This window comes from Pseudomonas gingeri, assembly GCF_013386115.1.
In the GTDB taxonomy this organism is placed as follows: domain Bacteria; phylum Pseudomonadota; class Gammaproteobacteria; order Pseudomonadales; family Pseudomonadaceae; genus Aquipseudomonas; species Aquipseudomonas gingeri.
The window spans coordinates 311,035-368,705 of sequence record NZ_JACAOR010000001.1 but is presented as its reverse complement, the minus strand read 5'-3'; the positions used below and the strand labels follow the sequence as shown (position 1 = coordinate 368,705).

Sequence of the window (57,671 nt, the reverse complement as noted above, 5' to 3'; positions counted from 1 at the left end):
GGCAGCCGACGATCCGGGTCGATATCCGGGATCGAACTGATCAGGGCCGCCGTATAGGGATGGCGCGGGGCGCTGAAGACCGCCTCGACGCTGCCTTCTTCGACGATCTGTCCCAGGTACATCACCGCCACCCGGTCGCACAGGCGCCGGACGATGGCCAGGTCATGGGCGATGAACAGGATCGACAGGTTCAGGCGCTGGCGCAGTTCCAGCAGCAGGTTGATGATCTGGCCCTGGATCGACACATCGAGCGCCGCCACGCATTCGTCGGCAACGATCAGCCGCGGTTCCACCGCCAGCGCCCGGGCGATGCCCACCCGCTGGCACTGGCCGCCACTGAGGCTGCCCGGCTTGCGTCCGGCCAGTTCCGGGCGCAGCCCGACCAGGGTCAGCAATTCCTCGACCCGTGCCGGAATCTTCCCGGCACTCACCTTGCGTTGCACCCGTAGCACTTCGGCAAGGGTTTCGCCGATGCTCAGGCGTGGATTGAGCGCGGCATAGGGATCCTGGAAGATCATCGCGGTCTCGCGGCGCAGGCGTTCCAGCTCGATCCCGTGCCCCTGGGCGACATCCACGCCATCGAACAGGACCTGGCCGGCGGCGATATCGTTGAGCCGCAGGATGGCCCGGCCAAAGCTGCTCTTGCCGCTGCCGGATTCGCCGACCAGGCCCAGGGTCTCCCCGGCGCCCAGGCTCAGGGAAACGCCGTTGACCGCCCTCACCCATTGCCGGTTCATCCCCAGGAAACCGCTGCCTTGTGCGGCGAAGCGCACCTGCAGGTCCTTGACTTCAAGCAGGTTCATGGCTGGCCTCCCAGCGCCAAGGGGTAATGACAGGCCACCCGCTGTCCCTGTCCCTGCTCGATGGCCCGCAGTTCAGGCAACACGTCGCCGCACTGCGGGCCCAGGTGCTGGCAACGCGGGTTGAAACGACAGCCGGTCGGCAAGGCGTTGAGCAGGGGCGGCTGGCCGCCGATGGTCCGCAGCGGCTCCTGGCCGGCGCCGCCAGCCGGCTGGCACGCCACCAGGCCGGCGGTATAGGGATGGCGCGGCCGCGCCAGCAGATCGCGCTTGCTGCCGTGCTCGCACAGGCGACCGGCATACATCACGGCAATCGAATCGCAGGTCTGCGCCACGACGCCCAGGTCATGGGTGATCATGATCAATGACAGCCCGCGCTGGTCCCGCAGGTCGAGCAACAGCCGCAGGATCTGCGCCTGTACCGTCACGTCGAGGGCGGTGGTCGGCTCGTCGGCGATCAGCACCCTGGGCTCGCAGCCCAGGGCCACGGCGATCATCGCCCGCTGACGCATGCCACCGGAGAATTCGTGGGGATAGTTGTCGACGCGACGCTGCGGGTCGGGAATACCGACCTGGCGCAGGACCTCGATCGCCTGCGCGCGCGCCTCGCGGCGCGAACACTGCTGATGCTGGCGGATACCCTCGCCGATCTGCTCGCCGATGCGCATCAGTGGGTCAAGGTGACTGCTCGGGTTCTGGAACACCATGCCGATCTGGCGTCCGCGCATCGCCCGCATGCCGGTCTCGTCCAGCGCCAGCAGGTTCTGCTCGGCCAGGTGCACGGCGCCGCCCTCGACACTGAGCCCGGTGGACGGCAGCAGGCGCATCAGGCCCCGGCAGGCCAGGGTCTTGCCCGAACCGCTTTCCCCGACCAGGCCGAGGATTTCCCCTTCCATCAGGTCGAAGGACAGGCGATCGACCAGGGTCAGCGGGGTCGGGCCATTATGGGCCAGCACACTCAGGTCGCGGACCTGCAACACCGGCGAGCTCATGTGCGCTCTCCCATGGCTTCGGCGACACCGTCGGCCAGCAGGCTGAAACCCATGGCCAGGGTGACGATGGCGATGCCCGGGAAGGTGCAGATCCACCAGGCGCTGGTAATCAGGCTCTGCCCTTCGGCGACCATGGTGCCCCATTCCGCCGTCGGCGGTTGCACGCCCAACCCCAGGTAGCTCACGGCGGCGCCATTGAGCAACACCAGTACCGCATCGGACATGGCGAAAACCACCGAGCTGAACAACGCGTTGGGCAGCAGGTGCCGGAACAGGATGCGTCCATGGCCGAAGCCGAGGCTTTTCGCCGCCAGGGCGAAGTCGCTTTCCTTGAGGATCAGGATCTGCGAGCGGATCAACCGCGCGTAGGACACCCAGCCGACCAGGGCCATGGCGATATAGAAGCTGGTCAGCCCCGGGCCGAGAATCGCCATGATCGCCAGCATCAGCACCAGGAACGGAAAGGCCAGGACGATATCGATCAGGCGCATGCAGAGGGTATCGAAACGTCCGCCGATATAACCGGACAAGGCACCGACCACGGTGCCGATGAGGAACGGGAAAATCACCCCCAGTACCGACAACTGCAAGTCGACCCGGGCCCCCCAGATCACCCGCGACAGCACGTCCCGGCCAAAGTGATCGGTGCCGAAGGGATGGGCCGCGCTCGGCGCCAGCAAGCGCACATCGGTGTTTTGCAGGATCGGGTCGTAGGGCGCGATCCACGGGGCGAAGAGCGCCAGCACCAGCCAGCCGCCGAGAATCGCCAGGCCGAGATACATCGCCAGCCGGCCGTTGCCCAGTCGCAGGCTGATGGCATTGCGCCGCACCACCAGGGTCCCTGCGCTGCTCATCGGACTTTCACCCGCGGATCGATCGCCACGGTGGCCACATCGGCGAGGAAGTTAACCGCCACCGTCGCCAGGGCCAGGACCATCGCCACGCCCTGCACCACCATGTAGTCACGACCGAAGATCCCGCGCACCAGCAACTGGCCGATGCCCGGAATGGCGAACAGGCTTTCGATCACCACCGTGCTGCTGATCAGCCAGCCGATATTCACGGCCAGCAGGTTGACCGTGGGCACCAGGGAATTGGGCAGCACATGCCGGCGCAGGATCGCTCCGTCGGACAGGCCCCGCGCCCGGGCGGCGGTGACATGATCGGCCTGCAACTCCACCAGCATGCTCGCCCGCAGGTTGCGGATCAGCACCGAGGACAGCGCCAGGGCTATGGTCAGGCACGGCAGCGCCAGGTGGTGCAGTTTGTCCAGCCAGTCACGGCCGTAGCCGGTCACCGGAAACCAGCCCAGTTGCACGCTGAATACCAGGATCAGCATGATGCCCAGCCAGAATGCCGGGACGCCGAGGCCACTGGTGGTGAACACCCGTACCAGGTTGTCGATCCAGCCGCCCTTGTGCCGGGCGGCCAGGGTAGCCAGCGGGATCGCGATCAGCAGTGCCAGCACGACACTGCCCAGGACCAGGGTCAGCGTCGGCTCGATACGGGTGACGATCAGCTTCAGGGTATCGACCCGGTACTGGATCGACTGGCCCAGGTCGCCTTGCAGCAGGTTCTTGAGGAAATAGAAGTACTGCATCGGCAGCGGCTGGTCGAGACCGAACTGGGCGCGGATATTGGCCAGCGCCTCCGGCGTGGTGCGCGAGCCCAGCAGTGCCCGCGCCGGATCGCCGGGAATCGAGCGGATCAGGACGAAGGTCACCAGGCTGATGCCGAACAGCACCGGCAGCAATTGCAGCGGCCGGGTCAGGATAAAGCGGTAGCGCTGCAGGTTCATGCAGCGCCCCGATGACGCTGGAGGAAGTCGAGCAGCACCGGGAAGTAGGCCTCGGGTTCCTCGTAGAACGGCATATGGCTGCTGTTGGGGAACACATGCAGCTCGACATCCTGGAGCGCGCGTTTCATCCGATAGGCACAGGCCGGGGTCAGTTCGTCGTGCTGGCCGGTGGTGATCAGCACCGGCATCGTGAAGTCGGCCATCTGCTCGATGCGGTTCCAGTCCTTGAGATTGCCGACATAGAGGAACTCGTTGGGGCCCTGCATGGCCTCGTACGGCCCCATGTTCCAGTCGTCCAGCGAACGCCTGACCGGTGCCGGCCATTCGTCGAGGCGGCACACATGCCGATAGTTGAGCAAGGTGATCGCCGCCTGGTACTGCGGGTGATCCAGGGTGCCCATGGCCTCATGGCGCTGCATCATCGCCACGGTCTCGCTGCCCAGGGCCCCACGCAGACGCTCGAGTTCCCCGGTCAGGTGCGGGATATCGCCGACAGTGTTTTCCAGAACCAGGGTCTTGAGGTGCTGCGGATGATGGATCGCGTACTCGATGGCCAGCCAGCCACCCCAGGAATGGCCGAGCATATGCACCCGCCCCAGTTCCAGGGCCTGGCGTACATGCTCGACTTCGGCGACGTAACGGGTGATATCCCACAATGCCGGGTCGCTGGGGCGGTCGGACGCGCCGGTACCCAACTGGTCGAACGCCACCACCCGCAAGCCCTTTTCCTTCAGCCAGCCATGGGCATCGCGCAGGTAGTCGCATGGCAGGCCAGGGCCGCCGTTGAGGCACAAGAGCACCTCATCGCCACTGCCGTAGCTGTAGACCACTATGCTGTGGCCATCGACTTCAAGGGTGTAACGCTGATCCGGTTCCAGTTCGTACCACATTGCCACTCTCCCTGTTGCAGACTCTTGTAGCCTGTCGGCTTCACCCTAGCGGGGAATTTCCGAGCCCATAAGCTAGCAATTCTTATAGGTTTGGTCTGGCTGTCCCTCGCCGCGGCGTGGCATTCTACTTGCTTGATTTCAGGATTGAAATTTATTCAGGAGAGGAAAGGATGCAGGTCAAATTCTCTGAGGTCGATACCCGCCGCTTGTCCGGGAACAACATGGACGAGCTGATGGACAACGCGCTGATACTCGCGGGTCACCTGGGATTCGATGCCCTGGTGTACGACTACACACCGGTGCCGCTGGACCATGACGGCAGCATGATCACCCCATCCGTGCTCAAGGTCCGCAACACCCCGGCGGACTGGCACTCGCTCTGGTGCGAACACGGCTTCTACCAGATAGACCCCGTGCAATACCTGGCGCTGGGCACCGTCGCGCCCTTTGTCTGGTCCTATCAGCCCAAGGCCGAAACCGCCCTGCAAAAGGTCATCGACCAGCGCCATTCCCCCGTGACCAGCTACCTGCACGACCGGCAGATGACCTGCGGCGTCAGCGTGCCGATCCACCTGCCGAAGGGTGGCTTCGCCTCGTTGACCGGGCTGCGTACGGGCAACGGTAAATATGTCCTAAAGGATGCGCGACAAACCCTTACGGATTTCAGCGTCATTTCCCACGCACTACAGGAAGCCGCCTACCCTTTATTCAGCCCTGAAATGCGCGTATATCCGCATATTCGCCTGACCCGGCGTGAGCGCGAATGCCTGCAATGGGCAGCCGAGGGCCTCACCGCCAAGGAAATCGCCGAGCACCTGCACCGTTCCCTGGCTACGGTGACCCTGCACCTGGCCTCCGCCATGCACAAGTTGGGGGCAAAAAACCGCGTGCAGGCGGTATTGCGGGCGGTGCACTACCGGTTGCTCGACAGCTGACCCGGCAAAAACCTATCAATTCACCTAGTTATGCCGGCGGAAAAGTTTCGCTATCGTGCCCTGAATCGTGCATTCAGGGAGTCTGAAGAAATGGAATTCAACGAAATACGCGAAGGCTTTGCGCACTTCGGCCCGTACCAGACCTGGTACCGTGTCACCGGCGACCTGGCCAACGGTCGTACGCCCCTGGTGATCCTCCACGGCGGCCCGGGCTGTACCCATGACTATGTCGACGCCTTCAAGGACATCGCCGCCAGCGGCCACGCAGTGGTCCACTACGACCAGCTGGGCAACGGCAAGTCGACCCACCTGCCCCACCAGGATCCGTCCTTCTGGACCGTCCAGCTGTTCCTCGATGAACTGGACAACCTGCTCGACCACCTGGGCATCCGCCAGCACTACGTACTGCTCGGCCAGTCCTGGGGCGGCATGCTCGCCAGCGAACACGCGGTGCGTCAACCGGCGGGACTCAAGGCGATGATCCTCGCCAACTCGCCCTCGTGCATGCGCACCTGGGTCAGCGAAGCCAATCGCCTGCGCGAGCAGTTGCCCGCGGCCGTCCAGCAGGCCCTGCTCAAGCACGAGCAGGCCGGCACCTACAACGACCCGGAATACGTCGAAGCGTCACGGGCGTTCTATGATCGCCATGTCTGCCGCATCACTCCCTGGCCGGATGAAGTGGCCCGCACCTTCGCCCAGGTCGATGCCGACCCCACCGTCTATCACACCATGAGCGGCCCGACCGAGTTCCACGTCATCGGCTCGCTGAAGGACTGGACCATCATCGACCGCCTGCACCTGGTGAAAGTCCCGACCCTGGTGATCTCCGGGCGCCATGACGAAGCCACCGAAGCGGTGGTCCGGCCCTATGTCGAGAAGATCGCCGGCGCGCGCTGGGCGCTGTTCGAAGACTCCAGCCACATGCCCCACGTCGAAGAACGCCAGGCCTGCATGGGCACGGTTGTGCAATTCCTCGACGAAAGCCTCTAGAGCGTACCTTCCCGCCCTGCCGCCGACAGAACTGCCCGGTCTGATCCAGACCGGGCTTTTTCGGCTACCCTGGATTTCTGCTCGCGCATCAGGAACGCTGATTATCCTGCAACACGCAGACCTATAAGGCCGGGTCTTGCTTGTGACCCTGCCGGGCGAGCATTAGATTAGCCAATAATCTCTGGCCTCCAGAATAAGCAGAAGGGATAAGCATGGCGCTTACTGACCAGTCCACCCGTATCCGGGCAGGCGAAGAACTCGATGCCGGCCTGATCGATCCGTACCTCAAGGCGCATATTCCAGGCCTCAGCGGCCTGCCGAGCATCAGCCAGTTCCCCGGCGGTGCCTCGAACCTGACCTACCTGATCCAGTACCCCGAGCAGGAGTTCGTCCTGCGGCGTCCGCCGTTCGGCCACAAGGCCAAGTCGGCCCACGACATGGGGCGCGAATTCCGCATTCTCAACCAGCTCAAGGACGGCTTTCCGTACTGTCCGAAAGCCTATGCCCATTGCACCGACGAGAGCGTGATCGGCGCCGAGTTCTATGTGATGGAGCGGGTCAAGGGCATCATCCTGCGTTCCGACCTGCCGCCGGAACTGGGCCTCGATGCCGCCCAGACCGAGACCCTGTGCAAGAGCTTTATCGATCGCCTGGTGGAACTGCACCGCGTCGACTACAACGCCTGCGGCCTGGCCGACCTGGGCAAGCCCGAGGGTTATGTCGCCCGGCAGATCCGCGGCTGGAGCGAACGTTATGAAAAGGCCCTGACCCCGGACGCCCCGAACTGGGAAACGGTCAAGGCCTGGCTGAACGACAAGATGCCCGCCGACCATCCGACCTCGAGCATCGTTCACAACGACTATCGTTTCGACAACGTGATCCTCGACCCGCAGAACCCGATGCAGATCATCGGCGTGCTCGACTGGGAACTGACCACCCTCGGCAACCCGCTGATGGACCTGGGCAATACCCTCGCCTACTGGATCGAGGCCGGCGACCCGGCGCCGGTGCAACTGATGCGCCGTCAGCCCAGCCATGCGCCGGGCATGCTCAGCCGCCGCCAGTTCGTCGACTACTACGCCGAGCGCTCGGGCCTGTCGATCGACAACTTCGACTTCTACTACACCTACGGCCTGTTCCGCCTGGCCGGTATCGTGCAGCAGATCTACTACCGTTTCTTCCACGGCCAGACCCAGGACAAACGCTTTGCGCAGTTCATTCACATGAACAAGCTGCTGGAGCAGATGAGCCTGCAAGTCATCCATAAATCCAGCCTCTGACCGCGACCACAACAAGGGAAAAACCATGTCCAAGACTCAGTTGTTCGACCTCGACGGCAAGATTGCCTTTGTCTCCGGCGCCAGCCGTGGCATCGGTGAAGCCATCGCCCGGCTGCTGGCCCAGCAAGGCGCCCATGTGATTGTCTCGAGCCGCAAGCTCGACGGCTGCCAGCACGTCGCCGACGCGATCGTCGCCGAAGGGGGCAAGGCCACCGCCATTGCCTGTCATATCGGCGAAATGGAGCAGATCACCCAGGTCTTCGCCGCCATCCGCGAGCAGTTCGGACGCCTGGACATCCTGGTCAACAACGCCGCTACCAACCCGCAGTTCTGCAACGTGCTGGACACCGACCTGAGCGCCTTCCAGAAGACCGTCGACGTGAATATCCGCGGTTATTTCTTCATGTCGGTGGAGGCCGGCAAGCTGATGCGCGACAACGGCGGCGGCAGCATCATCAACGTGGCCTCGATCAACGGCATTTCCCCTGGGGTGTTCCAGGGCATCTATTCGGTGACCAAGGCCGCCGTGATCAACATGACCAAGGTCTTCGCCAAGGAATGCGCGCAGTTCGGCATTCGTTGCAACGCCCTGCTGCCGGGCCTGACCGACACCAAGTTCGCCTCGGCCCTGGTCAAGAACGACGCGATCCTCAAGACCGCGTTGCAACAGATCCCGCTCAAGCGCGTGGCCGAGCCGAGCGAGATGGCCGGTGCGGTGCTGTACCTGGCCAGCGACGCATCGAGCTACACCACTGGCGTTTCGCTGAATGTGGACGGTGGTTTCCTGTCCTGAACCTTCCTGTCCTGAATCAGGCACATGCACATCGAGGCAGCCCACGGGCTGCCTTTTTTATTGGTGGGCCGATCCATGCGAATTGAGGTTTTTCTGAGGTAGAAATGAGGTTTTATCGTTTGAGTCGCGTGAATTTTTATTCCATAAATAGCCCTCCAGACAATAACCATCAAAGGGCTTGGCAATGCGCGAACTCGGCGTAGGACTGATCGGTACCGGATTCATGGGACGCGCCCACGCGCTGGCCTTTCGGAATGTCAGCGCGGCCTTCGAACTGCCGGTGCGCCTGCGCCTGAGCACCCTCGCCGACGCCGATGCCCAGCGGGCCGTGTCCTGTGCCAGGGCCTGGGGTTTCGAACGCGGTCACGGCGACTGGCAGCGCCTGATCGACGATCCCGAGGTGCAACTGGTGGCGATCACCACCCCCAACCACTTGCACTTCCCGATGGCCATGGCCGCGCTGGCCGCGGGCAAACCGGTGTACTGCGAAAAGCCCCTGGCGGTCAGCCTCGACCAGGCCAGCCAGATGCGCCAGGCCGCCCGCGATGCCGGTGTGGTGACGCGGGTCGGCTACAACTACCAGCACAACCCCATGATTGTCCTCGCACGAGAGATGATCCGCAGCGGTGAGCTGGGCGAGATCATCAGCCTCCAGGGCGAGTTCAGCGAAGACTTCATGGCCGATCCGGCCGCGCCCTGGTCCTGGCGCTGCGACCCGCAACACGCCGGTGGCGCACTGGCCGACCTCGGCAGCCACCTGTTGGCGCTGTCGCGTTATCTGTTGGGAGATATCACTGCCGTCTGTGCCGACAGCCAGACCGTCCACGCCCGGCGTCCGGCCAGTGCCGGCAGCGGCGAACAGCGCCTGATCGCCGTCGATGACCAGACCCACGCCCTGCTGCGTTTCGCCAATGGCGCCCGCGGCACCTTCAGCAGCAGCTGGCTCAAGCACGGCTACAAGAATCACCTGAGTGTCGAGATCAGCGGCACTCGCGGCACCCTGGCATTCGATCAGGAGCGCCTGAACGAACTGCGCCTGTGTCGCGCCGGCCAGGACGGTTTCCAGCGCCTGCTGGCCGGACCGAACCTGCCGGGCTATGCCGCGTTCAGCCCGGCGGCCGGGCATCAGTTGGGCTACAACGAGCTGAAGACCCTGGAAGTCCATGCCCTGGTCCAGGCGCTGGCGGGACAAGGTCAGGAAGGCCCCGACTTCGAAGAGGCCTGGCAGGTGGAAAGGCTGGCTGCGGCAATTCGTCTCGCCGCCCATGAAAGGCGCTGGGTGAATATCGACGAATTGTAGCCGGCCCGCCTGTGTCAGGCGGGTTTCAGCGGCTGCCGAAAGGGGAACAGGGGAACGGGCAAGTGCAGGCGTGGCTTTGTCACCGTTCGTCGGGCCTGATAGAGTCCGCCGCCATGAAACTCGCCCGTACCGATCGCTCACTCATTGCCTGGATGCTTTATTGCTGCGTCCTGTTCAATGTGTTCGCCTGCAGCATCGGTCACGGACAGATGGTCGGCCAGCAGCTCAATGGCATCGGCGGCCAGTTCTGCTCCATCGACCCGCGCACCCAGGCGCCGCTCTCCGGCAGTTCCACCGGTGAGCAGTTGCCGACCCTGGCCAAGGCCTTCGGCTGCCCGCTGTGCTCCAGCGGCGGCATGGGACCGGCGCTCAACTCCAGCCTCACCCTGGCGATTCTCCCGGAACAGCACAGCCCGCCCCTGACCCGGGTCGCCAACGAGCAGATTCCCACCCGTTTCACCTGGCCCTCGGCCAATCCGCGCGCGCCACCGCTCGCCTGAGTCATTCCGCCTGTCCCGATCAGCCCACCCGCCCGACGCCCAACCGTGTCGTATCGGCGTGCGCTGGATATTCGCCATGACTTCAGGATTGCACCATGAACCATCTCTCCCTGCTCGCGGGCCTGCTCGGCTGCCTGTCCGCCACGGCCTCGGCGCAAGATGCGCTTGAGCTCGCTCCCGTCACCATCGAAGGCGAACACCTCGCCGCCCCCGGCCTGGACCTCGATGCTCCACTCGGCACCGGCTCGCGCCTGGGCCTGAGCCTGCGGGAAACCCCGGCCTCGGTCAGCGTCGCCAACCGCGACAGCATCGAACGCCACGGCGCCCGCAACTTCCAGGACGCGGCCAACAGCCTGCCGGGGGTCAACGCCAGTGCCCCGCTCGGCTTCGGCGGCTTTGTTTCCTACCGGGGTTTTACCAGCGGCCAGGTCAGCCAGATGTTCAACGGCATCGTGGTCCCGACCGGCCTGGCGCGGCCGGTGGATGCCTGGATCTATGACCGGGTGGAACTGGTCGGCGGCCCCTCTTCGTTGCTCAATGGCGCCGGCTCCGTCGGCGGCTCGCTGAACTACATCACCAAGCTGGCCGACCGCCAGGAGCAGGCCGCCGAGGGGCGGATCAGCTATGGCAGCAACGATACGAGTGAAACGTCCTTCGGCTTCAACCATGCCCTGAACGCTCCGGGCGCGGACGTGCAGCACTATGCCCGGCTGGATGTCAGCCACAACGCCAGCAACGGCTATATCGACCGCAACCAGCGCGATGCCTGGAGCGCGGCGTTTTCCCTGCTCAGCGACCTCACGCCGGACCTGTCCCATACCCTCGCCCTGGAGTACCAGGACGAAGTGGTCGACAGCCCGTACTGGGGCACGCCCGTGCTCAATCCCAAGGTCGGCGAGCTGAAGATCGACAACCACAACCGCTTCAACAATTACAACGTCGCCGACGGCCAGTACGTGCAACGCACACGCTGGCTGCGCTCGATCATCGACTACCGCATCAATGACAGCACCAGCCTGCACAACACCCTCTATCACCTGGATACCGAGCGCGATTACCGCGATCTGGAAACCTACCAGTACAACGCCGGCAATACCGCGGTGAACCGCTCCACCGCCTACCTGGTGCGCCATTCCGGCACGCAGGATGGTAACCAGTTCGAGGTGCGTCACCAGTCCACCCTGCTGGGCCTGGACAGCCGCTGGGCCGGCGGCTTCGAGTACCGGGTCAACAGCACCACCAACCACCCGCTCAACGTCAAGGGAGCGAGCACGGTGGACCCGGACAACTTCGATCCCGGGCATTTCTATGACATCCCCGGTACCCGCCCGGGCTTTGTCAGCGACAAGACCAACGAAGTCACCACCCGCGCCCTGTTCGTCGAAAACCAGCTGATGCTGACCGACAAGCTGGCCCTGCTGACGGGGCTGCGCTACGACGCGATCGACCTGGACGTGACCAATCATCGCCAGGTGACCGCGAGCAACCCGCGCCACCTCAAGCGCAGCTGGGAACCGATCACCGGGCGGGCCGGCCTGACCTGGCAGTTCATCCCCTCGGCCAATGTCTACGTGCAGTACAGCACCGCCGCCGAGCAGCCCAGCGGCACGCAGAACTTCGAGGTGTCCACTGGCAAGCAATGGGAGGTGGGCAGCAAGTTCAATTATCTGCAGGGGCGCGGCTCGGCCACCGTCGCCGCCTACCGGATCGAGCGCAAGGACTTCGCCATCACCGACCCGCTGGACCCGACCAACACCCTGCCAGTGGGACAGCAATCCTCGAAGGGCATCGAGTTGGCCAGTTCGCTGAAGATCACGTCGAAGCTGCTGGCCGAAGGCAACTTCGCCTGGGTCGATGCGCAATACGATGAGTTCAACGAGAAGAACGCCGCCGGGGTCGTGGTCTCACGCAAGGGCAATACGCCCACCAACGTGCCGGCGCGGGTCGCCAACCTGTGGCTGACCTATGATTTCGATCCGCGCTGGCAAGGTGGCGTCGATGCCCGTTACGTCGCCTCGGTGTATGCCGACAGCGCCAACACCCAGTGGGTCCCGGCGTACACCCTGTATGGCACGTTCCTGAGCTACAAGGTCGATAGCCACACCTCGGTGACCGGCCGGGTACGCAACCTGACCAACCAGACCTACGCCGAGTTCGCCCACGTCTCCCCGGCGTATTACCTGGGGGCACCAAGGACCTTCGAGCTGGCGGTGCAGACGCGGTTCTGAATCACGTACGCTGATCGTTCCCCAGCTCTGCGTCACAAGAGTGGACGCGGAGCATAGGAACGCTCGCTTACTGCAAACTGCTACTGACCTTGTCGGCCACATCCTTGGGTACCCAGGCCTGCCAGACCTGCGGATGCTCCTTGAGAAAGGTCCGGGCCACCTGGGCGGGCGGTTGACGCTCGTCACTCATCTTCGCCAGCGCCTGGTTGAGGAGATCGATCGGCAGGTCGACCTTGGCAAAGAATGCCACCACTTGCGGATGCTGCGCCTTGAACGGCGTCGATACGCCAATACTCAGCTTCGAAGCCAGGGAGCGGGTCGGCTGGGGATTGGGGTTGTCGGCATCGGTCAGGGTCTTCCAGGCCCCGGCGTCAAACGCCGGCTCCTGCAACTGCACCAGCTTGAACTTGCCCAGCAACGGCGTCGGCGACCAGTAATAGAACAGGATCGGCTTGCCACGACGAATCGACGAGGTGATCTCGGCATCCAGCGCCGCGCCGGAACCGCTGCGAAAGTTCACATAGCTGTCGCTCAGGCCATAGGCCTTGAGCTTCTGCTTGTTGACGATCTCGGAGGTCCAGCCGATCGGGCTGTTGAGGAAACGCCCCTTGTCAGGCGACTCGGGATCCTGGAACACGTCCTTGTAGCGCTTGAGGTCTGCGACACTGCGCAGGTCCGGCGCCAGGGGCTTGATCCCCCGCGCGGGATCGCCCTTGATCACATACTCCGGCACCCACCAGCCCTCGGTGGCGCCCTTGACGGTATCGCCCACCGCCATCACTTCGCCTGCCGCCTCGGCCTTGACCCAGACAGGGCTACGCCCGGCCCACTCCTCGCCGATCACCTGGATGTCGTTTTTCGCCAGGGCGGTCTCCAGGGTCACGGTGGTGCCCGGCAGCATATCCGTCGGCAACCCATAGCCGTTCTCGACGATATAGCGCAGCAGTTCGGTAATCAGGCTGCCGCTTTCCCAGTTCAAGTCGGCAAAATGGATCGGCGGCGGCGCGGCCTGGGCCGGCAGCGGCGCGATAGTGACGCAGAATACAGCCAGGGCGCCGGCCAGCCGCGCGCGAAATCCTTTCATGGGTCTACCTCAGTCGCTGGATACCTTTCGACGGAGAGCCGAAAGTCTCTGAATAATCAGTCAACAGACTTTAGTAGAGGTTCCAGGCTCGGCGAGTGATGATTTATTCCACGCACCGCGTATGAAGTTACTGCAACTCCTGCAGGACTCTGCCGACACTCATGACTTACTCGCTGGCCTTGAAGGTCAACTCGCCCTTGCGCCACTTCGCGGCCTTCTTGGTCACATCCTTGAGGGTCTTGGTCAGGCCTTCCTGCAACTGTTCGTGGGCGGCGAAGACCATGACGACGGTATGGCCTTCCTTGAACAGGATCGCGTGCCCCAGTTCCGTGGTGACATAGGCATAGTCGCCCAGGCCATAGACCGTCAGCTTGATTTCACGAAACTTGATATCGAACTTCCCGCCTTCGCGGCTGGGCAATACCGCCGCCCGGAAGTGGTCGCCGACTTTCAGTTCAAGACGCTGCTTGTCATCGACGACCAATGCGGCTTCGGTGTCGATTTCGGCGATATAGATGCCTTCGGCGGTTTGTTCGGTGATGTAGACAAAACGTGATTGGAACTGCTTGACCAGTTTGGCCCGCAGATCGCCCAGTACAAACAACGCATGCATATCGAGATTGCTGACTGCCAACGAAAAACCCTCAAACCCAAAAATGAAGCCGCCCCGCCAGGGACCGGGCAGCACAAGACATTCGGCGACTGCCGACGATGACTCACTGAAAACCCTGATGACTGCAAGCCGGCCTCGCGCAGACGCCTCGGGGGAACACAGGAAGACTAAAGGATCCAAAACCCCATGACTTCTGCGAACAATCACCAGAGCGTGAAGGAAAACACCGTGTATCACTGACTCCAGGAAGTGAGACAGGGAAGTTACGGGGAACCCCTTCCTGAAAAAGCGTAGTTTCCGACGTGCAAGTTGAAAAAACACCCCGAATGAAACAAATGCCGGGGCACTGGCCGATTCTAGAACACGTCGGCCCGTCACGGCTAATCAAACCACCGCCATCGGGTATCAGACAAGACAAAAAGTACTGATCGCTGTCGGGTTTGACCTTTACCCGCCCAAGCCACGGGGAAGAAACCCGGCCTTGCCAGCCCTTCACGGCGTGAGCTGTCGATGACAGCCCGTCCGGCGGCAACAACTGCCATACTGCGCGCACAACACGAACGACTTCCGTTCACGCGCGCGCACCGCACGTTTTTAGCAGCAGAACCACCTCCAAGGGAAGGCCATACGTGACGGAATTTGATATCGGCGAGTTTTTCATCCGGGGCGAAGCCAGAGAGATCGAAGGCGAGTTCCAGGCAGTCATTGTCATGCGGGCCAAGCCGCCACTGACCACCCTCACCCACCATCAGGTCGAAAAGGATCGCTGGTTCAAGACATCCGAACTGGCCGCCAGCGCTGCCAGGGAAGCCGCCAGGGCATTGAAGGCCGCTGTCGATGGCGGCGCGCTGAACAACTGAGCATCGCGCCAGGGACACGGCTCAAGGATAAGGTAACGGCGCCGATACACTGGCAAGAATTCATTCAAGGCCATCGACCATGATCAACCTGAATTCACTCTCGGTGCCAATGCCCGCGCTGACCAGCCGAAGTGATGAGACCGATGCTTCGGATAGCGCCCTTTCCATCCGCACCCTGCTGGGTGAGGATCCGGACAGCGACTCCAGCCCATCGCTGGTCGGCCAGAGCATGGCCGGCAACGAACTGGCGGCGAAGAACCGTATCAAGCAGCTCAAGAGACAACTCGAGCAATTGCAGCAGAAACTGCGCTTGGCCAATGCCCGCCTGGCCGCGATCAAGAATGGTCGTTATCGCAGCGAGGCGGCACGCAATGCGGCAGCCTTGCCGGCCCGTGCCGAGGTCATGGCCCTCAACAGCGCATTGAGCAGCACCAGCACCGCCCTGTTCATGGCGGAAAAAATCCTTTCCGGGATCGTCAACATTACCGCCTGAAGCCCACCCGAGGCACTGCGCCTGGCCCGTAACGCCGGCGCCCGGTCCAATGCCTGATCCAATGCCTGGACGCCGCCCATCAGCGCCGGCGTGTGCCCTGGGGTGCGCTTTCCGGCTTGTAGCCCAGGCGCAGGCCACCCCAGTGCCGGCCCTTGACCATGATCGGCACCGACAGGTCATGCATCAGTTCGCCGGTATCGCGGGTATAGGTCTGCAACAGCACCGGTTGCTGGTGGCTGCCGCAGCGAATGCCGGTGCGGTCATCGAACTTGCGCTTGGTGCGGTTCTGCAGGGTGTCCTTCGCCACATCACCGGTCAACGGCTGGGAAAACGCCTGGTTGTGGGTGGGCACGTACCCCTGGGGCGTGCAGGCAATGGCAAACACCAGGCCCTCGTGACGGCTCAGCAGCGGCTCCTGGATCGCCGGCAGCACCTGGTCGGTGTAGCGGTCGAAGCGGGTCTGGAATTTCGGCGGCGAGGTGTTGGCAATCGCCTGATAGTTGCGGTCGAACAGATCGTCGAGACTGACCCGGTTCTGTTCGATATCCGCCTCGAAGCGCGCGGCGATCTGCCCGGCGCCTTCGCGAGCCAGGTCATAGACACGCTGGTGATAGTCGTCCAGGCCGACTTCGGCCAGGCGCTCGCTGATGGTTTCCGCCTGCCCTTCCATCTGCACGGCCGCTTCGGCGAGGCTGCGGGTCTGCTGGTCGCTGACCGCCAGGTCGCTGCGCATCTGCTCCACCGCGGTAAACAGGCTGCCCAGTTGCTCGCGATTGTTCTGCGCGCCACGGGCGATTTCGCTGACCTGGCTTTCGACACCGGCCGCCAGGCGGGCAATATTTTCCAGGTGCTGGCCGGTATGTTCGACCTGCTCGACACCGCCGTCGAGGTCCATGGACAGTTGCCGGATCTGCTCCACCACCTGGGCGGTGCGTTGCTGGATATCGGCGACCATCACCCCGACCTCGTCGGTGGCGGTCGCGGTACGGCCGGCCAGGCCACGGACCTCATCGGCGACCACGGCAAAGCCACGGCCATGTTCCCCGGCGCGCGCGGCCTCGATGGCGGCATTGAGTGCCAGCAGGTTGGTCTGGCTGGCGATCGCCTGGATCACCAGGGTAACTCGCTGGATTTCCTCGCTGCGCAGGCTCAGGGCTTCGATCAGCTCCCGGCTGGCGCTGGCGCGCTGGCTGAGCTGGTGCATGCGGCTGATCGACTCCGACAGCACCGCGTGTCCTTCGGCACTGCTCTGGCGCGCTTCGCTGGCGGAGCCGAGCGCTTGCTGGCTGAGCAGCGAAGTGGCTTGTTCGGTGTCGATCATCACTTCGGCGCTGCTGACGATCTGCGCCGCGGCGCCGAGTTGCGACTGCAGCTTGCCGGCCAGTTGCTTGACTGCAAAGGCCACCCCGGCGGCGGACAAGGCGTTATGACTGGTCGCGTAGGACAGATCCCGGGTCAGCTCGCTCAACGCGCTGTTGTCGGGACCGGCGACAACCGGCGCCTGGCGCACCCTGAACCGTGGCAGCCAGACCAGCAGCAGCGCCAGCGGCAGGCAGGCGACCAGGGGCCAGCCGGCATGGCTCATGGCCGCCAGCAGCAACGCCAGCCCGACACTTTGTATCAGCGGTATCAACCAACGCGAGGGGGTCTGCGACTGCGCTTCCGATTGCGCCGAGACCCCGGACAGAATTCCTTCTCCAGACATGTGCGTTACCCACTTTCAGCTTCTAGTTGTTTTCCTGCATTAAACGCCACTACAAGGCCATTAGCCATGGTCCGTTAGTTGTAATCGGCAGGAGATCGAGAAGGCCGGGGGCACACGGGGGGATATCAGGAGAGGTTCAACGATCGGCCCCACGCGAGGCGTGGGACCGATCCATCGACAAGGGCAGGATCAGGCCTGGCGCTGGTGCTTGTCGATCTGCTCGTGGCGCTCTTGGGCTTCGATGCAGTACTTGGTGGTCGGGCTGATCAACAGGCGCTTGAGGCCGATCGGATCGCCACTGTCGTCACACCAGCCGAAGGAGTCTTCGCGAATGCGGTCCAGGGCCTGTTCCAGTTGCGGCAGCATGCGCTGGTCGCGGTCAATCGCATTCACCAGCCAGGTGCGCTCTTCTTCAACGGACGCGGCGTCGGCCGGGTCTGCCGGAGTATCGAGGCTTTCGATGGCAATACGGTTCTGCTCGATACGCTCGTGGGTTTCGACTTTCATTGCCTGCAGCAGCTCGGTGAAGAAAGCCAGTTGCTCGGCGTTCATGTAGTCGTCCGCCGGCATGGCCAGCAACTTTTCCTTTGTCATTGATTTCTCTATAGAAAATACGTGCATTAAGGCGAATTAGGGAGCGTCCTGCACACCTGAGGGGATGCACAGAAAGGCGCCGTCCATTCCAAGCGCCACCCGGCACTCAATTTACGAGGGGCGGCAGTCTAAGGCCGAGTTATCGAGTCAGCAACTGAAATGACAGCAAAATCGTCCGATAGCCCCGGGCAAGCGCCCTGGCGCCCTTCCCATGGGCGCGTATCGGAGTGTGTTTATAACAAGAAATTCCGTTCTGTGCCCGCATTCAGGGGACAAACGGCAAAACCGGAGGGAATGGGACCGTCCGCAACGTCATATTGAGCCTTGTGGGAGGGGGCTTGCCCCCGAAGCTTTCGGAGGCCTCTCGGGCCCCTTCGTGGGCAAGCCCACTCCCACAAGGTCGCCTCTCCTGCCCTCTCTCCCCCAAGCTCTCCTTGAGGACTCAGCGCTTGAGCTTGCGCTTGTTGCGGTATTGGTCGATGACCACGGCGATGACGATGATCAGGCCCTTGATGATGTCCTGGATATAGGCATCGACCCCGACAAAGGTAAAACCGCTGGCCATGACCCCGAGGATCAGTGCACCGATCACCGTGCCGGTAATGCGCCCGACCCCGCCGGCCAGGCTGGTGCCGCCGATGACCGCCGCCGCGATCGCGTCCAGCTCATAGGACATGCCCATCCCCGCCTGCCCGGTCGCCGCCCGCGCCGAAGCCACCACGCCGGCCAGCCCGGCGAGCAGCCCGGCAATGCTGTAGACGATCACCAGGTGACGCTTGACGTTGATCCCCGAGGTGCGGGCCGCCTGCATGTTGCCACCGATGGCGTAGGTGTACTTGCCGTACTTGGTGTAGCGCAGGGCGATATGGAAGATCACCGCCACCACCAGGAAGATGATCACCGGCATCGCCCCGTGACCGATCGCCGTGTAGGAGTCCGAGAGCATGCTCACCGGCTGCCCTTCGGTGTAGTAGCGAGCCAGGCCACGGGCCGAGACCATCATGCCGAGGGTCGCGATAAAGGGCGGGATCCCGGTCACTGCGATGATGCTGCCGTTGATCGCCCCCGCCAGCAGCCCGACCCCCAGCCCGGCCACCACCGGTATCCACACCGGCAGGTCGGTCAGCGAAGGAAACACCGCCCGGGAAAAGTCCGAGGTCTGCGCCAGGCTGGCGGCGATCATCGCCGACAACGCCAGCACCGAGCCGGATGACAGGTCGATCCCGGTGGTAATGATGACCTGGGTCACGCCGATGGCCAGCAGGCCGATCACCGACACTTGCAGGATCATCAGCACCAGGCGCTGGGAATTCATCAGGAAGCTCTGGTCGCGAACGATCCAGCCGAACAGCTCGAAGACCAGGCCGATACCGATCAGCACCAGGAAGATGCTCAATTCGGTCGGCAACCGTCGACAATGCTTGATCGGTGCCAGGGCGGGCTTGTTGTCCGCCGGTTTGTTTTCCAGGACTGCACTCATGACCGCTTATCCTCTCTTGCCACCGACAGGCGCCGGCACGCGGCGCCCGCCTTGATATAGTCAGTGAACCGCCGGGATCCCCGACGCCAGTTGCATCACGCGCTCCGACGTGGCCTCGCCGCGGTCCAGGGTGCCCATCAGGTCGCCTTCGTGCATGACCATCACCCGGTCGCTCATGCCCAGCACTTCCGGCAGTTCCGAAGAAATCATGATCACCGCCATGCCTTCGCTGGCGAGGTAGGCGATCAGGCGATAGATCTCGGCCTTGGCCCCGACATCGATGCCACGGGTCGGCTCATCGAGGATCAGCAGCCGCGGGTTGGTCATCAGCCAGCGGGCGAGCAAGGCCTTCTGCTGGTTGCCGCCGGATAGGGTATCGATGCACTGCTCCAGGGACGGGGTCTTGACCCGCAGCTTCTTGCACATGTCCTCGCACAGGGCGCGCAGGGCCTTCTGCTGGATGAAACCGTTGCCGACGTAGTGCGGCAGCACGGCCATTTCCATGTTCTCCAGTACCGACAGGCAGGGAAACAGGCCGCTGAGCTTGCGGTCCTCGGTCAACAGCGCAAAGCCCTTCTCGATCGCCAGGTGCGGATCGCTGACCCGCAGCGGCTTGCCGTCCAGGCGGATCTCGCCGCCGCTGGCCGGAGTGATGCCGAACAGGGTTTCCGCGACATTGGTCCGTCCCGAGCCCATGAGCCCGGCGATCCCGAGGATTTCCCCGGCATGCAGGTCGAACGACACGCCCTGGAAGACCCCGTCCAGGCGCAGGTCCCGCACCGACAGCAGCAAGTCGCCGATGGGCTTCTCGCGCACCGGGAACAGCTGGTTCAACTCACGCCCGACCATCATCGAGATCAGGCTGTCGCCGTCCATGCTGTCGGCCCGTTGCAGGCCGATGTACTGGCCGTCGCGAAACACCGCGACTTCATCGGCGATGCTGAAGACTTCGTTCATCTTGTGAGTGATATAGACGATGCCCTTACCCTGGGCCTTGAGGTCGGCGATGATCGAGAACAGGTGCGCGACCTCCTTCTCGGTGATGGCCGAAGTAGGCTCGTCCATGATCAGCACATCCGAATCGTAGGACACCGCCTTGGCGATCTCGACCATCTGCCGTTCGGCGATACTCAGGTTGCCTACCAGTTCCTCGGGGTGGAGGTTGATACGCAGGCGTTCGAGCAGCCGCGCGGTGCAACGGTGCATCTCGCGGTGATCGATCATATGGAAACCGTTGAGCTGCTCGCGACCGATCCAGATGTTCTCGGCGATGCTCATGTGCGGCATCAGGTTCAGTTCCTGGTGGATCATCGCAATTCCCGACTGCAACGCCGCCAGGGGGCTGTCGAAGGTCACCGGCTTGCCCCGCAGGCGCAGCTCGCCGGCGTCCGGCTGATAGATGCCGGCGATGATCTTCATCAGGGTCGACTTGCCGGCACCGTTCTCGCCCATCAGCGCCAGGACCGATCCCGGACGGACCCGCAGTTGTACATTGGACAGGGCAATCACACCGGGAAAGCCCTTGCTGACGTTGACCACTTCCAGCAGGTAGGGCGAGTCGGCAAGGCGCGTGTCGACGGAGGACGCAAGGGACGCCTGTGGCGTGGACGCAGCAGTCGCGCTGGCGAGCATGGTCGGGTACTCCTCGGCTCGGGGTGGGCAAGGCGCCATCGGCACCCTGCCGGCTTGTTGTTATTGGAGCGCAGCCTATTTGAAATCCTTGACGTTCTGCGGGGTGATCAACTTGTACGGTACCCAGACCGCGGCTTCGACCGGCTCCTTCTTGATCATCTTCACCGCGGTGTCGATGGAACCATCGGCCTGGCCCTTGGCATCCTGGAATACCGAGACGGTCATATCGCCTTTCTCCACAGCCCGCAAGCCATCCGGCGTGCCATCGACCCCGGCGATCAGCACAGTGCCCTTCTTCACCCCGGCCTGGTTCAACGCCATGGACGCGCCGATGGCCATTTCATCGTTGTTGGCGACCACCGCATCGAACTTGCGGCCCTGGGTCAGCCAGTCATTGGTCAGGGTCATGCCCTTGTCGCGCAACCAGGTGCCGGTCTGCTCCTGGTCGATCTTTATGTTCGGGTACTTGGCCAGGACCTCCTTGACGCCCTTGGTGCGGTTGGTGGTGGAATTGTTGGCCAGGTCGCCCAGCAGGATCACGATATCGCCCTTGCCGCCTAGCTTGTCGGCCAGGTACTGCATCTGCATCTGGCCGGCCTCGAGGTCGTTGGAAGCGACGGTGACCACGCCCTTGGGCAGGCTCAGGTCATCGGGACGGCGGTTGACGTAGACCAGCGGGATACCGGCCTTGACCGCGGCCTCGGTGATTTTCTTCGTGGCGGCGGTATCCACCGGGTTGACGACAATGGCGTCGACCTTCTGGCTGATGAAGCTTTCCACCTGGCTCAACTGCTTGACCACGTCGCTGCGGGCATCTTCGAACTGCAGCTTGACGCCATCGGGCATCGACTTGGCCTTCTTGTCCATGTTCTCGCGCAGGTAGGTCAGCCAGGTGTCGTCGAACTGCGACATGCTGACACCGATCTTCAGGTCGGCCATGGCCGCGCCACTGGCGAACATCAGGGGCAGTGACAGCGAGAGCGCCAGCGAAGCGAAACGGATCTTGGTGTTCATGAATATTCTGTCTCCACAATTCTTGTTGGTTTTATGGGCGAAGCCTTTCAGAGCACTCTATTGCAGGGCATCAGGCCGCCGGCAGGCGCACGATCGGCGCACCGCCGATGCAGCACACGACGACGCCCTTGCGTTCAACGCACAGCAGCTTGAAGATCGAGAGAAGGAAAACGGGAATGCGGGCGCGAGGCAGGTCGCGTTGCGGGTGAAGCGATGCACGTGAAACACGGAGCGCAGGAGTGAAGGTTTTCATCGACGGCACCTGTTGTTTTTGTTGGTCCGTGCGCGCTGTATTCAAGGAACAGAATCGTCGCGACACGGTAAGTCGGCAACCTGGAAACGACTTTATTGGAAAATAATTTCCATATCAACAGATTTTAGAATTATTTATTCTGCAAGAACCGGGAGGGATAAACGAAAAAACAAAGGCGCCGGTCCAGGGCGCCTTGATCAAGAACGAGGGACTGTGCGAAAACCTGCCTACTCCCGCAAGGCCCGGCGCAATACCTTGCCCACGGTGGTCTTGGGCAGTTCCTCGACGCGGAACTCGACAATCCTCGGCACCTTGTACCCGGTCAGGTACTCCCGGCAATGCGCCAGCAGCTGCATCTCCGTCAGCCCCGGATCCTTGCGCACGACAAAGATCTTCACCCGCTCCCCGGTCACCTGGTCCGGCACGCCGATCGCCGCCACTTCCGCCACGCCGGGATGCAGCGCCACCACATCCTCGATCTCGTTCGGGTAAACGTTGAAACCGGACACCAGGATCATGTCCTTCTTGCGATCCACCAGGCGGATAAACCCCTGCTCGTTCATCACCCCGATATCCCCGGTCGACAACCAGCCCGCGGCGTCCAGCACCTTCGCGGTCTCTTCCGGGCGCTTCCAGTAGCCTTTCATGACCTGCGGCCCGCGCACCTGCAACTCGCCCTCCTCGCCGATTGCCGCCAGCGAACCGTCCTCACGGGCGAACCGCACCCAGGTCGAAGGCAGCGGTACGCCGATGGTCCCGCTGAAATCGCCCTCGCGCATGCGCTTGATATCGATGGGGCTGATGCTCACCACCGGTGAGCACTCCGTCAGCCCGTAGCCCTCGATGATCGGCACCCCGGTCACTTCCTTCCAGCGCCGTGCCACCGCTGTATGGGTGGCCATCCCGCCGGCAATCGCCAGCTTCAGGTCGGAAAAATCCCGTCCACGAAATGCCTCGTTTTCCAGCAGCCCGTTGAACAAGGTGTTGACCCCGACGATCCCGCTGAACTTCTCCTTGCGCAGGATCATCTGCACGCGCTTCACGTCCCGCGGGTTGGCGATCAGGATATTGCGCCCGCCCAGGCACATGAACATCAGGCAGTTCACCGTCAGCGACAGCACGTGGTACAGCGGCAACAGGGTCACGTTGGTTTCCTGCTGATTCTCGTCCAGCTGGTCGCCCACCCAGGCCTTGGCCTGCATCAGGTTGGCGAGGATGTTGCGGTGGGTCAGCATCGCCCCCTTGGCATCGCCCGTGGTGCCGCCGGTGTATTGCAGGAAGGCGATATCGTCGTGGGCCAGCGCGACATCCCTGGCCTTCAGGTTCCTCGCCTGTTTCATCATCGCCGGGAAACGGATCGAGCCCGGCAGGTGGAAGCGCGGCACCTGCTTCTGCACATGGCGCAGGACGAAATTCAGCGCCGCGCCCTTGAGTGTCCCCACCAGGTCGCCGATCGCCGCCACCACGATGTTCTTCAGCGCGCTGCCCGCCATGGCCTGTTCCAGGGTATGGGCAAAGTTCTCGAAGATGACCACGGTCTCGGCACCGCTGTCCTTGAGCAGGTGCTTGAGTTCATGGGCGGTGTACAGCGGGTTGACGTTGACCACCACCGCGCCGACCAGCAGAGTGCCGAACAGGCAGATCGGGTATTGCAGGCAGTTGGGCATCATCAGCGCCACGCGGTCGCCCTTCTGCACACCCCGCGATTGCAGCCAGCCGGCAAAGGCAAAGACCTGTCGCTCCCACTCGTCATAGCCCATTTCGGTGCCGATACTGACGTAGGCCACCCGTTGGCGGTACTTCTCCACGTGTTCGAGAAACACCTCGCGCAGCGACGGGTAGCGGTCGATCTCGGCCTCGACATCCGCCGGCACGCCGGGATGGTAGGCGCTCAACCAGACACGTTCGATGGCAGGCAGGCTCGCGACACTCATGGCAGTCTCTCCTTGTTGTTGTTTTATTTTTCGACAATGGCGGTCACGCCCAACCCGCCGGCGGCACACACGGAAATCAGCCCGCGGCCCCCGCCCTTTTCGGCGATGGCCTTGGCCAGGCTGGCCAACAGCCGTGCGCCAGTGGCGGCGAATGGATGCCCGCAACCCAGCGAGCCGCCATTGACATTGAGCCTGTTGCGCTCGATGGCCCCCAGCGGCGCGTCCAGCCCGAGCCGCTCGCGGCAATAGTCCGGGTCTTCCCAGGCCTTGAGCGTGCACAGCACCTGCGCGGCAAAGGCCTCGTGGATTTCATAGAAATCGAAGTCCTGCAGGCCCAGCCCTTCGCGGGCCAGCATCCTGGGCACGGCGTAGGCCGGCGCCATCAGCAGCCCTTCGCTGCCATCGACAAAATTCACCGCCGCCGTTTCACCGGTGCGCAGATAGGCCAGCACCGGCAGATTGTGCGCCGCCGCCCATTCCTCGCTGGCCAGCAGCACCACCGAGGCGCCATCGGTCAACGGTGTCGAGTTGCCGGCGGTCAGGGTGCCATTGCGCCGGTCATACGCCGGCCCCAGCCCCGCCAGTTTTTCCAGGCTGGCATCGGCCCGCAGGTTGTTGTCGCGCCGGAGTCCGCGATAGGGAGTGATGAGGTCGTCGAAAAAACCGCGCTGGTAGGCCGCATGCAACAACTGGTGACTGTTGAGGGCCAGTTCATCCTGGGCCAGACGCCTGATCTGCCAGCGCTTGGCCATTTCCTCGCAGTGCTCGCCCATGGACAAGCCCGTGCGCGGTTCGCCATTGCGTGGCAGCAGTGGCTTGAAGAACATGGAAGGACGCACGCCGAGCAGGCTGCGCAGCTTGCCCGCGACGCCCTTGTGGCGATTGGCCTCGAGGAGGATCCGACGCAGCGACTCGTTGATCCCGATGGGCGCGTCCGAGGTGGTGTCGGCGCCCCCGGCGATCCCCACCTCGATCTGCCCCAGGGCAATCTTGTTGGCCACCAGCAGCGCCGCTTCGAGGCCGGTGCCACAGGCCTGCTGGATATCATAGGCAGGCGTCTGCGGCGACAAGGTGGTGGACAGCAGGGTCTCGCGGGCCAGGTTGAAGTCGCGTGAATGCTTGATCACCGCACCGGCGGCGAACTCCCCCAGGCGCTGGTCATGCAGGCCATAGCGGTCCACCAGGCCCTGCAGGGCGGCCACCAGCAGGTCCTGGTTGCTGTCATGGGCGTAGACCGTATTGGAGCGGGCGAAGGGAATGCGGTTTCCGCCGAGAATGGCCACCCGGCGTACCGGGGCCGGATTGAAGCTGTACTCACTCATGAACAGGTTCCTTCGGTTCGAGCGCCGTGGATCAGCACGCCGCGCATATGCGGCTTGTCCCCCGCCGCCGTGCGCACTTCGAATGTGTGGCGGGCACCCGCGGCTGGCGCCTGCCACAGGGTCGCACTGCCGGGCAGGAAAATCGGCAGCTTGAACTCGCAATCGAGCTCCGCCGCCGCCAGTGCGTAGGGTGGCTGCTGTGCCGCCAGGGCACGGCCCAGGGTCCACATGCCATGGGCAATCGGTCGTTTGAAACCGAACAGGCGCGCCCCCGGCCAGGACGTATGGATCGGGTTGTGATCCCCCGAGACCCGCGCGAACCGCCGCCCCAGGTCCGCCGGCAAGGACCAGCGCTGGGTACGCAGCAGTGCCGGTTCGAGCAGCTCCGGCGCGCCTTGCCAGGGCTCGCCGACCGGTGCGGCCACCCCACGACGCAGATACAGACTCTCGCTTTCCCAGACCAGGCTGCCGCCGCCATGGGCCTGGGTCACGATCAGCAGCGCCTGGCCCTTGGGATGCGCCACCCAACGTTCACAGTGCACCTGCAGGCGCAGGGCCTGGCCCTCTTCCAGCCGGTGGTATTGGCGGATCCGGTTGGCCAGGTGCACCATGCCGCTGGCCGGCCAGGGAAAGGCCGGGCTGGTCAGCAACAACAGGTGCAGGGGAAACGCCAGGGTATGCACGAACGACAGCGGCACCCCGTGCTCACGGCGAAAGCCACAGGCCCGGGCATAACGCTCGATGTCCGCCGCCCGCAGTTCCACCGCGGGACGCACCAGCCGCTCAGTCGGCAAGCGTGGCAGTGCCTCGGCCTTGGGCTTGCGCAAGCTGCGCAGCCCGCGCCACAGAAGCCGGGTGGTGGAAGGCGGCGGCTCGATGATACGAATAGTCGAATCCGGGTTCATCGCTCAGGCCCCCAACAGACTTTGCCCGCAGACACGGACCACCTGGGCGTTGATCCCGCCTGACGCCGGATGGGCCAGCCAGGCGATGGTCTGTGCCACGTCCTCGGCCTGCCCGCCCTGGGCCAGCGAATTCATCCGCCGGCCCGCCTCGCGAATCAGCAAGGGGATCTTCGCGGTCATCTGGGTTTCGATAAACCCCGGTGCCACGCCATTGACCGTTACCTGCTGGCGCGCCGCCAACGGCGCCAGGCTCTGCACCAGGCCGATGACCCCGGCCTTGGACGTCGCATAGTTGCTTTGTCCCAGGTTGCCGGCGATCCCGGAAATCGACGAGACGCAGACGATCCGCCCGCCGGGCTTGAGCCCCTGGCCTTCGAGCAACGCCGTGCTCAGCCGCAACGGCGCCTCCAGGTTGACCGCCATGACCTTGCGCCAGGCGGCCTCGGTCATCTTGGCCAGGGTCTTGTCCTGGGTGATGCCGGCGTTATGCACGACGATATCGAACGCACCCTGCTCACCGACAAAGGCCAGCAAGCGCTCGGCGGCCTGGGGTGCGGTGATATCCAGCGGCAGTGCACTGCCCTGGAGCGAACCGGCGACTTGCTGCAACTCGGCCTCCACCGCGGGGATATCCAGGCAGATCACCTCGGCCCCGTCGGCGGCCAGTACCTGGGCGATGGCCAGGCCGATGCCGCGGCAGGCGCCGGTGACCAGCGCCCGGCGCCCCGTCAGCGGCCGATCCCAGTCGATGGCCCTGGGCACATCCACCGGCTCGACAATCCGCACCACCTGCCCGGAGACATAAGCGGAGCGCCGTGACAGGAAGAAGCGCAGGCTGCTGTCCATTTCCGTTTCGGCACCGGGCTCCACGTACAGCAACTGGGCCGTGATCGCCCGCCGCAGTTCCTTGCCGAGGGAGCGCACAAAGCCCTCCAGCGCCCGCTGGGCCACGGCCTGGGCCAGCTCCTTGCAGTGTTCCGGCGCGGTTCCCAGCACCAGCACCCGCCCGTGGTGGCTCAGGCGCCGTACGTTGGCATGGAAGAACCGGTACAACTCGTCCAGTTGCGCGATATCGGCGAGACCGCTGGCATCGAACACCAGGCCCTGGACCTTGACCGTGGACGGCGCATCGATACTCGCCGCCGCGGCCACCACGGTCTCGGTGGCGGCGAAGATCCGCTGCAACTCGCCGAGCAGCCGCCCCTGGGGCGCGGCAGCCAGCACCAGCGGATTGAGGCTGTTGCCCGCCAGCCCCTGACGGTAGCGCTGCAGCGGCAGTGGTTGCGGCAAGCCGACCGACTGGGCCAGGCGTCGGCCCCAGGATGAATTGACAAAGGAAAGGTAACCGTCAGACATGAAAGAATTCCGCTAGAGGCCAGAGAAGGATCAATACGCACTGTCGTCGGCGACAACGGTGTCCACGCTGACTGGCGGACGCCGCCTGGTCGCGGGCTTGCCGGCTTGGTCGAGGTGCGCCTGGCGCCGCTGCAAGGCTTCCAGCAGGCCGAAGTCCTGCGGAAAATCGTCGACCTGGATCGCGTGGTCGCCGTACTCGACATAACGCCCGAGCAACTGGTCCTCTTCCGCGCTGATCAATTGCAGCTCCAGGGCCTTGGCCCGCCAGGCCACAAAGGCTTCGCGGGAAATCGGCAGCGGCGCGATCTCGCCCTGGCGGATCGCCGGCTTGAGCCGCGCCTCGATCAGCTCCACTTGCGGCAGCAGCCGGAACGCCAGCTCGCCATAGGCCAGCTTGTCGATGTCCGGGTGCGGGATATAGGAGTCGGCCAGCAGCCGGTCGCGGGTTGCGCCGGGGACCTGGACCAGGTCGGCGACTTCCCCGAGCAGGCGGTCGGACGGCTTGCGCAACGCGATGCCAAAGGGAAAGCCCAGGCCCCGAATCACCCGCGCGGCGGCTTTCGACGGGTAGTTGTCGAGGACTTCGTCGAGAGCTTCATGGGCCCGCAGCAAGGCGTCCTGGGCCGCCCAGTGCACCAGCGGCAGATCCGCCTGGGGACGCCCGTCATCTTCGAAACGCTTGAGCACGCAGGACAGGATATACAGTTGCGAGAGGATGTCGCCGAGCCGGCCGGTGATGCTTTCCTTGCGTTTCAGGGCACCGCCGAGCACGCCCATGGAAATGTCGGAAGCCAGGGCCAGCACCACCGACAGCCGGTCGATCTGCCGGTAGTAGGACGCCAGGGCCTTGTCGGTGCCGACGGGAGCCTTGAGCAGGCGTCCGCCGGTCAGGCCATGCACCGCCGCGCGCACGGTGTTGGCCACGACAAAGCCGATATGTCCGAACATCGCCCTGTCGAAGGCTTCCAGTCCGGCGCGCCCAGGCTCGCGCGCGGCTTCCATTTCACGGAACACATAGGGATGGCAACGAATCAGTCCCTGCCCGAAGATGATCAGGCAGCGGGTCATGATATTCGCCCCTTCCACGGTGATGGCGATCGGGCTTTGCTGATAGGCCCGCGCGAGGAAATTGTTCGGCCCCATGCAGATGCCCTTGCCGGCGACGATATCCATGCCGTCGTTGACCACCGCCCGGGCCCGCTCGGTGACATGGTATTTGGCGATGGCCGAGATCACCGAGGGCTTTTCCCCGGCGTCCAGGGACGCCACGGAAACCTTGCGCACCGCATCACAGGCATAGAGGTGCCCGGCCATGCGGGCCAGGGGCGCCTGCACGCCTTCGAACTTGCCGATGGGCAGGCCGAACTGCTTGCGCATCGCCGCATAGGCCGTGGTGCCGCGCACGGCGACCTTGGCCAGGCCGACGTTGGCCGACGGCAACGAGATCGCCCGCCCGGCCGCCAAGCACTCCATCAGCATGCGCCAGCCGTTGCCGACCTGGTCGCGCCCGCCGATCACCCAGTCCAGGGGGATGAACACATCCTTGCCCTGGGTCGGGCCGTTCTGGAACACCGCGTTGAGCGGCCAGTGCCGGCGCCCGGTCTGCACGCCTTCATGGCGGGTGGGAATCAAGGCACAGGTGATGCCCAGGCTGCCCTTGCGGCCCAGCAGGCCCTCGGGGTCTTCGGCGCGAAACGCCAGGCCGAGCACGGTGGCGATCGGACCCAGGGTGATATAGCGCTTGTCCCAGGTGACGCTGAACCCCAGCACCTCCTCGCCTTCGAACAGCCCCTTGCAGACCACGCCGACATCGGGAATGGCCCCGGCGTCGGAGCCGGCATAAGGGCTGGTCAGGGCGAAACAGGGAATGTCCTCGCCCCGCGCCAGGCGCGGCAGGTAGTGCTCGCGCTGGGCCTCGGTGCCGTAGTGCAGCAAGAGTTCGGCCGGCCCCAGGGAGTTGGGCACCATCACCGAAATCGCCGCGGCCGAGCAGCGGGTCGACAGCTTCATCACCACCTGGGAATGGGCATAGTGGGAGAACCCCTTGCCGCCGTATTGCCGGGGAATGATCATGCCGAGAAAACCGGCCTCCCGGGTGTATTGCCAGGCCTGGGGCGACAGGTCCTGCCAGACCTGGGTGGTTTCCCAGTCGTTGGCCATGTCGCAGAGGGTTTCGACTTCGTTATCGAGGAACGCCTGTTCCTCCTGGCTCAGGCTGGCCGGAGCGGCCTGCAACAGACGCTCCCAGCGCGGCTTGCCGCTGAACAGTTCGGCGTCCCACCAGACGGTGCCCGACTCGATGGCCGCGCGTTCGGTCTCGGACATCGCCGGCATGATCCGACGGAACAGCACCAGGGCCCTGCGGGTCAGCAAGGATCGGCGCAAGGGCTTGATGGCCAGGAGCAACGCCGGCAACAGCACCAGGATCGCAATCACCAGCGACCCCAGCGGCCCGACCACGTTGAACAGATAACCGCCCGCCAGCCACACCAGCCCGGCTCCGAGCCACAAGCTCGCCGGAGACTGTCGATACGCAAGGACCAATGCCCCTGCAACTGCAATCAATAACCAGGAAATCATGCGCACACCCCTTGTGTAATACGAGACAAACCGCCGATGCCGCTTATGCCCGACATCCTTGATCAGCCGCCCGAAGCGGCTCGCAGGCTTTACCTTACAAAGAATAGAGACGTTTTAAAATTATTTTTTAAATTAATATTTATCAAAAACACAAAACGAAAAAACCGACCCGGTCGGTTCTTGGAAGGCAGGAAATCGGGAGTCACGGGTACTACGACGACAATGTCGAGAAAGGCGGCTCCGGACGGACTTCAGCCCCCGGCCCTCTCCACATCGTCGTCGTACACAGCACCTTGTCGTTGCGTTGAAGACGCGGATCAGAACTTGTAGGTTGCCGACACGCTGACCACATCACCGGAGGCTTCTGCGTCTCCATCCAGGCGTCCACCGCCAAGACGAGGCTGGTTCTGCGTCTTGACATTGACCTTTTCCACGAACTGATGAGAGTACGCGGCATCAACGCTCAAGCCAGGAATGGCTTTTACGTCGTAGCCGGCACCCAATGCCAGAAAGTAGCGATCACCATCTGGAATCCTCGGATCGCGGGTGGTGTTGCGGGTCGGCGTCTGGTCATAGGCAACCCCCGAACGCAGCGTCCACTGATCGGTCAACTTGTAGTCGCCGCCCAGCGAGAACATCCAGGCATCACGATAGTTGTAGGGAATGGAAACAATGACATTGCCGTTGGATTTCAGCGTCAGATCCTTGAACGAAGACCACTGGGTCCACATGGCACTGGCGCCCAGGGTGAAGCGATCGTTGAACTGATGGACCCAATCGAATGCGGCTGTTGCCGGAATATCCAGTTGGGTGCTGGCTTTCGCTCCATCCGGGAACAGCTTGAGACCCGGATAAGCCTGCTCAGGCAAGGTGACGTTGCCACCAAAGGGACTTGGCTGAGTCATTGCCAGATAGGAAAACGCGTCGGATCGGATGTTGTAGTCACCCGTCATCTTGTTTTTGATCTTGGCGTGATAATTCAGGCCAAGGGAGTCACGGTCCGTGGGTTTCCAGACAATCCCCGTAAACCAGCCCGCCGACACGTTATCGACCTTTACCCGCATCAATGCTTCACCGATGCCCGATGGCAGGTTGGCACCCGCGAACGTCGGCGAGCCCGACACTGACGCTGCGGCCAGCAAGTCGATATTCTGGCTCACAAAACCCTGGCTGCGCTGCACGATAACGCCGCCACCGATGGAGAAGTCATCCCTGACCTTGAACGACAGGGAGCCGGTCAAGCCAACGGTTTCAATCTTGGTATCCACGGCGAAGTCACGCAGTTTCGAGTCTTCATTCCAGGTAGTACGCATCCCCTGGGGAACAACCTGGCTCAAACCAAAGGCGAACCGATCGCCAATTGGAATGACCATGAAGCCCGTGGGCACCCAGGCGGTAAAACCACCCTGCCCGCCATCGTCGGTCACGAGGTTGCGCACACCGGGGTCAAAACTGCCGTCAGCGGCAACCGGCGTATGGGTAACTTCATTACCCTGATAGTCGTAGGCCTTGCCGCTGTATTTGATCTTGATCCGTGCGTAGTCCACGGTCATTTGTGCAACAGAATGGTCAACAAAGGCCATGGCTGCCGGGTTGTTGTAAGCCGAACTCGGGTCGTTCTTGAACAACGAGCCACCGCCAAATGCGCGCCCCCAACCGGGTGCGCCGAATGTCGGAGTCGAGAAGCCGCCAGCCTGAACCGGTCCCGTCACCATCAGGCCGCCCAGCAATGCGAGCCCGATGAAGGCCTGCACCTGTTGTTTCTTATTATTCATGCCCCACTCCTTATTATTATCTGCTGCTATCGGCACTGCCGATCCGCCTTGTTGCAACAGGCGCCTCTTTCGAGGCGCTTGTCTTGCTACGGGGTGATCAACCCTTTACGGAGAGACTGCTATCAAGGTGTAACGGTGATGCTGCCGGCAGTGACACTCAGAGCGTCGACATAGCAGTTCTGATCGCCGGTACCAGTGGTGTGGCCAGTGAGCGTCTGACCGGCAGTGGCCAGTGACAACACGTGACTCGTGGCGTTCCAGTTCAGGCTGAGAGGGCTTGGGCCACACTGAGTCGCTGGATACAGGAAGGTTTTGGCGATGTTGTAACCCACATTGGTCACCGACGCAGTCGTACCGCTGGTGGCGGTCAGGGTCCAAGGCAGACCGGTCAGAACCGGCACGCCGCACAGGCCACCACCGGTCAGGCTTGCTCCGGTAATACTGGCGACGCCGCCGGTGACCGTACCGGTGAAGGTGATGCCGCAGGTAATCGCACCACCAAAGGACGATGGCGACCGAACGGTGATGGACCCCGCCGTGGTAGAGAACGGGCCATCCGGATTGATAGTTGAAGCAGTTGCCATGGATGCAGCGCCCAAGCAAGCAGCGATGGCAGTTACAGACACGAGAGTTTTGATGCCTTTCATTGTTGTTTTTCCTCACATGTATGGCGATTCATTTCGCCGGGGTTAATGGCCTTTTGAGACGACACGGAGTACCTCAACTGCGACCGAGCTTCCCTTTCCAGCCAAACTTTCATGATTCCTTGTCCTGCTTGAACAGCCGCGACTCAGGGCACGACCCGGAAGGTCGGCGGCATCTGGATCGAAACCGTCTTGATGGTGCAGCCACCGTCCAGCGCGACATTGGCCGCCTGGAGTTTTCCGGTGCTGTTGCTCCAGGTGCCTTCGGCCGTGGTCGGCCCGCAATCGCCGCCCACCAGGGGCGCGTGCACCGTGACCTGGATGCCCGACATCGCCCCGCTGGTTTCATCCTTGGCGATCAGCTTCCAGGGCAGATGAGTGGCCTCGACCTGACCGCACTTCAGGCCGCCGTCGAATCCCACCTTCTCGACACTGACATAGCTGCCGTCGGCGCTGATCCGGCCACTGACCTCGATGGTGCAATCGGCATTGATGATGCTCTTGGCAAAACTGATGGGGCCCTTGGCGGTGAACTCGCTATTGGCCGGTTCGATACGCGCCGCGGCAAACGCCGGCGCCACCTGGGACAACCCCAGGAGCGCGGCAACTATCCGAACGGTTAACAGAACTTTCTGCATGGTTGACGTCCTTCTCGTTACTTATTGTTTTTATGGGTCAACTTTCCATTTCAACGGCTCTTGGCAAGACCGGCATCGGTAAAAATCGGCGTGCCGGTCCCCGTCATGCGCACTTTTATTCGTGGGCATGCGGTGCAACGGTGCAACTCAATCGGTGTGACGACTACCGTACTGCTGGAGCAACTGCTTGCGTTTCGACGGTTGCAGGTTGGCCAGGCGAACATCTCCCGAGTAATGCTTCAGCACCCGATGATCCATCAGCCGCCGCCACAGGAATGGCACGTAGGCCCAGACAATCATGCTGGCGTAGCCGTAAGGCAGTTGCGGCGACTCATCGAAATGGCGCAGCGCCTGATAACTGCGGGTCGGATAAGCATGGTGATCGGAGTGTCGCTGCAACTGGAACAGGAAGATGTTGGTGACGATACGGTTACTGTTCCAGGAGTGCCGTGGCGAACAGCGTTCGTAACGACCGTTGGGCAACTTCTGGCGCAACAGGCCGTAATGTTCGACATAGTTCACCACTTCAAGTAACGAGAACCCGTAGATGCCCTGGATCACCAGGAACGGAATCACCGTCGCACCCAGCCAGAGAATCAACCCGCCCCACAGCACCACACTGAACAACCAGGCCGTCAGCACGGTGTTTTTCCAATGCAGGGTCGGCAGGCCCTGCTTGTGCAGGCGCTCGCGTTCCAGATGCCAGGCCGAACGCAGGCTGAACCAGACCGAGCGCGGCAGGAAGCTCCAGAAGCTCTCGCCCAGGCGCGAGCTGGCAGGATCCTCCGGCGTTGCCACCCGCACGTGGTGACCACGGTTGTGTTCGACGAAGAAGTGCCCGTAGAAAGTCGGCGCCAGGGCCAGCTTCGCCAGGAACTGCTCCAGGGGCTTGGTCTTGTGTCCCAGTTCATGGGCGATATTGATCGCGATGCCGGTCGCCGCGCCGGTGGACATGGCCATGCCCAGGTAGGTGAACCAGCCGACACTGCCATGCACCTGGGCCCGCTCGGTGATAAAGCCCGCCAGGCCGGCGAGACCGCCTTGCAGGTGCCAGGCCTCGCTCAGTCGCAGCAGGCCGCCGCCGATGATCCAGTCGAGGCCGCCGACCGCCATCCAGGCCGTGCTGATCACCGACAGGCACATCAGCGCGACGCAGGCGTAGATGATCCAGCGGTAATAGGTCTGCTTTTCAAGATCCGGAACGATGGTTTCCGGTGGATTGCTGCGGTCCTCGCCGAGCAGGCCGTCGATCATCGGGATCAGCCCGAAGATCACCAGCACCCCGCTCCACCACAAGGACTGCACGCCGGTGATGATGGCGAAGATCCCGGACAGCAGTGGCGTGGCCATGGGCAAGGTGCCCAGCCACCACAGATGGCGCTTGCCGTCGGTCCAGATACCCGGTGCCGCCAGCGTGGAGTTCATGGCAGCCTCCGCAGGGCCGTTACAGACAGGGCAGCTACGGACAGGGCCGCGAAGAACGGCGCCATTACGGAAGTCGAACGCTGCCCGGAGCAGCGGGCAGGGGCAAAGAGATAAAATGCTTCAAAAGGCGTTATTTTCATTATTCTAATCGCTCAATTGCATTTTTAAAAAAAACATTCAAAACATTTTTTTAAATAAATAGCCCGAATTCGATAGCTCGTCAACTATTTTTTTGGATCCATTTTGAATGTCGTTCGTGAAGCCGTCCGGCGCTACTGCAGAACTGCCTTCAGGAAGGCGTTGCCGCCGCGATTGCGGGCTGTGGGGTGCTGTCTGGTTGCGCGCCTACCCGGGCGGCGATGGTGCGAATCATGGCGACCAACGGCTCGACCGCCGTGATCGGCAGCATGTGCCCTCGCCCCTCGAGAATTTCCAGCTGGATGCCTGGCACCAGCGCCGCCATCGACTCACCATGCCGGCGATAATCCAGCACCTCATCCCGGGAGCCGTAGATCAGGCCTACCGGTAGCCTGAGTTGCCCATAGCGCTTGAGCATCTTCGGCAGATCGTCATTGACCGTGGCGATTTCGCTGGAGGCGCAATAGAAGTTGCCGGAGCGCATGCCGAGCAGCCCGCCGCCGCGCTCGGCGAAGTCATCCGGCGGCGGATCAGGGGCGAATACCGCCTTCAACAGGCTGCCACGTCCCAGCATGGCCATCGGCGCGGCCAGGGTCAGGGCGACCCAGCGTCGGATGAAGTCGGGCCTGACCCCCAGGGACAGGAACACCAGGGGCAACATGCGCTGTGGATGCGTCAGGGGCGCCACCAGGACCAGTCCGGACACCTGCTGCGGATGATCGAGGGCCAGCGACAGGGCCAGTGCGCCCCCCAGGGAGTGCCCGACGATCAATGGCCGTTCCAGGTGCAGGGTGCGAATCAGTTCGGCGATCAGGCTGGCCTGCGCCGCGATGCCCACTCCCGCGCCCTTCGAACGGGTCGAATAACCGGAACCGGGGCGATCCAGGGTGATCACCCGGAACTGCTCGCGCAATCGCGGCGACAGTGAATGGGTCAGGTTTCGCCCGCACCCGGACAAACCGTGGATCAGTACCAGCACCGGCCCCCTGCCCTCATCCACGTAATGAATGAGTTCGCCGCCGACTTCGAGAAAGCGACCGTTGGCCGGCACCGCGCTCTCGATCCGGCGATTGATCCGGGCACTGATGGCCCAGAGCCCGGCACTGACCAGTAAAAAAGCAACAAGCGCTACGGCCCATCCCATCACGTCAGCCCTCTGCATCCCTGCGGCCCGGCATGAAGCCGGAATTGGCTCCTGTCGTGGCGATATCTCCCGACGCCGGATAACGCCTCCCATCGGTCCGATGGGTCAGCCAATCCGTACAGACCACTAGCGTAGGCGATATTTTCAGGTAGATTATTTAAATTAATTTTTAAAACAATTAATTTAATTATGCAATGCTGAGGTTTCATCCAGCGACGAAACTGAATGCCAGGCGTCGCCACAATCGAGGTACACACCATGAATGCGTACTCGTCACCCCCCGCAGGCTGCGAATCCGTGGATATCGCCATCATCGGCTCCGGTTTCGCCGGGCTTTGCATGGCCATCAAGCTCAAGCAGGCCGGAATGGCCGACTTCTTTATCGCCGAACGGGCCGGTTCGCTCGGCGGCACCTGGCGCGACAATCATTACCCCGGCTGCGCCTGCGACGTGCAGTCCCACGTCTACTCCTTTTCCTTCGCGCCCAATCCGGACTGGAGTCGGCAATTCGCGCCCCAGGCGGAGATACGTGCCTATCTGGAGCGCTGCGCCCGGGATTTCGGGCTCGAACCGCACCTGCGCTATAACATGGGGCTGGACAAAGCCGTGTTCGACGAGGCGCGGCAGCGCTGGCACCTGCGCTTCTGCGACGGCCGCGAAGTCAGCGCCCGGGTGCTCGTCTCCGGCATGGGCGGGCTGTCGCGTCCGGCACTTCCGGACATCCCGGGACTGGAGCAGTTCGCCGGCAAAAGCTTTCACTCCCAGCACTGGGATCATCAGTATCCCCTGGAAGGCAAGCGTGTCGCGGTGATCGGCACCGGCGCCAGCGCCATCCAGTTCGTGCCGCAGATCGCCCCGCGGGTGGCGCACCTCACGCTGTTCCAGCGCACGCCGCCGTGGATCCTGCCCAAGCCCGACCGCGAGCTGTCGCGCGCCGAGCGCTGGCTGTTCAAGCACCTGCCCTTCACCCAGCGCCTGGCTCGCTCGGCCATCTACTGGATGCTCGAAAGCCGGGTCATCGCCTTTGCCCACCAGCCGAAACTGATGAAGGTGGTGCAGAAAATCGCCCTGCGGCATCTGCACAAGCAAGTCGCGGCGCCGACCCTGCGCGCCACCCTGACCCCCGACTACACCATCGGCTGCAAGCGCATCCTGATCTCCAATGACTATTACCCGTCGCTGACCCGCAGCCATGTGAAAGTGGTGAGCCAGGACGTGCTGCGGGTCGAAGCCGATGCCGTGGTGACCGCCGACGGCGTGCGCCATCCCGTGGACTGCCTGATCTACGGTACCGGCTTCCAGGCCACCGAGCCCCTGCCCCGTGGCCTGCTGATCGGTCGCCAGGGCGTCGATATCCTGGATACCTGGGCCGATGGCGCCCATGCGTACCTGGGGACCTGCCTGCCCGGCTACCCGAACTTCTTCATGATCATCGGCCCGAACACCGGCCTGGGCCACAACTCGATGATCCTGATGATCGAAGCCCAGGTCGACTACATCCTCCAGGCCCTGAAACAGATGCGCGACCGGCGGATCGACGCGCTGGAGGTCAAGCCGCAGGTCGAAAGCCAGTACAACGGCCGCCTGCAGCAGCAGCTCAAGCGGGCGATCTGGTCCACCGGCGGCTGCCGCAGCTGGTACCTGGACCCGCGCACCGGCAAGAACACCACGCTGTGGCCGGGCTCCACCTGGCGCTTCCGGCAAGTCACCCGGAGTTTCGAACTCAGGGACTACCTCACCTCGGGAGCCCTCCACCCGCCCGCCGCCGCGGCCACCTCGACCGCAACCGCCATCGAACCCGCACGAGGCAGTCACTCATGAAGACATTCGACGCCAAGGTCGCCGCCATCACCGGCGCCGGTTCCGGCATGGGCCGCGCCCTGGCCATTGCCCTGGCCCGCGAGGGCTGTCACCTGGCGCTGGCGGACAAGAACGCCCAGGGACTGGAGCAGACCCAGGCCCTCGCCCGGGCCGCCGCGCTATTGCCGCTGCGCATCACCTCACAGGTCCTGGATGTGGCCGATCGCGTGGCCATGTTCGACTGGGCCGCCGCGACCGCTGCCGAACACGGCGGCATCAACCTGATCTTCAACAACGCCGGCGTGGCGCTGTCGAGCACCATCGAAGGCATGAGCCTGGAAGACCTGGAGTGGATCATCGGCATCAACTTCTGGGGCGTGGTCCACGGCACCCAGGCGTTCCTGCCCTACCTCAAGCAGTCCGGCGACGGGCACATCATCAACACCTCGAGCGTGTTCGGGCTGTTCGCCCAACCGGGCATGAGCGGCTACAACGCGAGCAAATTCGCGGTTCGCGGCTTTACCGAGGCGTTGCGCCAGGAACTCGACCTGATGGGGTACGGGGTCTCGGCCACCAGCGTCCATCCGGGCGGTATCCGCACGGACATCGCCCGCTCGACGCGGATCAGCGACAACGTCAAGGGTCTGTTGATCGACAACGAGCAACAGGCCCGGGCGGATTTCGAGAAGCTGTTCATCACCAGCCCCGAACAGGCTGCCCGGGTGATCCTGCAAGGCGTGCGCAAGAACCGCCGGCGCGTGCTGATCGGACGTGACGCCCACGCGCTGGACCTGTTCGTGCGCCTGCTGCCCGGCGCCTACCAGGCCCTGGTGGTGTGGATCACCCGGCGCCTGTCGCCCCTGGGCAGGCACAAGAACAAGACCGCGGCCTACGACGCCAAGGACTCGGGCGGGATCTGAACGCCCCCAACCGCAATTCCAGGAGTGCCAGCCATGCTGCCGATCCGTCGCGACATCCACCCCGAACTGCCTGCCGAACGCATCAAGGACTGGCATGCCGAGGGGCCCTGGGTCACCCATTTCTTCAATGCCCTGTCCCTGCTGTTTCCCTCTGGCGAACTGTTCTTCATGGACAGCGTGCGCCATTACCGTGACCAGGTGCACGACCCCGAATTACGCCAGGCGATCCAGGGTTTCATTGGTCAGGAAGCCATGCACAGCCGCGAACATGTGCGCTACAACGACCTGCTGCAAGCCGCCGGCCTGCCCGCGCACAAGCTGGACCGGCGCCTGCGGTTCATCCTCGACTTCCAGAAAAAACACTTTGCGCCGTCCTTCAACCTGGCGATCACCATTGCCCTGGAACACTACACGGCGATGTTGGCCGACCTGCTGTTACGCGATCCCAGCCGCTTCGGCGATTCCGTCGAGGGTTATCGGCAGATGTGGACCTGGCACGCCCTGGAGGAAACCGAGCACAAATCGGTGGCCTTCGATGTCTGGAACAGCGTGATCAAGCCAGGGCCGAAACGCTACCTGTTGCGCACCGGGGCCATGCTCTCGACCACGCTGCTGTTCTGGCTGGTGGTGTTCGACTTCCATGTGCGCCTGCTGATCGCCGACCGCAAGGCCGGTCATCACTGGCAAGGGCTGTGGCGCATGGTCAAGTACCTGTTCGGCTGGCGCGGAGTGTTTCCACGAATCGCCCTGCCGTGGCTGGATTACTTCAAGCCTGGCTTCCATCCCTGGGACCATGACAACCGGGCCCAGCTGGAGCGGATCGACGGCCTGATGGAGGCGATCAACCGAACGGCCGCGAAATAACCCGCCCGCCACGGCAAAGCGCTCAGAACGCGTCGTCCTCGACCGCCTTCAACTCGCTGCGGGTATCGATGCTCACCACCACCGACATGCCCGGCCTCAACCGCCGGGCTTCTTCCTGACCGGGATCGACGGTGATCCGTACCGGCACCCGCTGGGCGATCTTGACGAAGTTGCCGGTGGCGTTGTCCGCCTGCAACAGGCTGAACTCGGAACCGGTGGCCGGCGCGATGCGCTGGACCCGCCCGGTAAAGCGGCGGTGATTGAGCGAGTCGACGGTAAAGCTCGCGGCCTGCCCCTCGCGCACATCGGCCATCTGCGTCTCTTTCATATTGGCGATGATCCACTGCCGGTCCGGCACCAGTGCCATCAGTTGCGCACCGGAGTTGACATAGGCCCCCAGCCGCACGCCGATCTGCCCCAGTTGCCCGTCGCGCGGGGCAATAATGCGCGTGTTGGACAGGTCGATGCGCGCCAGCTCGACCGCTGCCTCGGCACTGGCCACCGCCGCCTCCAGGGAACCTCGATTGACGATCACCGTCTGCAGGTCCTGCCGGGAAATCTCCAGCGCGGCCTGGGCCTGGGCGATTGCCGCCTGGGTCTGGGCATTGTCGGCGCGGGTCACATCGAGTTCGCGGCGGGAGACCGAGCCATCGGCGATCAATGCCTGGTTGCGCTCCAGGTCCGCGGCACTCTTGCGGGCCTGGGCCTTGCTGTTGTCGAGCGCGGCCTGGCGCTGGGCGATGGTCGCCTCGGCACTGCGCCGCTGCTGCTGGTTGTTCGCCAGGGCGGCTTTCTGCACCGCCAACTGGGCCTGCGCCTGATCCAGGTGCTGCTTGTAGATCCGGTCATCCAGGCGCACCAGCAGGTCACCGGCCTTGACGAACTGGAAGTCCTGCACCGGCACTTCGAACACATAACCGCTCAATTGTGGCCCGATCAGCGTGACCTGCCCGCGCACCAGGGCGTTCTCGGTGCTTTCGATGGCGCTGCTGAACGGCGGCAACTGCCAGGCATAGAGCACGATCAGCACGCCGACGATGGCAATCGCGGCAAACCCCAGTGACGAGATGATCCGCACCCGCAGCGAACGCGGTTCGGTCGATGAAGCCCCTGGCGGCGTGACGCCTTCGGGAGTGGCAGCAATGGCGTTGGTGGTGGTTGCAGGTTCAGTCATTGTGAGGTGGCACCGCTGCTGGAGGTGGAAGGTGGGACGTTATTACGGGCGATCCGCCGCGTGGTGCTCATCAACCACAGGCTGCGGGCAAAGATCCACAGCATGGTGAGCACGGCGATCACGGCAATCAACATGAACACATCGTTATAGGCCAGGACGTTGGCCTCACGGGTCGCCGCCGTGGCCAGGGCGCGCATGCCCTGGGTGGTGCGCAGGGACGGATCGAAGATAGTCGAGGCATAGCCGGCGGCGGAGCCCTGCACCCGCGCGGCCACCAGCGGGTCAAGCAGGGTCAGGTGTTCGACGATGTTGCTGGAATGGATTTTCTCGCGCACCACCTGGAAAGTCCCGAGCAATGCCGAGCCGATCAGGCCGCCAAGGTTGTTGCAGATCCCGAAGAGCACCGAAAAACTCACCAGGTTGCGTGGATTGGTGATGACGTTGCGGGTGCCCAGGGCCATGGTCGGCCCGAGGAAGAAGGTCCCGCCGAACGCCAGCAGGAACTGGCTGAAATACATGTTGGCCGGGCGGGTCAGGTTGTTCGAGAAACTGTCCATGGAGGAACCGACCGCCATCAGCGCCAGGGAAATGATCAACGGCATGAACAGATGATCGGGATGGATGGTCAGCGCGCTGACCGCCAGTCCGGCGATGCTCCCCACCAGCATCACCAGATACAGGCTACGCATCTGCTCGCTGCCCATGTTCAACGCCTGCAGGAACCCCACCGCGCCGGTGGACTGCTCCGACAACACCATGCGGATCAGGATCACCGCCAGCCCCAGGCGGATCATCGCCCCGCTGCCGAGCCAGCGAGTCATCAGCATCGGGTTGCTGCGGTTATGCTCGATGGCCAGCCCGGCCAGGATCAGGATGATCGACCCGGCCGAGGCGATGCCGATCCAGGGTGCCTCCAGCCACCAGTCTATGCGCCCGAGGGACAGCACCGCACACAGCAGGGCCACACCGCTGGCGAGCACCGCGAAGGTGAGGAAATCCAGCTTTTCAAAGGTCTTGAAGCGATCTCCCGGCGGCAGCTTGAGCAGAAACACGCACCCCAGCGCCGCCAGCGCCAGGCCCAGTTCGAACAGATAGAGCCCGCGCCACTCGGCGATCTGCAGCAGGTCCTCGGAAAACAGCCGTGCCAGGGGCAAGGCCAGTTGCGAGGTGCCCAGGCCCAGCACCAGGGCCTTGAGCCGCCACTTCGCCGGAAAAGCCTGGATCATGTAGTACAGGCCGAGCGAGCTGAGCGCCGCGCCGACCATGCCGTGGGCCGCCCGCACGGCAATCGCCGAACTGAGGTCGTTGACGAACAGGTGGCCGAAGGTCACCAGGGCATAGAGCACCAGGAACACCTCGGTAAACGCCCGCAGGCCGAACTGCTGGCGAAACTTCACCAGCAGCAGGTTCATCGAGACATTGGTCATCACGTAGGCCGCCGGCAGCCAGGCCATTTCCGCGGTGGTGGCCCCCAGCGCCCCCTGCAGATAAGGCAGGTTGGCAATCACCAGGGAGTTGCCCAGCCCCCCGGTCAACGCCACCAGCAGCCCGACCAGCGCATAGGCCCAGCGCTTGCGGGTCGAATGCAACGGGGTCGACGGCGAGCCGGGCAGGCTGGGGCGCTCGTGGGGCTGCCAGTTACGCGGCGTGTACTGGTTCACCATTTCCTGAATAAACCCTGTCTATATGTCAAAAAGGACACGTTGTTGATCCATCTTTCATAGGCTTTTCACATTTCTACGTTTAACGTAGACGCTGTCCACGCCCCTACATCAGGGATTTGATGAAAAATCATGCACATAACGCTGCTACACACCTTTACCTTTGACGATTTTAGGCTTTAATCGCCGTATGTCAGTTCATGTATTCGGTATTCTCCCACGGGTTTGTCCCGTGTCGGCCGCCGTGACTGGCACAGGTCGATTTGCGCGTATACAAATCCGACCTGCCACACGATGACACAGATCATCGTCTGCACTACTGAAACCATTCTGGAAAGAAGCCTTTGAAACCTTATCCAATCCAGCGCGTCTCGATCGTCATACCGGTCTACAACGAAGAGCAGAGCCTGCCCGAGCTGTTGCGTCGTACCGAAGCGGCGTGTGCACAACTGAGCCAGGACGTCGAAATCATCCTGGTCGACGACGGCAGCCGCGATCGTTCCGCCGACATTCTCCAGGAAGCCGCCGAACGCGAAGGCAGCCCGGTGGTTGCCGTGATCCTGAATCGCAACTATGGCCAGCATGCCGCGATCATGGCCGGTTTCGAACAATCCACCGGCGACGTGGTGATCACCCTGGACGCCGACCTGCAGAACCCGCCGGAAGAGATTCCGCGCCTGGTGGAACAGGCCGCGCTGGGTTACGACGTCGTCGGTACCGTGCGCAACAACCGCCAGGACTCGGCCCTGCGCCGCTGGCCGTCGCGCCTGATCAACCTTGCCGTGCAGCGCTCCACCGGCGTGGCCATGAGCGACTACGGCTGCATGCTGCGCGCCTACCGCCGCAGCATCGTCGACGCCATGCTCGCCTGCCGCGAGCGCAGCACCTTTATCCCGATCCTGGCCAACAGTTTCGCCCGCCACACCACCGAGGTGCTGGTGCAGCACGCCGAGCGCGAGCACGGCGACTCGAAATACAGCCCGATGCGCCTGATCAACCTGATGTTCGACCTGGTCACCTGCATGACCACCACGCCCCTGCGGCTGTTGAGCATCATCGGCTTCAGCATGGCCGGTCTCGGTGCGCTGTTCGCGCTGATGCTGATCGTCCTGCGCCTGATCTTCGGCGCCGCCTGGGCCGGCGACGGTACCTTCGTCCTGTTCGCCGTGCTGTTCGTGTTCACCGGTGGCCAGTTCATCGGCATGGGCCTGCTGGGCGAGTACCTGGGCCGCATGTACAGCGATGTCCGCGCCCGCCCACGCTTCTTCATCGAAAAAGTAGTGCGCAGCCAGCCCTCTTCCAGCAGCGCCCCTACTGAAACCTCTTCTACTACTACCTCCAATCAGGTCGCATCATGAATCCGAAAGCTGTCGTCTTCGCCTATCACGATATCGGTTGCGCAGGCATCGAAGCCCTGCTTAACGCAGGCTATGAAATTGCTGCTGTGTTTACCCATGCCGACGACCCGAAGGAAAACGCCTTCTACGGTTCCGTTGCCCAACTGTGCGCACTCAAGGGTATCCCGGTCCATGCACCGGAAGACGCCAACCACCCGCTGTGGATCGAGCGCATCGCCAAACTGAGCCCGGACTTCATCTTCTCCTTCTACTATCGCAACCTGCTCAGCGAAGAGCTGCTGGCCACCGCCCGGAACGGTGCGTTCAACCTGCACGGCTCGTTGCTGCCACGTTATCGCGGCCGCGCTCCGGCCAACTGGGTGCTGGTCAACGGCGAAACCGAAACCGGCGTGACCCTGCACCGCATGGTCAAGCGTGCCGATGCCGGTGGCATCCTGGCGCAGAACCGTGTCGCCATCGAGCGTTCCGATACCGCCCTGAGCCTGCACGCCAAGCTGCGTGACAGCGCCGCCAACCTGCTGCGCGATGCCCTGCCACAACTGGCCCAGGGCAAGCTGAGCGAAACCGCCCAGGACGAATCCAAGGCCACCTACTTCGGTCGTCGTACCCCGGCCGACGGCAAACTGGTCTGGAGCAAGCCTGCCGAAGAGCTGTTCAACCTCGTTCGCGCGGTCACCAAGCCGTATCCGGGCGCGTTCTGCGCCGTGGGCGAGCACAAGCTGATCGTCTGGGGCGCCGATGTCGTCAAGGGCAACGAAGGCCTGGCGCCAGGTCGCGTGATCAGCGTCGACCCGCTGCGTATCGCCTGTGGTGAAGACTCGCTGGTGATCAACGCCGGCCAGCGCAACGAAAACGGCCTGTTCCTCAGCGGCCCGCAACTGGCCAACGAGCTGGGCCTGGTCGACGGTTCCGTGCTGCGTGGTGCCGAATCGGGCCGCAAGCCACGTCGTACCCGCGTACTGATCCTGGGCGTCAACGGCTTTATCGGCAACCACCTGTCCGAGCGCCTGCTGCGTGACGACAAGTACGATGTCTACGGCCTGGACATCGGTTCCGATGCCATCGAACGCCTGCGCAGCCATCCGAACTTCCACTTCGTCGAAGGCGATATCAGCATCCACTCCGAGTGGATCGAGTATCACATCAAGAAGTGCGACGTGGTCCTGCCGCTGGTGGCCATCGCCACGCCGATCGAATACACCCGCAACCCGCTGCGCGTATTCGAACTGGACTTCGAGGAAAACCTCAAGCTGGTCCGCTACTGCGTCAAGTACAACAAGCGCGTGATCTTCCCGTCGACCTCCGAAGTCTATGGCATGTGCCAGGACAAGAACTTCGACGAAGACACCTCGAACCTGATCGTCGGCCCGATCAACAAGCAACGCTGGATCTATTCGGTTTCCAAGCAACTGCTGGACCGCGTGATCTGGGCCTACGGTGCCAAGGGCCTGAACTTCACCCTGTTCCGTCCGTTCAACTGGATGGGCCCGCGCCTGGACCGCCTGGACTCGGCGCGTATCGGCAGCTCCCGTGCCATCACCCAGCTGATACTGAACCTGGTGGAAGGCACGCCGATCCGCCTGTTCGACGGCGGCGAGCAGAAACGCTGCTTCACCGACATCGCCGACGGCATCGAGGCCCTGGCCCGCATCGTCGACAACGAGAACGACAGCTGCAACGGCCAGGTCATCAACATCGGTAACCCGGACAACGAAGCCAGCATCCGCCAACTGGGCGAAGAGCTGCTGCGCCAGTTCGAAGCCCACCCGCTGCGCGGCAACTTCCCTCCGTTCGCCGGTTTCCGCGACGTGGAGAGCAAGGCGTTCTACGGCGCCGGCTACCAGGACGTCGAACACCGCAAGCCAAGCATCGAAAACGCCAAGCGCCTGCTGAACTGGGTGCCGACCGTCGAGATGAGCGAAACCATCGGCAACACCCTGGATTTCTTCCTGCGTGAAGCCATGCTCGAAATCGCGGACAAGCGCTGATGCAGGCTGGACTTCGCATCGATGTGGACACCTATCGCGGCACCCGTGAAGGTGTGCCGCGGTTGCTGGAACTGCTCGACGAGGCCCAGGTCAAGGCGACTTTCTTCTTCAGTGTCGGACCGGACAACATGGGGCGCCACTTGTGGCGCCTGATCAAGCCGCAGTTCTTCCTGAAGATGATGCGCTCCAAGGCTGCCAGCCTCTACGGCTGGGACATCTTGCTGGCCGGCACCGCCTGGCCGGGCAAGCCGATCGGTCGGGACCTGGGGCATCTGATGCGCCAGACCCTGGCCGCCGGCCATGAAGTCGGCCTGCACGCCTGGGATCACCATGGCTGGCAGGCCAATGCCGGACGCTGGAGCGAGGCCGAACTGATCGAACAGATCCGTCGCGGCGTCGATTGCCTGAGCGATATCACCGGGCAAGCCGTCGAATGTTCGGCCACCGCCGGTTGGCGGGCGGACGAGCGCGTCGTGCAAGCCAAGGAGCATTTCGGCTTTCGCTACAACAGCGATTGCCGGGGGCACGGTCTGTTTCTGCCAAGGTTGGCGGATGGCAGCCCGGGCACTCCACAGATACCCGTGGACCTGCCGACCTTCGACGAAGTCGTGGGCGCGGACCTGGCCGCGAAAGATTTCAACGCGTTCATTCTCGACCGGTTCAGCCCGGCACGACTGAACGTCTACACCATTCACGCAGAAGTAGAAGGGATTCTGATGGCAAACGATTTCCGTCAGCTACTGGCTCAAGCCAGCGCACGTAATATTGAGTTCCAACCCCTGGTCAACCTGCTGCCGGCACAGCTGGACAGATTGCCCGAGGGCCAACTGGTGCGTGGCACCCTCAGTGGCCGTGAAGGCTGGCTGGGGGTACAGCAGGGATGACCAGACGCTGGGCTTTGCCACTGCTGTTCCTCGCTTTCCTGTTGTTTTATCTGGCGCCGCTGGCCACCAACGGCATGTGGATCCCGGATGAAACCCGCTACGCCCAGATCGGCCAGGAAATGCTCCTGCGTGGTCACTGGGCCGCGCCGCACTTCATGGAACTGCGCTACTTCGAGAAACCGATCGCCGGCTACTGGATGATCGCTCTCGGCCAGGCGATCTTCGGCCATAACTTCTTCGGCGTGCGCTTCGCCTCGGCGTTGAGCACCGGCCTGAGCGTGCTGCTGGTCTATCTGCTGGCCGGACGGCTGTGGAACGATCCGCGCAAGAGCTTCGCCGCTGCCGCGCTGTTCATGAGCTTCGGCCTGATCGCCGGACAGGCCGGCTACGCCAACCTCGATCCGCAGTTCACCTTCTGGGTCAACCTGAGCTTCGTCGCCCTGTGGTTCGCCATCGACAGCACCACGAAAAAAGCCCGCCTGCTGTCCTGGGCCGCGCTGGGCTTCGCCTGTGGCTGGGGCTTCATGACCAAGGGTTTCCTGGCGTTGCTGCTGCCGGTGCTGATCGCCCTGCCCTACATGATCTGGCAAAAGCGCTTTCGCGAGCTGGTGGGCTATGGCCTGGTCGCGGTGCTCGTGGCGGCGGTGGTCAGCCTGCCCTGGGTGATTGCCGTGCACCTGCAGGAACCGGACTACTGGCGGTTCTTCTTCTGGCACGAGCATATCCGTCGCTTTGCCGCCGAGGACGCCCAGCACGACCGTCCCTGGTGGTTCTATCTGCCACTGATCGTGGTCTCCAGCCTGCCTTGGGCGGCCTATTTCCCGGTCGCCCTCAAGGACGCCTGGAAAGCCCGCGGCCAGCGGATCACCGTGTTCCTGCTGCTGTGGCTGTTCCTGCCGCTGGCGTTCTTCAGCCTGAGCCGCGGCAAGCTGCCGACCTACATCATGCCGTGCCTGATGCCCCTGGCGCTGCTCATGGGTCACTCGTTGATGGAACGCATCACCCGCGCCGAAACCTCGGTCCCACGCTTCAACAGCCTGCTCAACCTGGTCCTGGGCCTGCTCGCCGCCGCCGCGCTGGTGTTCTTCCAGTTGAAGAAGCCGTTCTACGACAACGAGCCCTTCCACCTGAGCCTGCTGTGCCTGATGATCGTCGGCTGGATCGTGCTCAACGCCCTGTCGCTGCTTAAGCCGCTGCGGTGGTGGGCCCTGCCGGCACTGGGCATGGGACTGCTGGTGGCCCTGGTCCCGGCGGCCATGCCCAAAGTGGTCGTGCACAACAAGATGCCGGACCAGTTCATCGCCGAGCATGTGCAGGAACTGAGCAAGAGCAAGCGCCTGCTGAGCAACGACCTGGGGGCCGCTTCCGCCCTCGCCTGGCGCCTGAAGCGTAGCGATATCACCCTCTACAACACCCAGGGCGAATTGAAGTACGGCCTCGGTTACCCGGAAGCTGCCGAACGCACCCGGGACATGACCCAGATCCAGTCCTGGATGGACGATGCCCGCCGTGAAGGCCAGGTCGGCGTGGTGATGCGCGTCAAGGACGAGGAAGAACTGCGTGAAATCGATATGTTGCCCAAGGATTACACCCGTTACGAGGAAGGCAATATCGTGATCCTGATTTTCCCGCAGAGCGCCCCATGACCCTGATCCTTCTCCTCGGCGCCTGCCTGCTGACGTGCCTGGGCCAGGTGGCCCAGAAGTTCGCCGTCGAAGGCTGGCGCGAGACCTCCATGGGCATGTTCGAAAAGCTGCGTTCGCCCTGGTTGTGGCTGGCCCTGGCCAGCCTCGGCCTCGGCCTGCTGGTGTGGTTGCTGGTGCTGCAGCGGCTGGAGGTCGGGATTGCCTATCCGATGCTCAGCCTGAATTTCGTCCTGATCACCCTGGTGGCACACTACCTGTTCAAGGAATCGATCGACCGCCGTCACTGGCTTGGCGTGGTCCTGATCATTGCCGGCGTGGTACTGCTGGGGCTGCATCTATGAACCTGTTCCGTGGCTTCACTTTCGCCGGCGCCAGCGTCCTGCTGGTCAGCAGTGCCCAGCTGGGCATGCGTTGGAGCATGACCCGCCTGCCCGAGCCGAGCCAGTGGCTGGATGCGTTGACCACTGGCGACGTCTCCCTGGTGGCGCTGGCCGTGGTCGGCGCGGCGATCCTCGCCTACGCCCTGTCGATGCTCTGCTGGCTCGCCGCCTTGCGCGACCTGCCGCTGGGCCGCGCCTACTCGCTGCTCAGTGTCAGCTATGCGCTGGTCTACCTGCTGGCGGCCAGCCTGCCGTTCTTCCACGAAAGCTTCAGCCTTTCCAAGACACTGGGGGTGGCACTGGTCATCCTGGGTGTTCTCACGATCAATTCTCCACGTATACCCCGTCCTAGGGACTCCGTATGAAAATCAGCGTAATTGGTAGCGGTTATGTAGGCCTGGTACAGGCGACTGTCCTGGCCGAAGTCGGTCACGATGTCGTGTGCATGGACGTTGACCAGAACAAGATCGACTTGCTGCGCAAGGGCCATATCCCGATCTTCGAACCAGGGCTGGAGACCATGGTCAAGAGCAACCTGGAAAGTGGCCGCCTGCACTTCACCAGCGATGAGAAACTGGCCATCGAGCACGGCCAGGTACTGTTTATCGCCGTCGGCACGCCCTCGGACGAGGACGGTTCGGCCGACCTCAAGTACGTCCTGTCGGTGGGTGACGCCGTGGTCCGCCATCGCTTCGAACCGCTGATTCTCGTGGAAAAATCCACCGTGCCGGTGGGCACCGGCGACACCCTGCGCGCGCATATCGAAACCGCCTTGCACAAAGCCGGCCGCGCGCTGGAGTTCGATATCGTCTCCAACCCGGAATTCCTCAAGGAAGGTTCGGCGGTGGAAGACTGCCGGCGTCCGGACCGCATCATCATCGGCTGCGAGCGTGAAGAAGTCCGTGAAGTGATGCGCGACCTCTACGCGCCCTTCAACCGCAACCATGACCGCATCATGTTCATGGACCTGCGCAGCGCCGAACTGACCAAGTACGCCGCCAACTGCATGCTGGCGACCAAGATCAGCTTTATCAACCAGATCGCCGAACTGGCCGAACACCTGGGCGCGGACATCGAAGCCGTGCGCATGGGCATCGGTGCCGACCAGCGGATCGGCTACCACTTCATTTATCCGGGCTGTGGCTACGGTGGCTCGTGCTTCCCCAAGGACATGCGCGCCCTGATCCACAGTGCCCAGGCGGCCAACTGCTCCAGCGACCTGCTGCAGGCGGTGGAAGCCATCAACGAACGGCAGAAACACAAGCTGTTCGACCGCATCAATGCGTTCTACAAGGGCGACCTCAAGGGCAAGACCTTCGCGCTCTGGGGCCTGGCCTTCAAGCCCAACACCGACGACATGCGCGACGCACCGAGCCGTGTGCTGATGGAAGCCCTGTGGGCGGCCGGCGCCCAGGTACGGGCCTTCGACCCGGAAGCCATGCAGGAAACCCAGCGCCTGTACCCGGATGAGCCGGGCCTGTCGCTGATGGGCACGCCGGAAGCGGCCCTGGTCGGCGCCGATGCCTTGATCGTCTGCACCGAATGGCAGCAGTTCAAGGCCCCGGACTTCGAACGGATCCAGCAGCGCCTCAAGGCCCCGGTGATCTTCGACGGCCGCAACCTGTACGACGCCAATCGCATGCAGCGCAAGGGCTTTACCTACTTCGCCATCGGTCGCGGCGCGTCCCTCGATCTGCCGGTGACCCGTCACGGCCAGGGCTGATTCATTGATCAAGGCAATTTGATCGCTCCCACGCTCCGCGTGGGAATGCCCCTCGGGACGCCCCGCGTTGATCGTTCCCACGCTCCGCGTGGGAATGCCTCCCGGGACGCTCCGCGTTGATCGTTCCCACGCTCCGCGTGGGAATGCCTATCGGGACGCTCTGCGTCCGCTTTGTGACGCAAGGCGTCACGGACTGCATGCCCACGCAGGGTGTGGGAACAATCCTTGGACAAGGACCTCACTGTGACATTGCTCCCCGCCTCTCGCCACACCCTGAATCGCCACTCCCTCGGCCTGGGCCTGATCGCCCTGCTGCTGTTCCTCGCCGGGGTCCATCAGCAGGCCGCCATCGGTTTCGATTCGCGCTTCGTGCTGTTCGCCCAGGAAATGCTTCGTCACGGTCCGGGATTCTTTCCCACCACCTACGGCGAACCCTATCCCGACTACTCGGCCTTCTCGACTTTCCTGGTCTGGCTGTTCGCCCTGCCCTTCGGTACGGTCAACGCCCTCGCGGCCTGGCTGCCCAGTGCCTTGGCGGCGGCCTGGATCGTGGTGCTGATGTACCGGCTGGTCGCGCCCTATTCGCCACGCTGGGCGCTGCTGAGCATCGCTCTGCTGTTGCTGAGCAACACCTTTATCACCGAGACCCGTGCTGTCTCGCTGGACCTGATGCTGGCCGCGGTCGGCTTCTCGGTGTTCTACCTGGGCTACGCCGCCGAGCATTTCGCCGCACCGAAACGGACTGCCTGGATCCTCGCGCTGCTGGTGCTGGGCTTCGCCATTCGCGGCCCCATCGGCCTGGTGATCCCCACAGGCATGCTGTGCAGCTTCTACCTGCTGGGCGGCCACTGGCGGCGTTTCCTGGTCTTCGGCCTGCAAGCCCTGGCCCTGCTGGTCGCCTGCATCGGCCTGCTGCTCTGGCTGGCCTGGCTCGACGGCGGCAGCGTCTTCCTCGCGGAAGTGATCCGCATGCAGTTCACCGGGCGCATGGACGGCAGTGAAGGTTCCAGCGATGTCCTGTATTACTTCAGCAGCTCGTTCGGCAATTACGCGCTGGCCTATCCGCTGGCGGTACTGGTGGTCGCCGCCTTGCTGGCAAACCGTCGCCAGCCGCGCGGCGCGGCCCTGCAACTGGTGCTGTACTGCCTGGCCGCCGGGCTGATCGTGATGCTCGGCCTGTCCGTGCCGCAGGCGAAGAAGGCCCGATACATCCTGCCGATGCTGCCGATGATCGCCATTGTCGCGGCGTTCCCCTTCCAGGTGACCCAGGGCCGGCTGTTCGCCTGGTTGCGGGGCCTGATCCAGGGAATCTGGCTGATCCTGCCGGGCCTGCTGATCGCCGGGATGATCATGCTGCACCGACGTTTTCCCGAGGAGCTGCCGACACTGGGGGCCGCCCCCTGGCTGCTGGGCGTCTTGCAGGCGGTCGCCGTGGCCTTGCTGTTCAAGGCCCGCTGGCGCGCCCTGGGCCTGGCCGGTTGTGCGGTACTGGCGATGTGGATCGGCTACATTCTGATTGTCGAGCCGGTGCAACGTACCGCCTACGACACCCGCACCTTCACCCGTGCCGCCCAGCAGTTGATCCATCAGGATCCGGCCCCCGTGGTCCTGCACGCCATGGGCAAGGATGCGAAGGCGATCAAGTTCATGGTCAATCTCGACGAAGACCTCCAGCCAGTGTTCACCGGCACCGCCGAACAGCTCCAGGCCGTGACCGGCCCGGCATGGCTGGTGATGGACAAGCAGGATTTCCAGAAGCTGCAGGGTTCGCCGATCGGCGCCCTGGTGCCAGTACTCGGCGGGCGCTTCGACAAGAACGATTTCGTGCTGTTGAAACGGCCTTAGGTGGGCCGCTCCCACGCAGACCCCGTGGGAGCCCCATAAGGTGATCGGTCCGTCCCCCCAAGACCTCCCCGCTCCCAGTGGGAGCCGGGCTTGCCCGCGAACCGCCAGCGGCGGCCATTCACCGACATGGGCGGTGCGCAGGCCGACGCCTTCGCGAGCAAGCTCGCTCCCACAGGGTGATCGCTCACACCCAACTCCCAATGGGCGCCACGGACCGTGGGAGCACCCGGGCTTCTCTAGGCGATCACCACGCTCGCGCCTTTGAGCGTATCCAGACCGACCCCGACCAGGGTCACCGAATCCGCGCCGAAGCTCAACACCGTGTCCTGCCCGACCACCCTGGCATGAGCAAGGATGTTGTGCCCCTGTGAGTCGGCATAACCCATGAACACCAGCTTGTCGGACGCCTGGAAGCCGGTCACGCGATCCTGGCCGAAGGCGCCGTTGAAGAGGAAGGTGTTACCGCCGCCCCTGGCATCCATCAGGTCATTGCCGGCGCCACCGATAAACAGGTTCCCGCCCTTCACCGCGCCGATCAGGTGATCGTTGCCGTCGTTGCCCAGCAACCATTCGCCCGGGGCCTTCGCCGTCAGGGTGTCCGCCCCGCTGCCGCCGACCTGCGAACTGACATACGCGCCATCGGACAGGCTCTGGTTGCCGACCTTATGGGTCACGTCCCGGGTCAGGAACACCAGGTGCGGCTCACTGCTGATCAAGGTGCCGATATCCTTGGCGATGGTGATCCCGCCCTGGGCATCACGAATATACAAGGTCCCCTGGCCGTCATTGGCGATATCGACGCTGCCCAGCGACTTTTGCAAATCGAGGGTGTTGTTGCCCTGGCCGCCAAGAATGATGTTGTAGCCGCCCTCATCGCGGAAGGTGTCATTGCCGCCACCGCCCTCCAGATAGTCGTTGCCCCGTCCACCCTTGAGCAGGTCGCTGGCCTCGCTGCCGATGATAAAGGTCGCTCCGCTGTGGTTTTCGGCATTGCGGTTGAGGTCCTGGACCCAGGTCTTCTCACGCGCCGGATCGGACAGGTTGGCGACGATGATGGTCGAATCCTTGCTGGTCAGGTCATAGAACTTCGAGTGGAGGATGCGATTCATGCCGTCGCCATAGGCGGTCGGCAGATGGGATATCCAGGTGGCGACATTGCCGATGGAAAACGGCAGGACGTTCCATGCATCGGAGGCATAGTGGTCGTTGAAACTGACGATATTGTTGGTGGCCGACGCCTTGTTGGCATCGTGTACCCCGAGGGTCGCCGGAGTCAGGCTGGAGCCGTTGAGGGCACGGAACACCGGATCGTTTTCATAGCCGATATTCAGCACCTGGGTGCCCGCGCCGCTCTGGGTCGGCGAGGCGAAGGCGATGTAGTTGGCCTCCTTGTAGAAACCGCCCCAGTGGTCCTTGCTCAGGTCCGCCATGCTGTTGACCGCCAGGCCGCCGAGGCTGTGGCCGCTGACCAGCACATCCTTACCGGCCAGGCCGTTGGCCACGGCGAAGGCGGCGACGCTCTTGAGCAGGCCCTCGAAGGCATTGGCGCTGTAGTTCCTGGCGTAATCCTTGGGACCGATGGCCGCCAGCAGGTCATTGATCGCGTCGCCGATGGTGTCGCTGATCACCGTCTCCCGCGGCCCGCTGGTACCGCGGAAGGAGATGCCGATGGAGGTCAGGTGGCCGCTGGCGTCGTATTTGCCGAGGACTTCCGCCTGGCCGGTGGTGTAGCCGGCTTTTTCACCGAAGAAGGTACCCCGGCCATCGGTCTTGCCGTCGTAGCCCAGTTGCGTGGCGCTGATCGGCGTCCAGCCGGCCGCCTTCACCGCCGCCAGCGCGGCCTTTTCCGAATCGGGGTTCCAGGGAACCCCGGGGATAACCCCCTGCGCATCGGTGCCGCCGATCAGCGCCTTGACCAGGGTCGCCGGCAGTCCGAGGCCGAAGCCATTCTGCTGGTAACCCACGGCAAAGCCGTTGTCGAGGTTGTGATAGGAGTACAAGGTGATCGCCATCGCGTCGGAATACAGCGCTTTGGAGACCTCGGAACCCGCGTTTTTATAGTCAAAAACACCCATGGTATTGCCTCTCTGTTGTTGAAATTGTCGAGAAAGCGTTGTCGGCGGCGCATCCTGCAACCGCGGGAGCAGCACCCGGGGGGCTGCTCCTGTGCATCAGGTCAGACCACGATATCCGTGACCGCGGCGCGGCCCACCGTCGTGATCAGGAAATCCGCCTTTCCGGTTCCGCCGAAATCGACCGCCAGGCTTCCCAGGCCGGTGTCCGTGGCGAAAGCCAACAGTGCCTCGCCCGCCTTGCCGGTGAACGCATCGACGAAATTCAGTGCCTTTCCCCCGGTGATCGCGGACAGGTCGATCATGTCTTCGCCACTGGTAAAGTCCATGATCCGGGCGCTCGCATCAGGCGCGGAATCCGCCACCTGGATAAACATGAAGGTGTCCTCGCCGGCCCCACCCCAGAACCGATCGCCGCCCCCGCCACCGTGGAGGATGTCGTCGCCGGCGCCACCCCTGAGGTCGTTGGCCACCGCGTTACCGATCAGCAGGTCATCGCCGGAACCGCCAATGGCGTTCTCCACGGTGACGCCCCTGGCAATGGAAACGTTGCCCACCAGGCCCGCGACATCGGAGAAAGACAGCTCATTGAGATTGATCTTCTGGTCCTGGTAGAAACCGGAAAAATCCAGCGTATCGTTGCCGCCGGCATCCCAGACCGCGAACAACGGCCTGTCCGCGGCAGAGGCAAGACTCAGGAAGTCACGACTGGTATTGGAATTGAACCCATAGGTCGTGTCATCGACCCGGGTAGTCATATTGGCCCCGTAGAGCATCTGGATAGCGGTGATATCGTCCAGCAGCGGCCCGGACGAATGCGTGCGCAGGTGATCCTCGGGATAAAAATAGTTCAGATAGGCCTCGCGGACAGCCGCGATGGGTGCCCCCAACAGCAAGCCGAGCGGTAAATAGTTCTCCAGCAGGTACGCCGAATGATCTTCGCTGAAATCATGTCCGGAGTAATCTTCGCCCCAGTAGCTCATGACACTATGAGCAGCGGTATCCTGCACATAGCCCGCATCGTCCTGATAAGTCGGCGATGCAGAGGTGCTGGCCTGATAATCACCGGGATGTTCAAGCCCAAGTGCATGCCCTGTTTCGTGAGTCAATGTCAGCCGGGCATAATTATTGAGATCGGGTGCCTTGTTGATACCGTACGTGGCGTTGATTTTTGTCCAGACATAGGCCGACTGATTGCCATACCCAAAGAAGTTCTGATTGAAGGCAGCTTCACCGTCGTCGTCATGGTTGACCCGATAGTTGCCAAAATACAGAAGACCGTCGTAGCTGCCCGAATAACCTTCCTGAAAGCTCACATTCGCCACGTCCGACCAGGATTGCAGGGCTGACCTGGTTTGCTCCTGCTGTTGCGCGTTGAAGGGGGTAAACCCGTCAAGATCGAACAGGCTGGCGAATCTCGGTCCGTATACAGGCCCCAGGAATTCATAGGTGATGTTGACCTTGCCATCGCCATCCAGATCCTGAAAGGCTTTTGCCCCAGCCGTCAGCGCCACTGCCGCCTGGTCGTTCGAATAGGAGGGCTTTTGCTGATGGAACAGCTCCATATTACGATCGGACACCTTCTTGAAATGGTTGGCATACTTGTAGGCAAAGCTTGTTTGAGCAGGCGTGTTAGTTGTCAGCATGATGAAATCCTTTTTCACAAAGCAAACCGATAGAGCACTTGGGCCGCGTAAAAGCGGCGCGCATATTCAATGATTTGCACCGTGAAAAGTCCTGTCGAAAGCGCTCATCAAGACCCTCGTCCCACAAAAGCCTCATCGACCCTGGCCAGGTCGGTTTCGCGCAAGGTGCCGGCGTAGTAATGCAGCCTGGTCCACGCCATCAGGTAGTCGTAACGCGCCTGCGCCAAGTCCCGCCGGGTGCTGTAGAGCTGCTGTTCAGCATTCAGCGCGTCGAGGTTGACCCGCTCGCCGCCGAGGATGCTCTGCCGGGTCGAAACCACCAGGGCCTCGGCCGAGGCCAGCGCCTTCTGGTAGGCGCGCAGCTTGCTCACCCCCGACAGGCAGGCGCTGTACTGCCGGCGCAGCTCGATCAGGGTCTCGCGGGTCTTGCCGTCGAGTTCGTATTCGGCCTGCTCCAGGTTGGCGCTGGCCTGGCGCACCGACGCCGACACCCCGCCGCCGGCAAACAACGGCACGTTCACCTCGATGCCGATGGTGTTGGTGTCGTAACGCTGGTTGTAGGTGTTGCCGCTGTCGGACTCGCTCTTGCGCACGCTGGCGTAGGCGTTGACCTTGGGCAGGTGCCCGGCGCGATTGCGCTCGACTTCATAACGCGCCACCTCCAGGGCCTGGCGCTGGGACGCCAGGGTCGGATTGTTGCTCAACGCCAGTTCGTGCCAGCTGTCGAAATTCGCCGGTTCCAGGGGGAAAGACTGGAATACCGGGCTCAGGGGCGCCAGTTCGGTCACATTGACCGCCGGCACGCCGATCAGCGCACCCAGCTCACGCAGGGCCGCATCCTGGACGTCGCGCGCCTCGATTTCCTCGGCGGTGGCCAGCTCGTACCGCGACTCGGCCTCGAGGATATCGGTGCGGGTGCCCTCGCCCTGGCGAAACAGATGCTCGTTCTGCTGGAACTGCTGCTCGAAGGCTTTCTTCTTGGCCCGGGCGATCTCGATCTGGTCCTCGGCAAACAACGCCTGGGTGTAATAGGTCAGCACCCGCACCAGCAACTCCTGGCTCTTGCCACGAAAGGTCTCGTCGGCAAACAAGGCCTGGGCGACACCCTTGCGGTAGTTGGCGTAGGCCTCGTAGTCGATCAGGGGCTGTTGCAGCATCAGCGTCGAACCGGAGCTGGTGTAGCGCCGGTCGTCATGACTGTTGCCGCGCTCGTTGAGGTAGGTCGCCCGGGAGTCGTTGCGGCCCTGATTGTAGTTGTAGGACAGCCGCGGCAGCAGGCCCGCGCGGCCGATATCGCGGTTCTCCTGGCCGGCATCGCGCTCCTTCAGCGCGCCGAGAAACACCGGATCATTACGTAACGCCTGCTCGTAGACCTGGAACGGCCCCATGGCCTGACAATCGAGGGAAACGGACAACAGCAGGGCCACGGCCACGCACAGCGGTTTTTTCATCAGGCGGAACATCCTATTCCTCGGTCAACGCAGAACCCGCGCGGTCCAGCAGGGGTTTGAACAGATAGTTGAGCAGCGAGCGCTCACCGGTACGCACGAACATTTCGGCGGGCATGCCCGGCTTGATCACCAGCCCGTTGAGTTTCTCCAGGGCCTGGTCGCTG

The 57,671-nt window shown here is 63.1% G+C and carries 49 protein-coding genes (2 of these 49 only partly in view); 20 read left to right on the top strand and 29 right to left on the bottom strand.

Features of this window, described 5'->3' with window-relative positions; all coding sequences use genetic code 11:
* The 5 genes in view from HX881_RS01665 to HX881_RS01645 are tightly spaced (each overlapping or abutting the next) and all read right to left on the bottom strand, a layout consistent with a single transcriptional unit that may run on beyond the window.
* Positions 1-803, bottom strand: partial view of an ABC transporter ATP-binding protein gene (locus tag HX881_RS01665; protein ID WP_177082338.1) — the 5' portion only. Its footprint begins 211 nt before the window's first position; the window shows 803 of its 1,014 coding nt (coding positions 1-803); the start codon lies at positions 801-803; its stop codon lies off the left edge, out of view.
* Positions 800-1,792, bottom strand: coding sequence for an ABC transporter ATP-binding protein (locus HX881_RS01660; RefSeq protein ID WP_177082336.1), 993 nt, complete (start codon positions 1,790-1,792; stop codon positions 800-802). Before HX881_RS01660 ends, HX881_RS01665 begins: the two co-directional genes overlap by 4 nt.
* A complete protein-coding gene (locus HX881_RS01655; RefSeq protein WP_177082334.1) occupies positions 1,789-2,646 on the bottom strand; it encodes an ABC transporter permease in 858 nt (285 codons plus the stop codon). The genes HX881_RS01660 and HX881_RS01655 overlap by 4 nt, the downstream gene beginning before the upstream one ends.
* Entirely contained in the window at positions 2,643-3,590 is a 948-nt protein-coding gene (locus HX881_RS01650) for an ABC transporter permease (RefSeq protein WP_017127287.1), read from the bottom strand. The genes HX881_RS01655 and HX881_RS01650 overlap by 4 nt, the downstream gene beginning before the upstream one ends.
* A complete protein-coding gene (locus tag HX881_RS01645) occupies positions 3,587-4,480 on the bottom strand; it encodes a proline iminopeptidase-family hydrolase (protein WP_177082332.1) in 894 nt (297 codons plus the stop codon). Before HX881_RS01645 ends, HX881_RS01650 begins: the two co-directional genes overlap by 4 nt.
* A gap of 170 nt (positions 4,481-4,650) precedes the next feature.
* On the opposite strand from HX881_RS01645, the gene HX881_RS01640 reads away from it, so the two are divergent.
* The 7 genes from HX881_RS01640 (at position 4,651) to HX881_RS01610 (ending at position 12,506) form a co-directional block, all read left to right on the top strand.
* The gene (locus HX881_RS01640; RefSeq protein ID WP_017127289.1) at positions 4,651-5,415 is read left to right on the top strand and encodes a LuxR family transcriptional regulator; all 765 of its coding nucleotides are present in this window, start codon (positions 4,651-4,653) and stop codon (positions 5,413-5,415) included.
* Between the two features lie 90 nt (positions 5,416-5,505).
* Positions 5,506-6,405 (top strand): proline iminopeptidase-family hydrolase, encoded by a 900-nt coding sequence (locus tag HX881_RS01635; RefSeq protein ID WP_017127290.1) that lies wholly within the window; start codon positions 5,506-5,508, stop codon positions 6,403-6,405.
* Positions 6,406-6,617: 212 nt separating this feature from the next.
* Positions 6,618-7,685 carry a phosphotransferase family protein gene (locus HX881_RS01630; protein WP_177082330.1) on the top strand — a complete coding sequence of 356 codons (1,068 nt, stop codon included), beginning with the start codon at positions 6,618-6,620 and terminating at the stop codon, positions 7,683-7,685.
* Positions 7,686-7,710: 25 nt separating this feature from the next.
* The gene (locus tag HX881_RS01625; RefSeq protein ID WP_017127292.1) at positions 7,711-8,478 is read left to right on the top strand and encodes an SDR family oxidoreductase; all 768 of its coding nucleotides are present in this window, start codon (positions 7,711-7,713) and stop codon (positions 8,476-8,478) included.
* A 184-nt stretch (positions 8,479-8,662) separates the two neighbouring features.
* On the top strand, positions 8,663-9,778 hold the full coding sequence (locus tag HX881_RS01620; protein ID WP_177082328.1) for a Gfo/Idh/MocA family protein: 1,116 nt from the start codon (positions 8,663-8,665) through the stop codon (positions 9,776-9,778).
* A gap of 113 nt (positions 9,779-9,891) precedes the next feature.
* Complete coding sequence (locus tag HX881_RS01615) at positions 9,892-10,278, top strand: DUF2946 domain-containing protein (RefSeq protein WP_177082326.1); 387 nt, start codon at positions 9,892-9,894, stop codon at positions 10,276-10,278.
* 95 nt (positions 10,279-10,373) lie between these two features.
* Positions 10,374-12,506, top strand: coding sequence for a TonB-dependent receptor (locus HX881_RS01610; RefSeq protein WP_177082324.1), 2,133 nt, complete (start codon positions 10,374-10,376; stop codon positions 12,504-12,506).
* 67 nt (positions 12,507-12,573) lie between these two features.
* Here HX881_RS01610 and HX881_RS01605 read toward each other — a convergent pair whose 3' ends face one another.
* The gene (locus HX881_RS01605) at positions 12,574-13,590 is read right to left on the bottom strand and encodes an ABC transporter substrate-binding protein (protein ID WP_177082322.1); all 1,017 of its coding nucleotides are present in this window, start codon (positions 13,588-13,590) and stop codon (positions 12,574-12,576) included.
* Between the two features lie 166 nt (positions 13,591-13,756).
* Positions 13,757-14,203: a hypothetical protein gene (locus tag HX881_RS01600; protein WP_042935967.1), complete on the bottom strand. Its 447-nt coding sequence runs from the start codon at positions 14,201-14,203 to the stop codon at positions 13,757-13,759.
* A 629-nt stretch (positions 14,204-14,832) separates the two neighbouring features.
* Between HX881_RS01600 and HX881_RS01595 the strand changes: the two genes are divergently transcribed.
* The gene (locus HX881_RS01595) at positions 14,833-15,063 is read left to right on the top strand and encodes a hypothetical protein (RefSeq protein WP_017127298.1); all 231 of its coding nucleotides are present in this window, start codon (positions 14,833-14,835) and stop codon (positions 15,061-15,063) included.
* 79 nt (positions 15,064-15,142) lie between these two features.
* Positions 15,143-15,556 carry a hypothetical protein gene (locus tag HX881_RS01590; protein ID WP_177082320.1) on the top strand — a complete coding sequence of 138 codons (414 nt, stop codon included), beginning with the start codon at positions 15,143-15,145 and terminating at the stop codon, positions 15,554-15,556.
* A 79-nt stretch (positions 15,557-15,635) separates the two neighbouring features.
* On the opposite strand, the gene HX881_RS01585 is transcribed toward HX881_RS01590, so the two are convergent.
* The 16 genes from HX881_RS01585 to HX881_RS01510 form a co-directional block, all read right to left on the bottom strand.
* Positions 15,636-16,877: a methyl-accepting chemotaxis protein gene (locus HX881_RS01585; RefSeq protein WP_425503448.1), complete on the bottom strand. Its 1,242-nt coding sequence runs from the start codon at positions 16,875-16,877 to the stop codon at positions 15,636-15,638.
* Between the two features lie 573 nt (positions 16,878-17,450).
* Positions 17,451-17,855 (bottom strand): TraR/DksA family transcriptional regulator, encoded by a 405-nt coding sequence (locus HX881_RS01580; protein ID WP_017127301.1) that lies wholly within the window; start codon positions 17,853-17,855, stop codon positions 17,451-17,453.
* Positions 17,856-18,297: 442 nt separating this feature from the next.
* Positions 18,298-19,335, bottom strand: coding sequence for an ABC transporter permease (locus HX881_RS01575; RefSeq protein WP_177082316.1), 1,038 nt, complete (start codon positions 19,333-19,335; stop codon positions 18,298-18,300).
* A 60-nt stretch (positions 19,336-19,395) separates the two neighbouring features.
* Entirely contained in the window at positions 19,396-20,967 is a 1,572-nt protein-coding gene (locus HX881_RS01570; protein WP_017127303.1) for a sugar ABC transporter ATP-binding protein, read from the bottom strand.
* A 75-nt stretch (positions 20,968-21,042) separates the two neighbouring features.
* On the bottom strand, positions 21,043-21,981 hold the full coding sequence (locus HX881_RS01565) for a sugar ABC transporter substrate-binding protein (protein ID WP_177082314.1): 939 nt from the start codon (positions 21,979-21,981) through the stop codon (positions 21,043-21,045).
* A gap of 70 nt (positions 21,982-22,051) precedes the next feature.
* Positions 22,052-22,234: a hypothetical protein gene (locus HX881_RS01560; protein ID WP_017127305.1), complete on the bottom strand. Its 183-nt coding sequence runs from the start codon at positions 22,232-22,234 to the stop codon at positions 22,052-22,054.
* 227 nt (positions 22,235-22,461) lie between these two features.
* Entirely contained in the window at positions 22,462-24,168 is a 1,707-nt protein-coding gene (locus HX881_RS01555; RefSeq protein ID WP_177082312.1) for an AMP-binding protein, read from the bottom strand.
* Between the two features lie 23 nt (positions 24,169-24,191).
* The gene (locus HX881_RS01550; RefSeq protein WP_177082310.1) at positions 24,192-25,490 is read right to left on the bottom strand and encodes an acetyl-CoA C-acetyltransferase; all 1,299 of its coding nucleotides are present in this window, start codon (positions 25,488-25,490) and stop codon (positions 24,192-24,194) included.
* Positions 25,487-26,395: a MaoC family dehydratase gene (locus tag HX881_RS01545; RefSeq protein WP_177082308.1), complete on the bottom strand. Its 909-nt coding sequence runs from the start codon at positions 26,393-26,395 to the stop codon at positions 25,487-25,489. Before HX881_RS01545 ends, HX881_RS01550 begins: the two co-directional genes overlap by 4 nt.
* A gap of 3 nt (positions 26,396-26,398) precedes the next feature.
* Positions 26,399-27,751: a 3-oxoacyl-ACP reductase gene (locus tag HX881_RS01540; RefSeq protein WP_177082306.1), complete on the bottom strand. Its 1,353-nt coding sequence runs from the start codon at positions 27,749-27,751 to the stop codon at positions 26,399-26,401.
* Between the two features lie 30 nt (positions 27,752-27,781).
* Positions 27,782-30,331: an acyl-CoA dehydrogenase gene (locus HX881_RS01535; protein WP_177082304.1), complete on the bottom strand. Its 2,550-nt coding sequence runs from the start codon at positions 30,329-30,331 to the stop codon at positions 27,782-27,784.
* 317 nt (positions 30,332-30,648) lie between these two features.
* Positions 30,649-32,106, bottom strand: coding sequence for an outer membrane protein transport protein (locus HX881_RS01530; protein WP_017127311.1), 1,458 nt, complete (start codon positions 32,104-32,106; stop codon positions 30,649-30,651).
* A gap of 122 nt (positions 32,107-32,228) precedes the next feature.
* Positions 32,229-32,753: an alkane oxidation protein activator PraB gene (gene praB / locus HX881_RS01525; protein WP_017127312.1), complete on the bottom strand. Its 525-nt coding sequence runs from the start codon at positions 32,751-32,753 to the stop codon at positions 32,229-32,231.
* A 143-nt stretch (positions 32,754-32,896) separates the two neighbouring features.
* Positions 32,897-33,388 (bottom strand): alkane oxidation protein activator PraA, encoded by a 492-nt coding sequence (gene praA / locus HX881_RS01520; RefSeq protein ID WP_017127313.1) that lies wholly within the window; start codon positions 33,386-33,388, stop codon positions 32,897-32,899.
* Between the two features lie 147 nt (positions 33,389-33,535).
* A complete protein-coding gene (locus tag HX881_RS01515; RefSeq protein WP_177082302.1) occupies positions 33,536-34,813 on the bottom strand; it encodes an alkane 1-monooxygenase in 1,278 nt (425 codons plus the stop codon).
* Positions 34,814-35,102: 289 nt separating this feature from the next.
* Positions 35,103-36,095, bottom strand: coding sequence for an alpha/beta fold hydrolase (locus HX881_RS01510; RefSeq protein ID WP_177082300.1), 993 nt, complete (start codon positions 36,093-36,095; stop codon positions 35,103-35,105).
* A gap of 258 nt (positions 36,096-36,353) precedes the next feature.
* Between HX881_RS01510 and HX881_RS01505 the strand changes: the two genes are divergently transcribed.
* From HX881_RS01505 to HX881_RS01495, 3 genes are read left to right on the top strand one after another with little or no spacing between them, the layout of a single operon-like run.
* Positions 36,354-37,916, top strand: a complete 1,563-nt coding sequence (locus HX881_RS01505; RefSeq protein WP_042935834.1) for a flavin-containing monooxygenase — start codon at positions 36,354-36,356, stop codon at positions 37,914-37,916.
* Positions 37,913-38,815 (top strand): SDR family NAD(P)-dependent oxidoreductase, encoded by a 903-nt coding sequence (locus HX881_RS01500; RefSeq protein WP_177082298.1) that lies wholly within the window; start codon positions 37,913-37,915, stop codon positions 38,813-38,815. Before HX881_RS01505 ends, HX881_RS01500 begins: the two co-directional genes overlap by 4 nt.
* 33 nt (positions 38,816-38,848) lie before the next feature.
* A complete protein-coding gene (locus tag HX881_RS01495) occupies positions 38,849-39,679 on the top strand; it encodes a metal-dependent hydrolase (RefSeq protein WP_017127319.1) in 831 nt (276 codons plus the stop codon).
* 22 nt (positions 39,680-39,701) lie between these two features.
* Here the strand turns inward: HX881_RS01495 and HX881_RS01490 are convergent, their stop codons facing one another.
* Both HX881_RS01490 and HX881_RS01485 read right to left on the bottom strand, forming a co-directional pair.
* On the bottom strand, positions 39,702-40,853 hold the full coding sequence (locus HX881_RS01490) for an HlyD family secretion protein (protein WP_103032701.1): 1,152 nt from the start codon (positions 40,851-40,853) through the stop codon (positions 39,702-39,704).
* Positions 40,850-42,514: an MFS transporter gene (locus tag HX881_RS01485; protein WP_042935970.1), complete on the bottom strand. Its 1,665-nt coding sequence runs from the start codon at positions 42,512-42,514 to the stop codon at positions 40,850-40,852. Before HX881_RS01485 ends, HX881_RS01490 begins: the two co-directional genes overlap by 4 nt.
* Before the next feature lie 344 nt (positions 42,515-42,858).
* On the opposite strand from HX881_RS01485, the gene arnC reads away from it, so the two are divergent.
* The 8 genes from arnC (at position 42,859) to HX881_RS01445 (ending at position 52,338) form a co-directional block, all read left to right on the top strand.
* A complete protein-coding gene (gene arnC / locus HX881_RS01480) occupies positions 42,859-43,872 on the top strand; it encodes an undecaprenyl-phosphate 4-deoxy-4-formamido-L-arabinose transferase (RefSeq protein WP_103032700.1) in 1,014 nt (337 codons plus the stop codon).
* On the top strand, positions 43,869-45,860 hold the full coding sequence (gene arnA, locus HX881_RS01475) for a bifunctional UDP-4-amino-4-deoxy-L-arabinose formyltransferase/UDP-glucuronic acid oxidase ArnA (protein ID WP_017127321.1): 1,992 nt from the start codon (positions 43,869-43,871) through the stop codon (positions 45,858-45,860). The genes arnC and arnA overlap by 4 nt, the downstream gene beginning before the upstream one ends.
* Positions 45,860-46,744: a 4-deoxy-4-formamido-L-arabinose-phosphoundecaprenol deformylase gene (gene arnD / locus HX881_RS01470; protein ID WP_017127322.1), complete on the top strand. Its 885-nt coding sequence runs from the start codon at positions 45,860-45,862 to the stop codon at positions 46,742-46,744. The genes arnA and arnD overlap by 1 nt, the downstream gene beginning before the upstream one ends.
* Positions 46,741-48,390 carry a lipid IV(A) 4-amino-4-deoxy-L-arabinosyltransferase gene (gene arnT / locus HX881_RS01465; RefSeq protein ID WP_177082296.1) on the top strand — a complete coding sequence of 550 codons (1,650 nt, stop codon included), beginning with the start codon at positions 46,741-46,743 and terminating at the stop codon, positions 48,388-48,390. Before arnD ends, arnT begins: the two co-directional genes overlap by 4 nt.
* Complete coding sequence (arnE, locus tag HX881_RS01460) at positions 48,387-48,731, top strand: 4-amino-4-deoxy-L-arabinose-phosphoundecaprenol flippase subunit ArnE (protein WP_177082294.1); 345 nt, start codon at positions 48,387-48,389, stop codon at positions 48,729-48,731. Before arnT ends, arnE begins: the two co-directional genes overlap by 4 nt.
* Positions 48,728-49,135: a 4-amino-4-deoxy-L-arabinose-phosphoundecaprenol flippase subunit ArnF gene (gene arnF / locus HX881_RS01455; protein ID WP_017127326.1), complete on the top strand. Its 408-nt coding sequence runs from the start codon at positions 48,728-48,730 to the stop codon at positions 49,133-49,135. Before arnE ends, arnF begins: the two co-directional genes overlap by 4 nt.
* Positions 49,132-50,493: a UDP-glucose dehydrogenase family protein gene (locus tag HX881_RS01450; RefSeq protein WP_103032698.1), complete on the top strand. Its 1,362-nt coding sequence runs from the start codon at positions 49,132-49,134 to the stop codon at positions 50,491-50,493. Before arnF ends, HX881_RS01450 begins: the two co-directional genes overlap by 4 nt.
* Positions 50,494-50,736: 243 nt before the next feature.
* Complete coding sequence (locus HX881_RS01445; RefSeq protein WP_177082292.1) at positions 50,737-52,338, top strand: phospholipid carrier-dependent glycosyltransferase; 1,602 nt, start codon at positions 50,737-50,739, stop codon at positions 52,336-52,338.
* Between the two features lie 236 nt (positions 52,339-52,574).
* On the opposite strand, the gene HX881_RS01440 is transcribed toward HX881_RS01445, so the two are convergent.
* From HX881_RS01440 to HX881_RS01425, 4 genes are all read right to left on the bottom strand, one after another.
* Positions 52,575-54,413: a polyurethane esterase gene (locus tag HX881_RS01440; RefSeq protein ID WP_177082290.1), complete on the bottom strand. Its 1,839-nt coding sequence runs from the start codon at positions 54,411-54,413 to the stop codon at positions 52,575-52,577.
* Positions 54,414-54,514: 101 nt separating this feature from the next.
* On the bottom strand, positions 54,515-56,056 hold the full coding sequence (locus HX881_RS01435; RefSeq protein WP_177082288.1) for a M10 family metallopeptidase C-terminal domain-containing protein: 1,542 nt from the start codon (positions 56,054-56,056) through the stop codon (positions 54,515-54,517).
* 107 nt (positions 56,057-56,163) lie between these two features.
* Entirely contained in the window at positions 56,164-57,519 is a 1,356-nt protein-coding gene (locus tag HX881_RS01430) for a TolC family outer membrane protein (protein WP_017127330.1), read from the bottom strand.
* Between the two features lies 1 nt (position 57,520).
* Positions 57,521-57,671: the end of an HlyD family type I secretion periplasmic adaptor subunit gene (locus HX881_RS01425; RefSeq protein WP_177082286.1), read on the bottom strand. 1,178 nt of this gene lie beyond the right edge of the window; only the last 151 of its 1,329 coding nucleotides appear in the window; its start codon lies beyond the right edge, outside the window; the stop codon is at positions 57,521-57,523.

What these genes read in the sequence shown, in the direction of transcription:
- HX881_RS01660 (WP_177082336.1), bottom strand. Translation starts at nt 1,792, where the DNA reads ATGAGCTCGCCGGTGTTGCAGGTCCGCGACCTGAGTGTGCTGGCCCAT.
- HX881_RS01655 (WP_177082334.1), bottom strand. Translation starts at nt 2,646, where the DNA reads ATGAGCAGCGCAGGGACCCTGGTGGTGCGGCGCAATGCCATCAGCCTG.
- HX881_RS01650 (WP_017127287.1), bottom strand. Translation starts at nt 3,590, where the DNA reads ATGAACCTGCAGCGCTACCGCTTTATCCTGACCCGGCCGCTGCAATTG.
- HX881_RS01645 (WP_177082332.1), bottom strand. Translation starts at nt 4,480, where the DNA reads ATGTGGTACGAACTGGAACCGGATCAGCGTTACACCCTTGAAGTCGAT.
- HX881_RS01640 (WP_017127289.1), top strand. Translation starts at nt 4,651, where the DNA reads ATGCAGGTCAAATTCTCTGAGGTCGATACCCGCCGCTTGTCCGGGAAC.
- HX881_RS01635 (WP_017127290.1), top strand. Translation starts at nt 5,506, where the DNA reads ATGGAATTCAACGAAATACGCGAAGGCTTTGCGCACTTCGGCCCGTAC.
- HX881_RS01630 (WP_177082330.1), top strand. Translation starts at nt 6,618, where the DNA reads ATGGCGCTTACTGACCAGTCCACCCGTATCCGGGCAGGCGAAGAACTC.
- HX881_RS01625 (WP_017127292.1), top strand. Translation starts at nt 7,711, where the DNA reads ATGTCCAAGACTCAGTTGTTCGACCTCGACGGCAAGATTGCCTTTGTC.
- HX881_RS01620 (WP_177082328.1), top strand. Translation starts at nt 8,663, where the DNA reads ATGCGCGAACTCGGCGTAGGACTGATCGGTACCGGATTCATGGGACGC.
- HX881_RS01615 (WP_177082326.1), top strand. Translation starts at nt 9,892, where the DNA reads ATGAAACTCGCCCGTACCGATCGCTCACTCATTGCCTGGATGCTTTAT.
- HX881_RS01610 (WP_177082324.1), top strand. Translation starts at nt 10,374, where the DNA reads ATGAACCATCTCTCCCTGCTCGCGGGCCTGCTCGGCTGCCTGTCCGCC.
- HX881_RS01605 (WP_177082322.1), bottom strand. Translation starts at nt 13,590, where the DNA reads ATGAAAGGATTTCGCGCGCGGCTGGCCGGCGCCCTGGCTGTATTCTGC.
- HX881_RS01600 (WP_042935967.1), bottom strand. Translation starts at nt 14,203, where the DNA reads ATGCATGCGTTGTTTGTACTGGGCGATCTGCGGGCCAAACTGGTCAAG.
- HX881_RS01590 (WP_177082320.1), top strand. Translation starts at nt 15,143, where the DNA reads ATGATCAACCTGAATTCACTCTCGGTGCCAATGCCCGCGCTGACCAGC.
- HX881_RS01585 (WP_425503448.1), bottom strand. Translation starts at nt 16,877, where the DNA reads ATGATCGACACCGAACAAGCCACTTCGCTGCTCAGCCAGCAAGCGCTC.
- HX881_RS01580 (WP_017127301.1), bottom strand. Translation starts at nt 17,855, where the DNA reads ATGACAAAGGAAAAGTTGCTGGCCATGCCGGCGGACGACTACATGAAC.
- HX881_RS01575 (WP_177082316.1), bottom strand. Translation starts at nt 19,335, where the DNA reads ATGAGTGCAGTCCTGGAAAACAAACCGGCGGACAACAAGCCCGCCCTG.
- HX881_RS01570 (WP_017127303.1), bottom strand. Translation starts at nt 20,967, where the DNA reads ATGCTCGCCAGCGCGACTGCTGCGTCCACGCCACAGGCGTCCCTTGCG.
- HX881_RS01565 (WP_177082314.1), bottom strand. Translation starts at nt 21,981, where the DNA reads ATGAACACCAAGATCCGTTTCGCTTCGCTGGCGCTCTCGCTGTCACTG.
- HX881_RS01560 (WP_017127305.1), bottom strand. Translation starts at nt 22,234, where the DNA reads ATGAAAACCTTCACTCCTGCGCTCCGTGTTTCACGTGCATCGCTTCAC.
- HX881_RS01555 (WP_177082312.1), bottom strand. Translation starts at nt 24,168, where the DNA reads ATGAGTGTCGCGAGCCTGCCTGCCATCGAACGTGTCTGGTTGAGCGCC.
- HX881_RS01550 (WP_177082310.1), bottom strand. Translation starts at nt 25,490, where the DNA reads ATGAGTGAGTACAGCTTCAATCCGGCCCCGGTACGCCGGGTGGCCATT.
- HX881_RS01545 (WP_177082308.1), bottom strand. Translation starts at nt 26,395, where the DNA reads ATGAACCCGGATTCGACTATTCGTATCATCGAGCCGCCGCCTTCCACC.
- HX881_RS01540 (WP_177082306.1), bottom strand. Translation starts at nt 27,751, where the DNA reads ATGTCTGACGGTTACCTTTCCTTTGTCAATTCATCCTGGGGCCGACGC.
- HX881_RS01535 (WP_177082304.1), bottom strand. Translation starts at nt 30,331, where the DNA reads ATGATTTCCTGGTTATTGATTGCAGTTGCAGGGGCATTGGTCCTTGCG.
- HX881_RS01530 (WP_017127311.1), bottom strand. Translation starts at nt 32,106, where the DNA reads ATGAATAATAAGAAACAACAGGTGCAGGCCTTCATCGGGCTCGCATTG.
- praB (WP_017127312.1), bottom strand. Translation starts at nt 32,753, where the DNA reads ATGAAAGGCATCAAAACTCTCGTGTCTGTAACTGCCATCGCTGCTTGC.
- praA (WP_017127313.1), bottom strand. Translation starts at nt 33,388, where the DNA reads ATGCAGAAAGTTCTGTTAACCGTTCGGATAGTTGCCGCGCTCCTGGGG.
- HX881_RS01515 (WP_177082302.1), bottom strand. Translation starts at nt 34,813, where the DNA reads ATGAACTCCACGCTGGCGGCACCGGGTATCTGGACCGACGGCAAGCGC.
- HX881_RS01510 (WP_177082300.1), bottom strand. Translation starts at nt 36,095, where the DNA reads ATGGGATGGGCCGTAGCGCTTGTTGCTTTTTTACTGGTCAGTGCCGGG.
- HX881_RS01505 (WP_042935834.1), top strand. Translation starts at nt 36,354, where the DNA reads ATGAATGCGTACTCGTCACCCCCCGCAGGCTGCGAATCCGTGGATATC.
- HX881_RS01500 (WP_177082298.1), top strand. Translation starts at nt 37,913, where the DNA reads ATGAAGACATTCGACGCCAAGGTCGCCGCCATCACCGGCGCCGGTTCC.
- HX881_RS01495 (WP_017127319.1), top strand. Translation starts at nt 38,849, where the DNA reads ATGCTGCCGATCCGTCGCGACATCCACCCCGAACTGCCTGCCGAACGC.
- HX881_RS01490 (WP_103032701.1), bottom strand. Translation starts at nt 40,853, where the DNA reads ATGACTGAACCTGCAACCACCACCAACGCCATTGCTGCCACTCCCGAA.
- arnA (WP_017127321.1), top strand. Translation starts at nt 43,869, where the DNA reads ATGAATCCGAAAGCTGTCGTCTTCGCCTATCACGATATCGGTTGCGCA.
- arnD (WP_017127322.1), top strand. Translation starts at nt 45,860, where the DNA reads ATGCAGGCTGGACTTCGCATCGATGTGGACACCTATCGCGGCACCCGT.
- arnT (WP_177082296.1), top strand. Translation starts at nt 46,741, where the DNA reads ATGACCAGACGCTGGGCTTTGCCACTGCTGTTCCTCGCTTTCCTGTTG.
- arnE (WP_177082294.1), top strand. Translation starts at nt 48,387, where the DNA reads ATGACCCTGATCCTTCTCCTCGGCGCCTGCCTGCTGACGTGCCTGGGC.
- arnF (WP_017127326.1), top strand. Translation starts at nt 48,728, where the DNA reads ATGAACCTGTTCCGTGGCTTCACTTTCGCCGGCGCCAGCGTCCTGCTG.
- HX881_RS01450 (WP_103032698.1), top strand. Translation starts at nt 49,132, where the DNA reads ATGAAAATCAGCGTAATTGGTAGCGGTTATGTAGGCCTGGTACAGGCG.
- HX881_RS01440 (WP_177082290.1), bottom strand. Translation starts at nt 54,413, where the DNA reads ATGGGTGTTTTTGACTATAAAAACGCGGGTTCCGAGGTCTCCAAAGCG.
- HX881_RS01435 (WP_177082288.1), bottom strand. Translation starts at nt 56,056, where the DNA reads ATGCTGACAACTAACACGCCTGCTCAAACAAGCTTTGCCTACAAGTAT.
- HX881_RS01430 (WP_017127330.1), bottom strand. Translation starts at nt 57,519, where the DNA reads ATGTTCCGCCTGATGAAAAAACCGCTGTGCGTGGCCGTGGCCCTGCTG.